Genomic DNA, 56008 nt, shown 5'->3' with positions numbered 1-56008 from the left:
GCGCTCACATGGCGGGTGGACAGGGCCTGATGGCCGGCAAGCGCGGCCTTATTCTTGGCGTCGCCAACAACAGATCGATCGCCTATGGCATCGCCAAGTCGTGCGTTGACCATGGTGCCGAGATCGCGCTGACCTATCAGGGCGAGGCGTTCAAGAAGCGCGTCGAGCCGCTGGCGGCGGAACTGGGCGCCTTTGTCGCTGGCCATTGCGACGTCACCGATCCGGCGAGCCTGGACGAGGTTTTCGCCAATGTCGCCAGGCATTGGGGCAAGCTTGATTTCCTTGTCCACGCCATCGCCTTCTCCGACAAGGACGAGCTGACCGGCCGTTATGTCGAAACGACGCGCGACAATTTCCTGCGCACCATGGACATTTCGGTCTATTCTTTCACCACCATTGCCAAGCGCGCCGAGGCGCTGATGACCAATGGCGGCTCGTTGCTGACGCTGACCTATTACGGCGCCGAAAAGGTGATGCCGCACTATAACGTCATGGGCGTTGCCAAGGCGGCGCTCGAAGCCAGCGTGCGCTACCTGGCCGTCGACCTCGGCGCCAAGAAGATCCGCGTCAACGCCATCTCGGCCGGCCCGATCAAGACGCTGGCCGCCTCCGGCATCGGCGATTTCCGCTACATCCTGAAGTGGAACGAATACAATTCGCCGCTGAAGCAGACGGTGACACAGGAGGAAGTCGGCGATTCCGGCGTCTATTTCCTGTCCGACCTGTCGCGCGGCGTCACCGGTGAAGTGCATCACGTCGATTCGGGCTACCACGTCGTCGGCATGAAGGCGGTCGACGCGCCGGACATTTCGACGGTCAAGGAATAACATCCACCAAACCGTCGTCCGTCCCGCTCCATCCGGAAGACCTGATGTACCCGCTGGTTTATATCGTGCGCCACGGCCAGACCGCGTGGAATGCCGAAGCCCGGCTTCAGGGGCAGGCCGACACCGACCTCAATGCGCTTGGCCGCGATCAGGCGACCGGCAACGGTCGCCAGTTGGCCGAGTTGATCCAAAATCCCGAGGATTTTGATTTCGTCGCCAGCCCGATGCGACGGACGCGCGAAACGATGCAGCGCATCCGCGCCGCGATGAAGCTCGATCCGGATGCCTATCGAACCGATCCTCGCCTGGTCGAAGTCAATTTCGGCGATTGGCAGGGATTTACCTTTGCCGAGCTCGAGACACGGTATCCCGGAGCGCGCAAGACACGCGCTCGGGACAAATGGAACTTTCAGCCGCCCGGCGAAGGCGCCGAGAGTTATCAGATGCTGCTCGTACGGGTGAAGCCCTGGTTCGACGCGATAGAACGCCAGACGATCTGCGTGGCGCATGGCGGCGTCATGCGCACCTTGTTTCGCTTCGTTCTGGGACTGGCCGAGAACGAGGCAGCAAACCTGGAAATACCACAGGATCGCTTGCTTAAGCTCGACGGCAAGAGCCTCGAGTGGCTTTAGGCTGCAAAAACAATTGGTTAGATTGGCTCAGCGAAAACTGAACCGCAAACACTGCATTCAATTGAGGCCGGAAGCTCTAATTGGCCGAGCTGTCCGGAAGTTCCATGTCGGTGATGACGTTTTCACCATTGGTCACATCGTAGGCGATGACGATGTCCATGCCCGGCTTCAGCGCGTCGAGATCGGTCTCGGCGTTCAGCTTGTAGGACTTGCCGTCATCCAGCGTCAGCGTCGCCGTGTCCTTGTCGACTTTTTTGATCAGGCCTTCGGTCTGGCCGGCGAAAGCGGCAGTGGAAAGCAGCAGTGTGGCGGCAACGGCGCCAATCAGGGTACGCATAATCGTTCCTCTTTATCATTGCACCGGCATGGCGGCGGCCGTTCAACGGCGGATAGAGCAGAGCAGAAACCAACCGAATGTGTCAAAACTAAATCCGGCAGATCACAGTTTGACCCCTATGAAAAACGCCAATAGAAGGCAACCTTGAGCCGGCTCCGCTGCCGGGCAGGGTCATTTCATGTCTCACAACACGTTCGGCCACCTTTTCCGCGTCACCACCTGGGGCGAAAGCCATGGCCCGTCGCTCGGCTGTGTGGTTGACGGCTGTCCGCCAGGCATCCGCTTTACGCGCGACGAGATTCAGACCGAGCTCGACAAGCGCCGGCCGGGCCAGTCACGTTTCGTGACGCAGCGTCGCGAACCTGACGAGGTCAAGATCCTGTCAGGCTTCATCCTCGACGAGGACGGCGAGACGATGATCACCACCGGCACGCCGGTGTCGATGCTGATCGAGAATGTCGACCAACGCTCAAAGGATTATGGCGAGATCGCCCACCAATACCGGCCCGGCCATGCCGATTACACCTATGACGTCAAATACGGCGTGCGCGATTATCGTGGCGGCGGCCGCTCCTCGGCCCGCGAGACGGCAGCTAGAGTGGCAGCCGGTGCTTTGGCCCGCAAGGTGGTGCCCGGCGTGGTGGTGCGCGGCGCGCTGGTGTCGATGGGCGAAAAATCCATCGACCGCGCCAACTGGAACTGGAATTTCATCGGCGATGCGGAAAATCCGTTCTTCACCCCGGATCCAGCCTCCGTTCCCACCTTCACGCGGTATCTCGACGGCATCCGCAAGGCGGGCTCCTCGGTCGGCGCGGTGATCGAGATCGTCGCCGACGGCGTTCCGGCCGGCCTCGGCGCGCCGATCTATGCCAAGCTCGACCAGGACATCGCCTCTGGCCTGATGTCGATCAATGCCGTCAAGGGCGTCGAGATCGGCAACGGCTTCGAGGCCGCCCGCATCACAGGCGAGCAGAATGCCGACGAGATGCGCATCGGCAATGACGGCAAGCCGGTGTTCCTGTCCAACAATGCCGGCGGCATCCTGGGCGGCATCTCGACCGGTCAGGCAATCGTCGCCCGTTTCGCCGTCAAGCCGACCTCGTCGATCCTGACGCCGCGAAAGTCGATCGACAAGGACGGCAAGGACGTCGAGATCATGACCAAGGGCCGCCACGACCCATGCGTCGGCATCCGCGCCGTGCCGATCGGCGAGGCAATGGTTGCCTGCGTGATCGCCGATCACTATCTGCGGCATCGAGGACAGACAGGGAAGGGAATAGGCAGTAGGGAATAGGCAGTAGGCCGACGATACAGCCTTTTTTCTTTCCCTACTGCCTACTCCCTATTCCCTGCGAGCGAAGCGAGCGTTCATGCCTTACGACCAGAAGAAAATCGTCGAAGCCCTGCGCGCTTTCGAACGCGGCGAGATCGTCGTCGTCATGGATGATGACGGGCGCGAGAACGAGGGCGATCTGATTGTCGCCGCCGTCCACTGCACGCCGGAAAAAATGGCGTTCATCGTTCGCCACACCTCCGGCATCGTCTGCACGCCGATGCCGCGCGACGAAGCCAAGCGGCTGAACCTCGCGCCGATGGTCGCCGACAACGACTCCGCCCACACCACCGCTTTCACCGTCAGCGTCGATTTCAAGCATGGCACCACCACCGGCATTTCGGCCGAGGATCGTACGTTGACTGTTCGAAATCTTGCCAACGGCAATGTCGGCGGCTCGGATTTCGTCCGGCCTGGCCACATCTTCCCGCTGATTGCGCGCGAGGGCGGGGTGCTGATGCGCTCTGGTCATACCGAGGCCGCGGTCGATCTCTGCAAGCTCGCCGGCCTGCCGCCGGTCGGCGTCATTTCCGAGTTGGTCAACGATGACGGCACCGTCAAGCGCGGTCCGCAGGTGCAGGCTTTCGCCGAGGAGCATGGCCTGAAGCAGATCTCGGTCGCCGACCTCATTGCCTACCGGCAGCGCAAGGAAACACTGGTCGAGCGCGTCGCCTGCTCCGAAATCGACACGCTCGGCGGCAAGGCGCAGGTCTTCACCTACACGCTGCCCTGGGACTCCATGCATCACGTCGCCATCGTCTTCGGCGACATCCGCGACGGCGAGGACGTGCCGGTGCGTCTGCATTCCGAGGATGTGGTGACGGATGTCTTCGGCACCAGCCACCGGCTCGACGGCATCATGAAGTCGATGGGCGAGCGCAGGCGTGGCGTCATCGTCTATCTGCGCGAAGGCTCCGTCGGCGTCGCCCATCAGGAGCGCAAGCGGCCGACGAGCGGCGACCGTGAGGATCATGAAGAGGCCCGCCGCCGCGAAAACGAGTGGCGCGAGATCGGGCTCGGCGCGCAGATACTCAAGGATCTCGGCATTTCCTCGATCAACCTGATCGCCTCGCGCGAACGCCACTATGTCGGCCTCGAAGGTTTTGGCATCCATATCGCCAAGACCGAGATACTCTAGGTATGTCGATATTCAGGTGAGGCCGGCCTGACCCGAATCTCAACATACCCCGGCTATCACTCGGCCGGGATTGCCGCTTCGCATCCATCCAGTTCGCATTCGTGAGTGGCAAGGCTGCGCTGGCCAAGCAGCACGGTGGCCAGGGCGATTGTACCTGAAGCCACCGAGACCCAGAACCCGTTCTGGGCGCCGAACGCATCCACCACGGCACCAGCGGCGAAGGAGCCGAGCGCCATGCCGATGCCGATGCCGGTCATGACCCAGGTGATGCCTTCGGTCAGCATCGCCTCCGGCACGTGCCGCTCGATCAGGCCGAAGGCGGTGATGAAGGTCGGCGAGATCGCCACACCGCTGATGAACACGGTCAGCGCCAGCAGTGGCACGGTGTCGGCGGTGAGCGGCGGCAGCGTGCCGAGCGCGACGAGGGCGACTGCGATGGCCAGCTGGCGTTGCAGCGGCGCCTTCAGGCTGAGCGCGCCGACGACGAGGCCGAGCACGAACGATCCCAGCGCATAAACGCCGATGACGAGGCTCGCGGCGCCCGGCTGGCCGAGTTCCTTGGTGATTGCCACCGTGCTCACTTCCGTCGTCGCGAAGGTCGCGCCGATGAAGATCAGGGCAAAGGTGATGATCTGCACCGGCCTGAGCCGGATTGCCGAGCCGCTCGAGACATGATTGACCGGCCGCACTTGCGGTTCGGTCGAACGCTGCAGGATGAAGGCTGTCGAGCCAAGGGCGAGGAATAGCGTGCTGACTAGGACACCAGCTTCCGGGAACAGGGCGGCACTCAAACCCACCGAAAGCGACGCACCGGCAATATAGACCAGCTCGTCCGCAGCCGACTCGAAGGCGAAGGCGGTGTTCATCTGCGGCCGCCCGCGGAAAATCTCGGTCCAGCGCGCACGCACCATTGCCGGCATGCTGGGCATGGCGGCGGCCAGAAACGCCGACACGAACAACGTCCATACCGGCCAGTCCTGATTGGCCGCCGCTATCAGGACGGCGAAAGCCAGCACGGAAATGATGGTGGTCGGCACCACGATCCGTGTCTGACCCAGGCGATCCACCAGTCTCGATATCTGCGGCGCGACGAAAGCGTTGGCCAGCGCGTATGTCGCGGAGACGGCGCCAGCTAGCCAGTATTCACCACGCGTCTGCGACAGCATCGCCACGATGCCGATTGGGGCCATGGCGATCGGCAGGCGCGCGATGAACCCGGCGGCTGCAAAGCCCTTTGCTCCCGGGGCACGAAAGATTTCCGAATAGGGATTTTGCATGGTCAGGCTCCTCGACAAAGGACGATTCGACAATTACATACGAAGCGTATGATTGTTAGATAGAGCATACGTCGTGTATGTCAATTGGCATACGCGACGTATGTGGATAAGGCCAGAGCCATGCACAGACCCCGCAAGGAGATGATTGCCGAGACGCGCGCCAAGCTGATCGCGGCGGCCCGCCATGCTTTCGGCACGATCGGCTACGCCGAAGCCTCGATGGATGATTTCACCGCCTCGGCCGGGTTGACGCGCGGCGCGCTCTATCATCATTTTGGCGACAAGAAGGGATTGCTGCAGGCAGTCATCGCCGAAATCGACGGCGAGATGGCGGCGCGCGTGAACGAAGTGGCGGCAAGAGCACCGACCCGCTGGCAGCGTTTCGTCGACGAATGCACGACCTATATCGAGATGGCGCTGGAGCCGGAAATCCAGCGCATCATGTTCCGCGATGGCCCGGCGGTTCTGGGGGATCCCGCGCAATGGCCGAATGCCAATGCGTGCATCGCTTCAATGACCGGCCATCTGACGACGCTGCAGGAGGAGGGGGTTGTCGTCTCCAGACTCGACCCCGAGACGGCCTCGCGGCTGATCAACGGGGCGAGCAGTCAGGCGGCGCAACGGATCGCCAATTCGAACGACCCCGAAGCGACGTCGGAAAAGGTGGTGACGGCGTTCAAGCAACTGCTCGAAGGCCTGCTCAAGAAGCCGGGTCCGCAATCGAGCTGAACTCCCATCGGTGGCCCGGCGCCACGGCCGGCAATTGACAATCGCCGGGTTGAGTTCATCCTCTGCTACCATCTCTGAGGGGAGATTCGGGGCATGTGGGATTTCGATATCGGCAAGTCGGTGTCCATCATGATGCGGACCTGGCCGTTCATTGTCTTTCGCATGATCGTCTATTTCGGCATCACGCTGGCCTATATCATGGCGACCGGCACCGGCGCCTCCGTCGGCTACGGCGTCGGCCATATCTCCACCGATCCCGACGGGCCGCTGTCCTTTGCCCTGTGGGGCGGCGTGGTCGGCTTCGGCATTGTCTCGATCGCCGTCTACTGGATCCGCGAATACATCCTTTATGTCGTCAAGGCCGGTCACATCGCCGTCATGGTCCATCTGATCGACGGCCGCGACATTCCCGGTGGCCAGGACCAGATTGCCTACGCCAAGGACATCGTGACCCAGCGTTTTGCCGAGGCCAACATCCTTTTCGTCGTCGACCAGCTGGTCAAGGGAGCCATCCGCGCCATCACAGGCCTGCTCGGCGGCATCGCCGCCTTCCTGCCGATTCCGGGCCTGAGCGGCCTGGTCTCCTTCATCAACACGGTGATCCGCCTGTCGCTGACCTATGTCGACGAGATCATCCTCGGCTACAACATCCGCATCAATTCAGCCTCGCCGTTCGAGACGGCGCGCCAAGGCGTCGTGCTTTATGCCCAGAACGGCAAGGTCATGGTCAAGAACGCCGTCTGGCTGGCGGTCATCATGTGGGGCGTGTCCTTCGTCATCTTCCTGCTGATGCTGGCGCCCGCCGGCGCCATTCTCTTCCTGATGCCTGGCCAACTCGCCGGTTGGGCCTTCGTGCTCGCTATCGTCTTCGCCTGGGCCTTCAAGGCGGCGTTCATCGAGCCTTTCGCCATCGCCTGCCTGATGCAGGTCTATTTCAAGACCATCGCGGGCCAGGTGCCAGATCCGGCCTGGGACGCCCGGCTGGCCGAGGCGTCGTCGAAGTTCAGGGAGCTCAAGGACAAGGCGCTGGCCTCCTTCGGCGGCTCGCGCTGGGGCACGGCCGGCGCGACACGCTGATCCGGTGCGGCATCGACAGCGTTGAGACGCGCCACGGTTGACTTCAGCGGCACCTCACCTTGGCCGCAAAAAATCTCGCTCATGATCAACTCCGACAGCGGCAGCCGGCGTCCCCAGCCATGCGTTTCGAGATCCGGTCTTGGCGCGAACTCGGAAACACGGCCGACGCAGAGATAGGCGACCGGCGTCACATGATCGGGAATCGACAGCAGGCTTTTCAGCGCCTGCGCCTCGATGATGCTGACCCAACCGACACCGACGCCTTCGGCGCGCGCCGCCAGCCAGAAATTCTGCACCGCGCAGACCGTGCTGTAGAGGTCCATCTCAGGATTGTGCAAGCGGCCCAGCGGCGAGCCCTTCGAACGCTGCCGGTCGCAGGTGATGCAGATGTTGAGCGCGCTTTCGCAGATGCCTTCCAGCTTGAGCTTGCGGTAGAGCGCCTGGCGCTCTTCCTCAATGGCGGGCAGTTCCTGCTCGCGCGCAGCCAGGAAAAGATCGCGCACCTTTTCCCGCCGCCCGGCATCGCGAATGACGATGAAGTTCCAAGGCTGCATGAAGCCGACCGACGGCGCATGATGAGCGGCAAGCAGCAGCCGCGCCAGCACCTCATCGTCGAGCGCGGTGGGCAGGAAATGGCTGCGCACGTCACGCCGCGTGAACATGGCGCGATAGACCGCATCGCGCGCTTTCTTGTCAAACCCATCGTCAATGGCAGTGGTCATGTGCTCCGGCATCGCTTGTCCCCTTGCGATTGCAATCGATGTCGTCCGCCTGACCATGCGGATGACGATGCCTGCCAGGCCGGTCTTCTGGCTCGGGATCAACCCGCGTCCGGTGCCTTCCCGTCATCGACAGTGGCATTTACCGGCGCGGTCCCCCTTACAGCGTTGGGCACGCCACGGAATTCAACCGTGTTCCCGATTCTCCCGCTTGCGGCGGGCACCAGGCAGTGCCGGGGACCTTACGCTGAAGCGCTGAGGACGCCAATGCCCGCAGCCACACGAATGGCGCAGGCGTGATTTTCCCCAGTCATCGGCCGCCTGCGCATGGCCTTTGTCGATCCGGGTCACTAGATTGGGACGATGGCCACTCGTCTCTACACCCATCCGATCTTCCTCGAGCACCTCACGCCGCCCGGCCATCCCGAGCGGCCGGACCGCTTGCGCGCCATTGAGCGCGTGCTCGAAGACGAAGCCTTTGCCGGGCTCGATCGCGTCCAGGCACCGGAAGGCGACGAGGCCACCATCCTCTATGCGCATCCCGCCGATTTCGTCGCCCGCGTTCGCGCCGCCATTCCCGACGAAGGGATCGCGCGCATCGACGCCGACACGTCAGTCAGCCCGAAGAGCTGGCAGGCGGCGATCACCGCGATCGGTGCCGCCAACGCCGCCGTTGACGACGTCTTTTCAGGCCGCGCCGACAACGTCTTCGTCGCCGCCCGGCCGCCCGGCCACCATGCCGAAAAGACCACGGCCATGGGCTTCTGCCTGTTCAACACAGCGGCGGTCGCGGCGCGTTATGCGCAGAAGAAACACGGTGTCGAGCGCGTTGCCGTCGTCGACTGGGACGTGCATCACGGCAACGGCACGCAGGATATTTTCTGGGACGATCCGTCGGTGCTCTATTGCTCGACGCACCAGATGCCGCTTTACCCCGGCACCGGGGCAAAAAGCGAAACCGGCGCCGGCAACATCGTCAACGCGCCGCTGGCGCCGCAGACCGGCAGTGAGGTTTTTCGCGATGCCTTCCTGTCGCGCGTGCTGCCGGCGCTCGATAATTTCGCGCCCGACCTGATCATCATTTCGGCCGGGTTCGACGCGCACCACCGCGACCCGCTGGCCGAGATCAACCTGACCGAGGATGATTTCGACTGGGCGACCGGCCAGCTGATGCAGAGCGCCGCGCGCCACAGCGGCAACCGGCTCGTCAGTCTGCTTGAGGGTGGCTACGATCTGCAGGGATTGGCATTTTCGGTCGCCGCCCATGTCGGGCGGCTGATGAAAGGATGAATGATGGCTGGTGAGACCAACGAAGACGTCAAGGCGATGAGCTTCGAACAGGCACTCGACGCGCTGGAGAAGATCGTCGATGATCTGGAGCGTGGCGACGTGCCGCTCGACCAGTCGATCAGGATCTATGAGCGCGGCGAGGCGCTGAAGGCACATTGCGACCGGCTGCTGAAGGCCGCCGAGGACAAGGTCGAGAAGATCAGGCTGTCGCGTGACGGCAAGCCGGTTGGAACGGAGCCGCTCGATGCGGACTGAGGCACGCAGCCGTCTCACGGACACGATCATGATTGAGGATAGAACTCGTCTCGATTGAAAACGCTCCAGGACAAGAGGAGATACGGAAGCGATGTGCAGAAACATCAAGACCCTGTTCAATTTTGACCCGCCCGCAACCAACGACGAAGTCCGCGACGCGGCACTTCAGTTTGTCCGCAAGCTGAGCGGAACGACGCGGCCCTCGAAGCAGAACCAGCATGCTTTCGACCACGCGGTCGAAGCCATTGCCGCATCGGCGCGCGAACTGCTCGATTCCATGGAAACCCATCAGCATCCGCGCAATCGCGAAGAGGTGGCGGCCAAACTGCGGGCAAAGGCGGCGATCCGCTTTGCCTGACGCGGCCAAGCAGGCATTGCCCGCTGACAAGGAGATCTCGTGAGCTTCTTTCCCGGAAACGACCCACAGGCCGGCGATGCCTTCGCCAGCGACCAGATCGAATTGATGGTCATCCCCAACGCCAAGGATATTGGCGGTTTCCAGGTGCGCCGCGCACTGCCGACCGCCAAGAGGCGGCTGGTCGGACCCTTCATCTTCTTCGACCGCATGGGTCCGGCGATCCTGCGGGCCGGCCAGGCACTGGATGTCCGTCCCCATCCGCATATCGGTCTGTCGACCGTCACCTATCTGTTCGACGGCAAGATCCGGCATCGCGATTCACTCGGCACCGAAATGGTCATCCAGCCCGGCGACGTGAATTTGATGACCGCTGGCCGCGGCATCGTCCATTCCGAGCGCACGCCGGAGGAACTGCGCGGCACGCCGATGTCGATCTCCGGCCTGCAGACATGGCTGGCCTTGCCGGACGGCAAGGAAGAAGTGGCGCCGGTGTTCGAGAACACCGCAGCGCTACGGCTGCCCGAGATCGACGCAGAGGGCGTCAGCGGACGCGTCGTCATTGGTGATTTCCAGGGATTGCGGTCTCCGGTCAGGGCTGACTCCGACACGCTCTATGCCGACTTGCGCCTGACGCCCGGCGCCAGCGTGAAAATCCCGGCCGATGCAGAAGAACGCGCCATCTACACGCTGGAAGGCGAGGTCTCGATATCAGGCGACGTCTTTCCGGCCGAACGGCTGCTGGTGTTTCGGCCCGGTGACGAGATCGTCGTATCGTCGCTGATCGGCGCGCATTTCATGCTGTTTGGCGGCGCCTCGCTCGGCTCACAGCGCTACATCTGGTGGAATTTCGTCTCGTCATCCAAGGAACGCATCGAGCAGGCCAAGCAGGAATGGAAGACGGGCCGTTTCGATATCGTTCCCGGAGATGAGGAAGAGTTTATTCCGCTGCCGGAAAGCTAATGCATGTCGCCCAAAAGTGGCCCCGGTTTTGGGAGAACGACATGCATAAGAACAAAGGCCACAGCCTGATCCGCGTCACTGATGCGCATTTACTTTCGCCGGCCGGCGGCCTATTTCGCCCATCAACCGAAAGCCTGACACCCGTGAACGCAACGCCGCATACGCCTCTTCTCGACAAGGTCCGTATCCCGGCCGACCTGCGCACGCTTGCCGAGAGCGACCTGCCGCAACTGGCATTCGAGCTTCGCGCCGAGCTGATCGACGCCGTCTCCCGCACCGGCGGCCACCTTGGTGCCGGCCTTGGCGTGGTCGAGCTGACGGTGGCGCTGCACTATGTCTTCAACACGCCCGATGACCGGCTGATCTGGGATGTTGGCCACCAGGCCTATCCGCACAAGATCCTGACCGGTCGCCGCGACCGCATCCGCACACTGCGCCAGGAAGGCGGCCTGTCCGGCTTCACCCGCCGCGCCGAGAGCGAGTACGATCCCTTCGGTGCGGCCCACTCCTCGACCTCGATATCGGCCGGCCTCGGCATGGCCGCTGCTCGCGACCTCTCCGGCGGCCGCAACAATGTCATCGCCGTCATCGGTGACGGCGCCATGTCTGCCGGCATGGCCTATGAGGCGATGAACAATGCCGGCGCGCTCGATGCACGGCTGATCGTCATCCTCAACGACAACGACATGTCGATCGCACCGCCAACCGGCGCTATGAGCGCCTATCTGGCGCGTTTGGCCTCGGGCAAGGCCTATGTCGGCCTGCGCGATTTCGGCAAGAAACTGACCTCCTACCTCGGCAAGCGGGCCGACCGTGCGATCACAAGGGCGGTCGAGCATGCACGCGGCTACGTCACAGGCGGCACGCTGTTCGAGGAGCTCGGTTTCTATCACATCGGCCCGATCGACGGTCACAATCTGGAGCATCTGATCCCGGTTCTGAAAAATGTCCGCGACAATGGCGAAGGCCCGGTGCTGATCCATGTCGTCACCCAGAAGGGCAAGGGCTACGCGCCGGCGGAGGCCGCCGCCGACAAGTATCACGGCGTCAACAAGTTCGACGTCATCACCGGCGCCCAGGCCAAGGCGCCGGCCAACGCACCGGCCTACACCAAAGTGTTTGCCGAAAGCCTGGTCCAGGAGGGCCGTGAAGACGACCGCATCGTCGCCGTCACCGCCGCCATGCCGGGCGGCACCGGCCTCGACCTGTTCGGCGAAGCGTTTCCGTCGCGGATTTTCGATGTCGGCATTGCCGAACAGCACGCGGTGACCTTTGCCGCTGGCCTCGCCACCGAAGGTTACAAGCCGTTCGCGGCGATCTATTCGACCTTCCTGCAGCGCGCCTACGACCAGGTCGTCCACGACGTCGCCATCCAGAAATTGCCGGTGCGCTTTCCCATCGACCGCGCCGGCTTCGTCGGCGCCGATGGCGCCACCCATTGCGGCGCTTTCGACACCACTTTCCTGGCGACCTTGCCGGGTTTCGTCGTCATGGCGGCGGCCGACGAGGCGGAGTTGCGCCACATGGTGCGCACCGCGGCGAGTTATGATGAGGGCCCGATCGCCTTCCGCTATCCGCGCGGCAACGGCGTCGGCGTCGACATGCCGGAACGTGGCTCGGTGCTCGAAATCGGCAAGGGCCGCATCGTCAAGGAGGGCACCAAGGTAGCGCTGCTGTCCTTCGGCACGCGGCTGCAGGATTGTCTGATCGCCGCCGAGGAGCTTGGCGCTGCCGGGCTCTCCACCACGGTCGCCGATGCCCGTTTCGCCAAGCCGCTCGACGAGGATCTGATCCGGCGGCTGGCCCGCTCGCATGAGGTTCTGGTGACGGTGGAGGAAGGCGCCGTCGGCGGCTTCGCCAGCCACGTACTGCAGTTCCTCGCCCACGAAGGCCTGCTGGAAAGCGGCCTGAAGGTGCGCCCGCTGGTGCTGCCCGACGCGTTCACCGACCATGCCAAGCCGGAAAAGATGTATGCCGATGCAGGGCTCGACGCAGCCGGCATTGTGCGCACGGTCTTCGTCGCGCTCGGGCACAGCACTCACGCCCAGCGCGCCTGAATCAAAGTCTCAAAGACTTGAATCAGTTTGCCGGCCAACGATCTTAACGCATTGTTTACGCTAACGTTTGGCTTTTCGCTTACCGTGTCTCTTGGCCGTTTTTCAACGGCGCCCTGCTAGTCGTTGATCAGGCAGGGAGACAACAACAATGAAAACGCTTCTGTGCGGCGTAGCGCTTTGCGCCGTCCTCGTCGCGCCGGCCGTCGCCGAAACGCGCTATGATCGCAGCCTCGAAAAGGCGGCAGTGGGCATCGTCGCCGGCAAGATGGGCAATATCCGCGGCGGTTTTTCCTACAAGCAGGTGCCGCAGCTTGTGGTCGTGCCGGGAGCAGCGCCAGCGGCCGTGACCGAACGCCCACGCGAGGAAGCAACAGGCAAGCCGGCCGACGGTCTGTCGCCCGCCGTGGAACGGCAGGTTTCGCGAACCATTTTCTAAATTGAAGGCCAGTAAACCTAGAGCTGCCTAAGAGGGTATGATCGGAGTCGGTCTGCCGGCCGATGCCTTTCCATGCCGCCATGCAGGCGATGTCAAAAGGTTATTCCTCCGCCGGCACCGCTTGTTTCGCCGGTTTCTCGGATCGCCAGGATTTCATGGCGTGGCGGGCGCGGTCGGCCAAGACGGCGAGGCGTCCGCGCAGGCTTCGTCCGCCCATCACCGATGACAAGGTCACCGAATGCGTCGCAAAGCGGCGCTTGAAATCCTCGCCGCCGCAGAGAAAATCGACCGTGGTCAAGCCCCGGTCAAGCGACCACTGGATGTAATCCATCATCAGGACCATGCCCGGCGAGGCACGCTCGAAGGCCGGGTCATAGGTCGTGACGAACGCCATCATCGTTCCATGCTGCTCGAAATTGATCGAGATGGCGATGATCTCGTTTTCGCGTTCGAGCACGAAGATGCGCAGCAATCCGAGTCCGGCCAGCACGGAGACCAGCGCTGCCAGAGCGGTGGAGCCTTCGTCGAAGAGGTCCGAAACGCGGCCGTGCTTCGCCAGCCATAGCCGCTTCAGCGCCGCGACGCGCTCGAGCACGGGCTCGCGGGCTTCGTGCGCTTCCATCAGGCGGAAGCGTAGCGCGCCGCCTTCCTCCATGAATTTGCGGCCACGGCGATAGTTTTGCCGGACTTTTTTCGATTGGCTTTCGAACCATTGCGCGCCGCCTTGCCAGGCGCCAGCGACACGATAGCTGACCTCGCTGCGGTGATTTGGTTGCAAGATCGTGCCGTGGCCTGGGGCGGCGGAGCCGAGCAGGGCCGGCAATCGAGCATCGGGCAAAAGACGATTCAGATAGACAAGGTCGAAGCCGCCATCGTCGAGAATGCGTTGCCAGAGCTGCCGCAGGATCTGCAGGTCGCAATCGGGGGCAAGCAGGACATCGCCATAATCGCAGTGGTCCTTCGCCGCCCATTCCAGGACGCGGATGCCGGAGCGCCTGAAGGTCGCGAGCGCAATGACCGCCACGAGCCGCTCGTCGCTCCAGACCAACCCGATCCTGAGGCCGCGCCGCTCCTGATGCGGCGTCGTGCGCCACCACGCCGAGATCCAGTCCGGATGCTGGAAAACGAGGCCGCCGGCGCGTTGCCAGAGCGCCGCCCAGGCGGGCGCGATCTCTGCCAGGCGTGCATCCGAAGTTGCAACTTCGATCCGGTGCGTTCGCGGCAGCCGGCACACGACGGGCCCGTTCAAGGCTTGGCCCTTTGCGAGGATTGCTGTGGCTCGGGCTTGTCGGTTCGGAAATGTCTGGCGATCTGCCACCACATCCGCTTCAGCGGCATGATATAGAGCCCTGCGAGCGACTGATAGTCGCGCACGTTGCGTTCGATTAACCCGAATTTGAAGTCCTCGTCGGGTCTCGGAACGCATAGAGTTCCAAAGAGCCGATCCCAGAACGAGAAGAGCAGTCCGAAGTTCTTGTCGTAGTGGCGCGGGTCCGTGCTGTGGTGCAACTGATGCCAGTGCGGGCACAAGATCAGGTTGTTCAGCGGCCCAAACGAGATCTTGAAATGCGTGTGCCTGACGAAATCCATCATCAGGATGTTGCGTATGATGTAGACGTTGACGCCGAAGACCGTCAGCTCAACGAGGTTCAGCGACACCAGCGACCAGATGCCGAAGCAGATGCCGGGAATGACGCCGTCCCAGGCGCGGTTCATCAATTCGTCGAGCGGGTGGACGCGGTCCTTGGTGATGCCGACCATCACCTCGGCCGAATGGTGCACCTTGTGCAGTTCCCAGAGCACCGGGTAGCGGTGCTGGGCGACGTGATAGAGATAATACGAAATGTCGTAGGCGAGCAGCATGGTGATGGTGAAGATGGTCACCGTCACCGGCCCTGCCGGACCCTCGATCAGGGGCGGCTGGATCGCCAGGAGCGTCGAGAGCAGCCAGTTCGTTGCATAGCCCACGGCGCTGACAAAGACGATGCCGGCAGGCAGCATGAGGAATGGCATGAGTGCCTTCCTCGTTACCCAGAACAAAAGGTCGGCCCTCGCCGAGGGATGAGTGATCACCTCGTGCGGGACCGCGAACTCGAAGAATTCTTTCCAGCTCTTTTTCTCGACCGTGCGCCAATAGGCGACGAGGGCGCTGGCCAAAGCGGTCAGCAACAGAAGTCCGGTCGCCAGCAGTCCGGCGCCGGAAATCCGGTCAAGCACCTTGTAGACTATGTCGCTGGCCATTTCCAAGATTGACGCCTCTTCATCCCGTCTTGCGGGCTGTCGCAGTCATAACATTCAGTCCTCAAGCAAATGCGACGAAAATAGGTTAACAATCTATGAGATTTCTGGAATTCGGGACAATGGTCTGCAAACGGCGACGCCGCGTGCTTCGGCAATCACACGCCTCAGCGAGTGTAGTTTTCACAGGATGTGGGCGTGACAGAACTAACCACCGTCGTCTCAAAGCCCAATATTGCCGGGATGATGGTTGGAGTGGGTGACGAATGCCTCCCTCAATGCCCGGCTGGCGCCCTTGCTATCGTCGTCGGCTTTCGCCATGAAGGCCGATGAATTCACCTCTGCAAGCCAGCACACGCCAGCGGCTCGACGACCTGCTCGTCCAGCGCGGGCTGTTTGCCAGCCGCTCGCGTGCCCGCGACGCGGTCGAACGCGGCACGGTGACGGTCGACGGTGTCCTCGCCCGCAAGCCCGGCCAGAGTGTTTTGCCGCAATGCCTGATTGCCATTGACGATCCGGCGCAGGGCTATGTGTCGCGCGCGGCACTCAAGCTGATCGGTGGGCTCGACCATTTCGGCCTCGATCCTGCTGGCTGCGAGGCGCTCGACGTCGGCGCCTCGACCGGCGGCTTTACTCAGGTTCTGCTGGAGCGTGGCGCTGCTCATGTCACCGCGATCGATGTCGGGCATGGCCAGATGCACCCTGATGTCGGAGACGATCCGCGTGTGACGGTGATAGAGGGCCTGAACGCCCGCGATCTCACAGTCGCCGATCTTGGCGGTCGTATTCCGGATTTCATTGTGTCCGATGTCAGCTTCATTTCGCTGAAACTGGCGATGCCACCGGCGCTTGGCCTTGCGAAGGCTGGCGCCAAGGCCATGTTTCTGGTCAAGCCGCAATTCGAGGCTGGTCGCGAAGCGATCGGCAAGGGTGGTCTGTTGAAAGATCCCTACGACGCCTCCCGTGTCGCCGGCTTGCTGCAGGATTGGCTGGACGCCGTTCCCGGTTGGCGCTCGCTCGGGCTGCATTTGTCGCCGATCGAGGGCGGCGACGGCAATCGCGAATTCCTGCTCGGTGGGATCAAGGACCGATGAGCGCGCGCTTCAGCATCAGGAAACTTGGCGCCCAGGGCGACGGCATCGCTGAGACCGAGACAGGCGATCTGTTCATTCCCTTCACACTGCCCGGCGAAACGGTCACCGCCGCGCGCGAAAGGGATCGCGCCATGCTTATGGCGGTGCTGGAAGCCTCGCCGCTGCGCGTCGATCCCGCCTGCCGCCATTTCACCGAATGCGGCGGTTGCGCGCTCCAGCATTTCGAAGCCGAAGCCTATCGCCAGTGGAAACGCGAAAAGGTGGCGCACACCCTGAAGGGCAAAGGCATCGATTGCGAGATCGGCGAACTGGTCGCCTGCGCGCCGCACACGCGCCGCCGCGTCGTGCTTGCCGCCCGGCGCACCGATACAGGCATGCTGCTCGGCTTCCATCGCCATCTGTCGCCGGAGATCATCTCCATCGAGGAATGCCCAATCTCGCTGCCGGAGATCGTCGCCGCGCTCGATCGCTTGAAGGCGCTCGCCGAATTGGTTTGCGCCACCACCAAATCGTTCCGCATGACGGTCACCGTGACCGGTTCAGGCCTTGATATCGCAGTCTATGAGTCAGGCAAGTTGGGCGAGAACCAGCGTCGGGTCGCCTCCAACTTCGTCATGGCCCAGGGATTTGCCCGGCTTTCGATCGACGACGAGATCGTCATCGAACCCAAAAAGCCGGTGGTCACGTTCGGCGGCGTGGCCGTTGCCATTCCGCCGGGCGCCTTCCTGCAGGCAACCGAGGCCGCGGAACAGGCGATGGCCGATATTGTCGGCGGACATCTGAAGCGTGCCAAGAAGGTGGCGGATCTTTTCGCCGGTTGCGGCAGCTTTGCCTTGCGGCTGGCAGTGAAATCGGAAGTCCATGCGGTGGAGGGTGATGCGGCAGCCCTTTCGGCGCTCGACCGGGGATCGCGCTTCGCGACCGGCCTGAAGCGGGTGACGGGCGAACGCCGCGACCTGTTCCGCAGGCCGCTGACGTTCAAGGAATTGAATGCCTTCGATGGCGTGGTGTTCGACCCGCCGCGCGCGGGCGCCGAAGACCAGTCGAAGCAGATCGCCCGTTCGGATGTGCCGTACGTCGCCGCGGTGTCCTGCAATCCGGTGACGTTGGCTCGCGACCTGCGCATCCTCATCGATGGCGGTTACACCTTGAAAAGCGTGACGCCGATCGACCAGTTCCTGTGGTCGCCGCATGTCGAGGCAGTGGCGCTGCTGGAGAAGCCGAAGCGGCGGCGGTAGCCGGAGGCTTCGGCTCCTACGAGCTTGGCGACAGTCGTTTCGACGTGCCGCCCCGTTGGTTGATTGACACCCAGGTGTTTGGGTTCTGCTGCGACTGGCGTTTCAGGAAGTAATAGCCGGTCGCGTTCCAAGGCCTGATCTCATTGACCAGATTGTCCAGGACAAGATCGCCCTTGTCGGTTTTCACCGTCAGAATGGTGTGGCCTTCATTGTCCAGGTCGCGCACCACGGTCATCAGCAGCGCCTGCCGGGGGAATCCCGCTTCCAGAAGAAGCTTGCGCTTGTAGAGCGCGTAGATCTTGCAGTCACCCTTGCCGTCCACGGGGTAATCCCAGTGGTCCGCCATCGTGCCCCAGTGATCGAAATTGCTGACGGGCTTTGATGGAGCTGTTCGCCTTGTGATTTATCCGCTTGAGGATGCGCAGCTTCTGCGGGGTGAGCTTGACATTCGCGGCCGGCAGAGCGGGCACCTTGCACTCTTTTGGCCGGCGATGGCAGAAATCGATCCAACCGTAGGGGACGCTGGTGCTTCCACCAACGGCGGCAGAGCGCAACCCATCCACGGAAGATTGCGTCGATCGCGACTTGAACCATGTCGACTGTGCCGCCGCCGGGCTGGCTTGCAGCGATGTCGCACCAATCAACGAAACAAAGCCAAACAGCAAAGACGAAGTCAGGACTGGGGAATGCCGCATTGCCAAAACCACCATCGCAACGAGGAAGCTGGTGCTGCGTTCGTGCGCAAAAGGCAGCCCAGGCACTTAAACACTTAATAATTTCCTAACGTGGATTGTGTTCACTTCAAGGTACAGACAGGGCTTCAGGCTTAAAAGCGCAAGCATGGGCCCGTCCCGACAAAATACGCTCCACGATGCGCTCAAACCCGCGTGCCGCCCACCGTCATCTGGTTCATCCTCAAATGCGGCTGGCCGACGCCGACCGGCACGCCCTGTCCGGCCTTGCCGCACATGCCGATGCCGGTGTCGAGCTTCATGTCGTTGCCGATCATCGCAACGCGGTGCATGGCGTCCGGCCCGTTACCGATCAGCATGGCGCCCTTGATCGGCTGTGTCACCTTGCCGTTCTCGATCATGTAAGCCTCAGTGCAGCCGAAGACGAACTTGCCGGAGGTGATGTCGACCTGGCCGCCGCCGAAGGAGACGGCATAGATGCCGTTCTTGACCGAGGCGATGATTTCGTCCGGCTCCGTATCGCCTGATGTCATGTAGGTATTGGTCATGCGTGGCATCGGCTGGTGGGCGTAGCCCTCGCGCCTGCCGTTGCCGGTCGCCTTCATGCCCATCAGCCGGGCGTTCTGGCGATCCTGCATGTAGCCGACCAGTTTGCCGTCTTCGATCAGCACATTGCGGGCCGAAGGCGTGCCTTCGTCGTCGACGGTGAGCGAGCCGCGCCGCTCGGGCATGGTGCCGTCGTCGACGACGGTGACCCCCTTGGCGGCGACCTGCTGGCCCAGCAAGCCGGCGAAGGCCGAGGTCTTCTTGCGATTGAAGTCGCCTTCCAGCCCATGGCCGACGGCCTCGTGCAGCATGACGCCCGGCCAGCCGCTGGACAGCACGATGTCGAATGTGCCGGCCGGCGCCGGTATGGCCTCGAGATTGACCAGGGCTTGCCTGAGCGCTTCCTTGGCGGCGTGCTTCCAGCTGTCCTCGACCAGGAACTCGCCAAACGCCTTGCGGCCACCCATGCCGTAGGAGCCGCTCTCCTGGCGGTCGCCATTGCCGACCACGACAGAGACGTTGATGCGGACTAGCGGGCGGATGTCGCGCACCACCTGGCCGTCGGCGCGCACGATCTCGACATGCTGCCAGGAGGCGGCAAGCGATGCCGAAACCTGGCGAACGCGCGGATCCTCGGCGCGCAGCCAGGCGTCGATTTCCTGCAGCAGCTTTGCCTTGGCCTCGAAGGAAGGCGAGGGGATCGGGTTCTCGTCGCCATAGAGATGGCGGTTGGTGCGGGCAGGCGCCGCGGCAAGCGTGCCGGAATAACCACCCTTGACGGTTGAAACGGCGTCGGCCGCGCGAAGCAGCGAGGCCTCGGACAGGTCGCTGGAATGGGCATAGCCGCTGGCTTCGCCGGCGACGGCACGCAGGCCAAAACCCTGGTCGGTGTTGAAGTTGGCGGTCTTCAGCCGGCCATTGTCGAACATCAGCGCTTCGCTCTCGCTGTATTCGAGGAACAGCTCGCCGTCGTCGGCGCCGTTGATGGTCTCGGTAACGATCTGCTTGATGCGATCGTCTGAAATGTCGAATTGGCCGATCAGGCTGTTCATGGCGCGTCCGTTCACAGGAGGAATGGGTCTTTGCCACGATGTAGGCGCGAAGGCGCGTCGAGACAATCGTCCCGTCGCATTGCGAAGACAAATGCGCTCCGCCGACTACCGTCGACGTCGCTTCTCTCAGGGGAGGGCAGCGAAGCCGTCGGCGAAACCCTTGAGGTCAACCGGGATGCCGATGCCCTCTTCCGGGGTCTGGAAGACGATGAAGGTGGCCGACGTGCCGGTCTTCAGCGTGTCGAGCAGCGGCTTTTCGAGAATGACTTCTGCATAGCAGCCGTCCTGGAAGCAGCGCACGAAATAGGCGCGGCCAATATCCTTGCCGTCGACATTGAGGCCGAGCCCGTTGGGCAAAAGCACGCCGAGCGGCGCCAGCACGCGCAGGATCTCAGCCTTGTTGTCGGCGGTGCGCAGCACGACGACCGACAGTCCCATCTCCGGACGGTCCTCGGCCACGACGTTCTGCATCATCACGCATTGTTCCGAGGTGGCGCCGGCCGGCGTGTCACAGATGATCGACCACGCGCCATGCGTAGAGCGCACCGTACCGCTCGGTTGCGCGGCGTTGGCCGTGCCGGACAGGCCGATACCAGACAGGGCGGCGAGAAAGATGACCTTCGCCAAGGTTCTCGAAAGCCAAGGGATCATGACGGCTCCATTGCGAATCACGGCACTTTAAGCCGCGCCAAAGCCAAGTAAAGGACGAGACCGCAGCCGGTCTGCCCCGAAAAAGCCAATACGGCGCTTTTCCCTGCCAATTTCGCCCGAATTGCGACGTTCGGCACGCGCGGCCTGCGGGAATGTCACCGTTGGCCCAGCATAGGCGATTCGGGGCCGCCGCCGCCGCCTTCAAAGGCACATCCGGGCTTGCGCGCAAAAATGCCGCACGGTTTCGTCCGCTCCTTTCTTGCGGAGGGAAAAAGAGTATGGTTTGAACCACCTTGAGACTGTCGGGATTCCCGTCCCGGCATTGTTCGTTATTCTCGCGGGTACAGCCGCGAGAAACTGGGAGACGATGAGGGCGATGAGAAATTTCATGGCGAGCGCCAAGTTTCTAGCAAGTGCCAAGTTTCTAAGTGCTTGTGCCGCTATCATTTTTTTCGCCGGCACATCCGCCCATGCCGACCAGCCCAAGGACTGGGAGACAACCTTCCAGGCGCCGGCGACCGACATGATGCGGCAGATCGAGTGGTTCGGAAACTACACGATGTGGTTCATCGTCCCGATCACCATCCTGGTGTTGCTCCTTCTCGCCTATTGCATCGTCAGATTCCGCGCGAGCGCCAATCCGGTTCCGTCCAAGACCAGCCACAACACGCTGATCGAGGTGATCTGGACTGTCGGTCCGGTCGTCGTCCTGCTTTGCCTCGCAATTCCCTCGTTCCAACTGCTGACCGCGCAATACACGCCGCCGGAAGAAGCAAAGCTGACCGTCAAGGCGACCGGCAACCAGTGGAACTGGGACTACGAATACCAGACCGAGAACACGCTCTCCTTCAACTCCGCGATCCTCCAGGACACCGACCGCGCCGCTGCCGGCAAGGAGGACCGGAAGGTCTATCCGCGTCTGCTGGCCGTCGACAACGAGCTGGTGGTGCCGGTCAACACCATGACCCGCGTGCTTGTCACCGCGACCGACGTGATACACTCCTTTGCCATGCCGTCGTTCGGCATCAAGATCGACGCCATTCCGGGTCGCACCAACGAGACCTGGTTCAAGGCGGAGAAGGAAGGCCTCTATTACGGCCAGTGCTCGCAGCTCTGCGGCAAGGACCATGCCTTCATGCCGATCGCCATCCGTGTCGTCTCCGATGCGCAGTTCAAGACTTGGCTCGCGGCAGCCAAGACCGATCTGCCCGGGGCCAACAAGACGCTGATGGCCGCGGTCGACGGCCAGAACAAGGTAGCGGCCGCCGGCAACTGATGCCGCGGGTTAGCAAGATTTAGGGAACGGAGCGGAACATGGCAGACGCTGCAGCTCACGACGGGCACGACCACAAGCCTTATCACGGTTGGGTGCGCTGGGTTTATTCGACCAACCACAAAGATATCGGCACGCTCTACCTGATCTTCGCGATCATGGCCGGCATCATCGGCGGTGCCTTGTCGGTCGCCATCCGGATGGAGCTGCAGGAGCCTGGCATCCAGATCTTCAGCGGTCTGGCGCAGATGGTCTACGGCATGAACGGTGACGCAGCGATCGATGGCGGCAAGAGCATGTACAATGCCTTCGCCACCGCGCACGCCCTGATCATGATCTTCTTCATGGTCATGCCGGCTCTGATCGGCGGTTTTGCCAACTGGATGGTCCCGATCATGATCGGTGCGCCCGACATGGCGTTCCCGCGCATGAACAACATCTCCTTCTGGCTGCTGCCGCCGGCCTTCATCCTGCTGCTCACCTCGATGTTCGTGCCGAGCGCGCCGGGCGCCTTTGGCGCCGGTGGCGGCTGGACGCTTTATCCGCCGCTGTCGACCTCGGGCCAGCCCGGACCGGCGATGGACCTGGCGATCCTGTCGATTCACATCGCCGGTGCGTCGTCGATCCTTGGCGCCATCAACTTCATCACCACCATCTTCAACATGCGCGCGCCCGGCATGACGCTGCACAAGATGCCGCTGTTTGCCTGGTCGGTGCTGGTCACCGCCTTCCTGCTGCTGCTGTCGTTGCCGGTTCTGGCCGGCGGCATCACCATGCTGCTCACCGACCGCAATTTTGGCACCACCTTCTTTGCGCCTGACGGTGGCGGCGATCCGATTCTGTTCCAGCACCTTTTCTGGTTCTTCGGTCACCCGGAAGTGTACATCCTGATCCTGCCGGGCTTCGGCATCATCAGCCACGTCATCTCGACCTTTTCGAAGAAGCCGGTGTTCGGTTATCTCGGCATGGCCTACGCCATGGTGGCGATCGGCGCAGTCGGCTTCATCGTCTGGGCGCACCACATGTACACGACCGGTCTGTCGCTCGACACGCAGCGCTATTTCGTCTTCGCCACGATGGTCATCGCGGTGCCGACAGGCGTGAAGATCTTCTCCTGGATCGCGACGATGTGGGGTGGGTCGATCTCGTTCAAGACGCCGATGCTGTGGGCGCTGGGCTTCATCTTCCTGTTCACCATCGGTGGCGTCACCGGCGTCCAGCTGGCCAATGCCGGCCTCGACCGTTCGCTGCATGACACCTATTTCGTCATCGCCCACTTCCACTATGTGCTGTCGCTGGGCGCGGTGTTCGCGATCTTCGCCGGCTGGTACTACTGGTTCCCGAAGATGACCGGCTACATGTACTCGCCCGTCATCGCCAACACCCACTTCTGGGTCACCTTCGTCGGTGTGAACCTGATCTTCTTCCCGCAGCACTTCCTCGGCCTCGCCGGAATGCCGCGCCGCACCATCGACTATCCGGACGCGTTTGCCGGCTGGAACTATGTGTCGTCCATTGGCTCCTATATCTCGTCCGTCGGCGTCCTGATCTTCCTCTATTGCGTGTTCGAAGCCTTCCAGAAGAAGCGGGTTGCCGGTGCCAACCCATGGGGCGAGGGCGCAACGACTCTCGAATGGCAGCTGCCTTCGCCGCCGCCGTTCCACCAGTGGGAACAGCTGCCGAAGATCAAGTAGGCGGCTGCCCTCTCGAATACGAAACCGCCGGTCCGCCGGCGGTTTCGGCCAACGGAATGATGGACTTAAAGTACGCATGGCCCTTGTCGACGACCCATTGATTGACGAAGCGGGCTTTCGCATGTCGGAAGCGACGGCGGGCGATTTCTTCGCCCTGTTGAAGCCGCGCGTAATGTCGCTGGTGGTGTTCACCGCCTTTGTCGGTCTCGTCGCCGCACCGGTGACCATCAACCCGCTGCTGGCGGTGATCGCCATCCTGGCTATTGCAATAGGTGCTGGCGCCTCCGGCGCGCTTAACATGTGGTATGACGCCGACATCGATGCGGTGATGACCAGGACCGCCAGCCGTCCGGTCCCGGCCGGTCGCATCCAGCCGCACGAGGCGCTGAGCTTCGGGCTAGTGCTGTCTGTGCTGTCGGTGATGACGCTCGGCGTGCTGGTCAACTGGCTGTCGGCGACGCTGCTGGCCTTCACCATTTTCTTCTATGCCGTCGTCTACACGATGTGGCTGAAGCGCTGGACGCCGCAGAACATCGTCATCGGCGGTGCTGCAGGCGCCATTCCGCCAGTCATTGGCTGGGCCGCGGTGACCGGAACGGTCAGCCTCGAAAGCCTGATCCTGTTCCTGATCATCTTCCTGTGGACGCCGCCGCATTTCTGGGCGCTGGCGCTGTTCAAGTCCGAGGACTATGCCAAGGCCGGCATCCCGATGATGCCGAATGTCGCCGGACAGGCTTCGACCCGCCGTCAGATCTTCGCCTACGCGCTGGTCCTGGCCCCGGTCGGCGTGTTGCCATGGCTGCTTGGTTACACCACCCCGATCTATGGCGTGGCCGCCGCGCTGCTCGGGGTCGGTTTTGTCTGGTATGCGTGGAAAGTACTTGGCATGGCCGATGACGACCGCGTCATGAAGCCGGCCAAGGCCTTGTTCGCCTATTCGCTTCTCTATCTCTTTGCAATTTTCGCCGCCTATCTTGCCGACAGCGTCGTCGAGCGCGCGCTTGCCATGGGCGGAGCATGACCATGATCGAAGAAAAGCTCGAGCTGGTCACGCTGACCGAGCGTCAGAGGAAGGCCCAGCGTAGCCGTTCCATCGCCATCGGCGTGGCGCTGGCGTTGCTGGTCGTCATTTTCTATATCGCGACGATCGTGAAGTTCGGCCACAATTTGGGCGCGATGTAATGAGCGTCGAGATGTCCAAAAAAACGACGGGAAAGACCAGCAACGTCATCGTCGCGGCGGTCTGCCTTGCCTTCTTCACCGGCATGATCGGCATGGCCTACGCCGCGGTGCCGCTTTACAAGATGTTCTGTCAGGCGACAGGCTATGGCGGCACGACGCAGCGTGCCGAGAAGCAGTATGCCGGCCGTGTGCTCGACCGTGAGGTCACAGTCCGCTTCGATGCCAACATCGCCGGCGTGCCGTGGGACTTCCAGCCGGTTCAGCGCTCGATGACCATGAAGATCGGCGAGACGGTGCAGGCGCGCTACAAGGCCACCAACAAGTTCGATCGCCCCATGACCGGCCGCGCCACCTTCAATGTGCAGCCGGAACTGGCGGGTCCCTACTTCAACAAGGTCGAGTGTTTCTGTTTCACGGACACGACGCTGAAGCCCGGCGAGACGCTGGACATGCCGGTCCTGTTCTATGTGGACCCCGACATCGTCAACGTCCCGGAACTGAAGGACGTGAAGACGATCACCCTGTCCTACACGATGTTCCCGGTCGAGAAGACCAAGCCGGTCGCCTCCTCGGAGCCGGCCAAGGGCAATAGCAAGACAATTTCGAATACCGAAGCAAATCTCGGGGGTTGATATGGCAGACGCGCACGCAAAACCACAGCATGACTATCACCTCGTCGACCCGAGCCCGTGGCCTTTCCTAGGCTCGGTGGGCGCGCTCGTCATGGCGTTTGGCGGCGTCTGCCTCATGGAGTACCTGAAGGGCGGTTCCTTTCCGATCTTCGGCTTCAATATCGCCAATCCGTGGCTGTTCTTCATCGGCCTGGTGATCGTGCTCTACACGATGTTCGCCTGGTGGTCGGATACGATCAAGGAAGCGCATGAGGGCCATCACACGCGGGTCGTGTCGCTGCATCTGCGCTACGGCATGATCATGTTCATCGCCTCGGAGGTGATGTTCTTCGTCGCCTGGTTCTGGGCCTATTTCGACGCCAGCCTGTTTCCGAGCGAAGTCCAGCAATACGCCCGTACCGCGTTTACCGGTGGTGTCTGGCCGCCGAAGGGCATGGAAGTTCTCGATCCTTTCCATTTGCCGCTCTACAACACCGTCATCCTGCTCCTGTCGGGCACCACGGTCACCTGGGCGCACCATTCGCTCATCCATGGCGATCGCAAGGGCCTGATCAACGGCTTGGTGCTGACCGTCGGCCTCGGCATGCTGTTCACCATGGTGCAGGCTTACGAGTACATGCACGCTCCGTTCGGCTTCAAGGATTCCATCTACGGCGCCACCTTCTTCATGGCGACCGGCTTCCACGGCTTCCATGTCATCATCGGCACGATCTTCCTGGCTGTCTGCCTTATCAGGGCGATGAAGGGTGATTTCACCCCCAAGCAGCATTTCGGCTTCGAGGCGGCCGCCTGGTATTGGCATTTCGTCGATGTGGTCTGGCTGTTCCTGTTCGCATCGATCTACGTCTGGGGATCGGTCGGCGCGGTGATCGAAGGCCACTGATCCGTCCTTTGGGATTTGATCTGGGGAGGGCGGCCGCGGCGACGTGGCCGCCTTCTTCTTTTCGGCGCAATGATCGCCGATCCGTAGCCGATGCGGCTGACAATTCCCTGTGCCATTTGCACATTCGTCATCGCGGCATTCCCGGCCTTGCCGCGGAAAGGATCGATCTGGTGGGGCTGGCTGCTTCAATTGGTCGACTGGACCGATGGCTGCATTGCGGTTACGGACTCCGACATGGACGAAATCTGGGCAATGGTTGCCGATGGCACACCGATCGAGATCGAGCGGTAAAAAATGAGCGACGACGCTTCCATGAGTGAAGATAGGGCGATCTGGCCGCCGATCGACCCGATTTCGGCCGGCTTGCACGGCCGTTGTCCGCGGTGCGGCGAAGGGCGGCTGTTTGCCGGGTTCCTCACTGTTGGCAAGCGCTGCGCCAATTGTGGCCTCGACTATTCCTACGCCGATGCCGGCGACGGGCCGGCGGTCTTTGTCATCCTGATCATAGGCTTCCTCATTGTCGGCCTGGCGCTCTGGGTTGAAGTCACGCTGAGCCCGCCGCTCTGGCTGCATCTGCTTGTCTGGATCCCGCTGGCTGTCGTGCTGTGCCTGACGGCGCTGCGGCTGATCAAGGGCGTGCTGCTTACCCTGCAATACCGCAACAGGGCGGCCGAGGGCCGGCTGGATCGCGGCGAATGAGCGAGGCATCCGTCAAGGCCCGTTCGCGGCCACGGATGGCATTGCTTTTCAGCCTTGGCCTTGTGCTGTTCCTGATCCTGCTGGCGCTCGGCACCTGGCAGGTCCAGCGCCTGTACTGGAAGGAAGGTCTTCTCGAGACCATCGACCAGCGCACCCACTCGGTGCCACGGCCGCTGGCCGAGGTTGAGAGAGAATTCACCGCCACCGGCGACGTCGACTACACGCCAGTCACCGTCACCGGCACTTTCCTGCATCAAGGCGAACGGCATTTCTACGCAACCTGGGACGGCGACGCGGGCTTCAATGTCTACACGCCGCTTGCCCTGGACGATGGTCGCTTCGTCCTGATCAATCGCGGCTTCGTGCCCTACGATCTGAAGGATGCCGCCAAGCGCGCCAAGGGACAGGTGACGGGCAAGGTGACGGTCACGGGACTTGCCCGCAATCCGCTGCCGGCAAAGCCATCGATGATGCTTCCCGACAACGACGTGGCGAAGAACATCTTCTACTGGAAGGACCGTGACGTGATGGCGGCGAGCGCCGGGCTGCCGGCTGGTGCCGCGCTGGTGCCGATCTTCATCGACGCCGACAAGACGCCCAATCCAGGCGGATTGCCGGTTGGCGGCGTCACCATCATCGACCTGCCGAACAGCCATCTGCAATATGCGATGACCTGGTATGGACTTGCCGCGGCGCTCGCCGCCGTGCTCATCTTGCGGCTTCGCCGTCCCGCGAAAGAGGAATGAACGCGACCGATGCCCTTGACAGGGCAGGCGTGCGCAGCTCATTTCGGCTTTGATCAACCGGCCCGGATTCATGCTTCAGACAACCATCAAGCCTCCCTTGACGATCCGGCTCTGCCAGCCGCGCGGTTTTTGCGCTGGTGTCGACCGTGCCATCCAGATCGTCGTGCTGGCGCTGAAGAAATATGGCGCGCCGGTCTATGTCCGCCATGAGATCGTGCACAACCGCTACGTGGTCGAGGGGCTGCAAAGCCTTGGCGCTGTCTTCATCGAGGAACTCTCCGAAATCCCGGCGGAACATCGCCAGAGCCCGGTCGTGTTCTCGGCGCATGGCGTGCCGAAGTCGGTGCCTGCGGATGCCCAGGCGCGCAATCTCTTCTATCTGGATGCCACCTGCCCGCTGGTGTCGAAGGTCCACAAACAGGCGATGCGCCATCAGCGGCTCGGCCGCCATGTGCTCTTGATCGGGCACGCCGGTCATCCCGAGGTGATCGGCACCATGGGCCAGTTGCCGGACGGGGCGGTGACGCTGATCGAGACCGAAGCTGACGCCGCCAGGCTTGTGCCCGCCGATCCGCAGGAGCTCGGCTTCGTTACCCAGACCACTTTGTCGGTCGAGGACACCGCCGGCATCATCCGCGCGTTGCAGGATCGCTTTCCAGCCCTGCAGGCGCCGGCGGCGGAGTCGATCTGCTACGCCACCACCAACCGTCAGGAGGCGGTCAAGGAGACCGCCGCCGGCGCCGATCTCTACCTGATCGTCGGCGCGCCCAATTCTTCCAATTCACGGCGCCTTGTCGAAGTGGCGGAACGTGCCGGCGCCTCAATGTCGCTTCTCGTGCAGCGCGCCGCCGAGATTCCGTGGAATGACATCGGCAACATCACGACGCTCGGCCTGTCGGCCGGCGCGTCAGCGCCCGAAATCATCGTCGACGAGATCATCGACGCGTTCCGGCAGCGCTTCGATGTCACGATCGACCTGGCCATCACGGCCACGGAAACGGAGGATTTTCCGGTCATGCGGGTACTGCGCGATGTCGAACTGACGCGGGCCGACATGGCCTTCGTCAATGGAGCCGCGTAGGGCACATGGCGGTCTACACCGACGTTGCGGAAGGCGAACTCGGCGCATTCCTGAAGCACTATCCGGTCGGCGATCTGCTGTCCTACAAGGGCATCGCCGAAGGCACCGAGAACTCGAACTTCCTGCTGCACACCTCCAGCGGCTCCTACATCCTGACGCTCTATGAAAAGCGGGTCGAGAAGGCGGATCTGCCGTTTTTCCTCGGCCTGATGGGCCATCTCGCCAACAACGGCGTGTCCTGTCCGCTGCCGGTGACCGCGCATGACGGCAGCGTCATCGGCACGCTCGCCGGCCGGCCGGCGGTGATCATCACCTTCCTCGAAGGGCTTTCGCTGCGGCGGCCGACAGCAACGCATTGCGGCGAGGTCGGCAAGGCGTTGGCACAGTTGCATCTGGCCGGCGCCGATTTTTCGATGACGCGCCCAAATGCGCTGGCCATCGACGGCTGGCGCAAGCTCTGGAACGCGGCGCGCGACCGCGCCGACGAGGTCGAGCCGGGCCTGGCGGCCGAGGTCGATGCCGACTTCGCCGACTTCGAGCGGAACTGGCCGAAAGACCTGCCGCAAGGCATCATCCATGCCGATCTTTTCCCGGACAACGTCTTCTTCCTCGGTGAAAAGCTCTCCGGCCTGATCGACTTCTATTTCGCCTGCGACGACCTCTATGCCTACGATGTCGCCACCTGCCTCAACGCCTGGTGCTTCGAGAAGGATTTTTCCTTCAACCTCACCAAGGGCAAGGCGTTGCTTGCCGGCTATCAGAGCGTGCGTCCCCTGAGCGACCAGGAGAAGGCGGCGCTGCCGATGCTGGCGCGCGGTTCGGCGCTGCGCTTCATGCTGACCCGGCTGTACGACTGGCTGACCGTTCCCGATGGCGGGCTGGTGATGAAACGCGATCCGACCGAGTATATCCGCAGGATGCGATTCCACCGGGCGATCAGATCTCCTTCGGAATATGGATTGGCCTGATATGGGGTATCATGAGCAAACAGGTTGAGATCTTCACCGACGGCGCCTGTTCGGGCAACCCCGGCCCCGGCGGCTGGGGCGCGATCCTGCGCTTCAACGGCACCACCAAGGAGCTTTCCGGCGGCGAGGCCGAGACGACCAACAACCGCATGGAACTTCTCGCCGCCATCTCGGCGCTGAATGCGCTGAAGGAACCTTGCACGGTCGAGCTTCACACCGACAGCAAATATGTCATGGACGGCATTTCCAAGTGGATCCACGGCTGGAAGAAGAACGGCTGGAAGACCGCCGACAAGAAACCAGTCAAGAACGGTGAACTCTGGCAGGCGCTCGACGAAGCCAACAGGCGCCACAAGGTCATCTGGAACTGGGTCAAGGGCCATGCCGGCCATACCGAGAACGAGCGCGCCGACGAACTCGCGCGCGAAGGCATGGCGCCGTTCAAGAAAGGCCCGTTCAAGCCTGCTGCTGCACCAAAGCCGGCTGGGCAGGCAAAACAGCCGGCAATCGCCAAGGTGCGGCGCTCGACCCAGAGCTATTGATTCCGATAGCCGGGCGGCTCTCAGGCAGGGGATTACTATCGTGCCGATCCTCTACTACGTCACGCATCCCCAGGTTCAGGTCGATGCCAGCGTTCCCGTGCCGGAATGGGGGCTATCCGACATCGGACGCGCGAGAGCGTTTGCAATGCTCGATCAGCCCTGGGTCGGGTCGATCCGGCGTATCGTGTCGTCTGCTGAACGCAAGGCGATGGAAACCGCCGAGATCCTCGCAGCGCATCTGCGTCTTGCCATCGAGGTGAGGGAACGGATGCACGAGAACGACCGATCGGCAACGGGTTTCCTGCCGCCGCCGGAGTTCGAAGCGGTTGCGGGCCAATTCTTTGCCAATCCACACGAAAGCATTCGCGGATGGGAAAGAGCCATCGATGCGCAGCATCGTATCGTGAGCGAGGTCGACACCGTGCTCCGTACCAATGATGCCGACGACATTGCCTTCGTGGGGCACGGAGGGGTGGGAACGCTGCTGTTGCTGTCTCTCAGGGGTCGCGAGATCAGCCGCGAAGCGGATCAGCCAGCCGGCGGCGGCAACTATTTCGCCTACGACATTGGCGCAGGCAGAGTCGTCCACGGATGGCGGCCGATCGACGGGCCAGCACAGCCGTAACGCTCAGCGTATCAGCAGCGCCGTGCCGTATAGCCCGAGCGCGAACACCGTGTGCGATACCAGGTTGAGGGCACGGATCTGCATCGGGTTGGGGCGCTTCGAGGCGGCCCAGCCGGCGCCCATGCCGGGCGCCAGCAGGAACCAGCCGGCGCAGACGGTGACGATGCCGAGGATGAAGGCCGGCAGGAATCTCGGCGCGGCAAGCCAGCCCGCTCCGGCCAGCACCACCAGGATGATGCCGTAGACGATACCGACAAAATAATGAAAGGCCCAACCCAACGCCTTTTCATGCGTGTAAGGCGCTGCATCGCCGATATCATCGTGAAAGACCTTGTCGCGCAGGTGCCAGACCCAACGCCCGACCGGCCCCCAGTTCGGCCGGGGCTGGCCAAACGCCTTGTGCAGGAACATGGCCCAGAGATCCATCAGCACGGTGGCGCCGATGCCGATCGCGATGGCGCGCCAGAAGATGTCAAACATCGCTAGGGTTCCCCCAAGGCAAGCCCTGGACTGCAACCGCGATCGCCGTTGCGGTCCTCCGCCCGACGCCGCGCTGAAGTTCAGAGCTGTCCCAGAATATGAGCCGCGCCGGACTCGTCGACACCGGGCTTGGTCTCGACATTGAGCGCGGTGACCTTGCCGTCGTCGATGACCATCGAAAACCGCTTCGAACGCAGCCCCATGCCGCTGGCGGAAAGGTCATTGTCGAGACCCACCGCCTTGGCGAAATCGCCACTGCCGTCGGCGAGGAACAGGATCTTGCCCTCACCGCCGGTGAAGTGCGCCCAGGCGCCCATGACGTGGACGTCATTGACCGAAACGACGGCGATGGTGTCGACGCCGCGCGCCAGGATGGCGTCATGGTTCTCGAGATAGCCGGGCAAATGGTTGTTGCTGCAGGTCGGCGTGAAGGCGCCGGGAACCCCAAACAGCACGACCTTCTTTCCAGAGAAGATCTCGGCCCCGGTGATCGGCTTGACGCCATCGGCGGTCATCGTCTTGAAGGTCACGTCAGGCAGCTTGTCGCCAACGGAAATGGTCATGAATTCCTCGCTTGGGAAAATGGGGAAGGACGTGTCTTTGCGTAGCGAAGTCAACGGCTTCCTGCAACCGTTCGGATGGGCTGGATCAAGGGAAAGGCAGAATCCCTTCGACCGCGCCAGCCGAACTCGTCAGCGTATAGTGAAGCCCGCCATCCGTCGGCGTCGTCGAAGGGCGATCGAGGATCGGCACGGTGAAAATCAGCTTGCCGTCCTTTTCGCTGCGAGAAGGGGTGCCGAACATGTAGTCCCGCTCGCCGGCAACGAAGAAATCCGCCGCCTGCGGATCGCCGGGAAAGCTCGCCTCGACGATCAGCGTCTCATGGTCGCCCGGCAGGACATTGATGCCGAAATCGGATCTCGCCGGCGCCGGCAGTGCCGTGAAACTCGCCTTCACCAGCGCCGCGTCCTCGGCATTGTCCGGATCGGAGGCGGGGTCGACGGTCAGCCGCGTCTGCACCGGAATGCAGATCGTTTCGCAGATGCCGAGAAAGATGTCAGCATCGATGACCGCCGGCTGGTTCGGCGTCCCCAGCGTGAATGTCACCGGCAGCGAAACCGGATAGTTGTAGCCTGCCCATTTGCCGTAGCCGTCGTCATGGCGCTGCGGGGCAGGGAACGCCAGAGCGGCGTCGGTTATGTTGGTGCTGGCTGAAATGTCGAGCTGCGGCGGCACGCCAGCGTCGCCCGGATCGCGCCAGTAGGTCTTCCAGCCGGGCTTGAGCGCTATGTCGAGGACGCCCTGGATGCGGCCGGCCTCGTCGGCTTTGCCTGATGTCACCAGCCGGACCTTGCCGCCTTCGCTGTTGTACCACGCCGATGAGGAGGCGGCGGCGGGAAGAGCGGTTGCCGATCCGATGGCGGCGCCGAGCAGCAGGATTTTCAAGCTTTGCATGGTGGTGATTTGATCGTCCGTTCGTGGCCGCGCAATGATTTCATGGCCTTGCCGGTATCATATTTGCGTGACCTCGAGGGAGAAGAATGCTCGAGCCGGCGGCATGGGCTTTGGTCGAATCCCACACGGCGCATCTTTTCGGCGCTTTGGAAACGCGTTACGCTCCCTCTCATGGACTTGTTGCGCCACAAGAAGACAGCCACGAGCCGTGGCTTTCTCGACGATCAGTTCCTGATTGCCATGCCCGGCATGAAGGACGACCGTTTCACGCGCTCGGTCATCTATGTCTGCGCGCACTCAGATGAAGGCGCCATGGGCCTGATCATCAACCAGACGCAGCAGATGCTGTTTCCGGACCTGCTCGTGCAACTGGGCATCATGAACGAACAGGAGGCGATCCGCTTGCCGGCGCAGGCGCGCGATTTCGTCGTGCGCAATGGCGGGCCTGTGGATCGCAGCCGGGGCTTTGTCCTGCATTCGGGCGACTACCGGGTGGAATCGTCGCTGACCGTTTCGGACGACATCTGCCTGACCGCGACCGTCGACATCTTGCGCGCCATATCGTCTGGCCGCGGGCCGCGTCACGCGCTGATGGCGCTCGGCTATTCCGGCTGGGGCGCCGGCCAATTGGAGACCGAGATCGCCGAGAATGGCTGGCTGACCTGTCCGGCCAATGCCGAGCTCCTGTTCGACACCGACATTGAGCGCAAATATGACCGGATTCTCGCCTCGATCGGCATCGATCTAGCCCATCTCAGCCTCGCCGCCGGACACGCCTGAGCCTCTCAGGCTTGCGTTAGCGGATACTGCTCCTTCAGCGTCTTCAGCACCTGGTCGCCCGGCATCGGCGCGCCGAACATGAAGCTTTGGACATATTCGCAGCCCATCTGGCGCAGTTCCAGCGCGTCGCTTTCGTCCGAAATCCCCTCGGCGACGACAGACAGGCCAAGCTCATGCGCCATGTTGACCATCGATTTGAGCAGCACCGCGCGCTTGGGCGTGTTGTCGTCAACGAAGCTCTTGTCGATCTTGATGGTGTCGAAAGGGAAACGCGTCAGATAGGCCAACGACGAATAGCCGGTGCCGAAATCGTCCAGCGACAGGCCGATGCCGAGCTGCTTCAGCTTGGTGAGCACATGGGCGGTCTGCTCGGGATTGTCCATGACAAGCGATTCGGTGAGTTCGAGCCGGAAGCAGCGCGGCTTCAGATTGGCCCGAGCAATGACCGAGCGGACGTCGCTGACCAGATCGCGGCGGATGAGCTGGCGGCTGGACAAATTGACCGAGACCGACAGCGGCGCGTCGCCGATCTGTTTTTGCCAGCTGGCGAGGTCTTCCGCCGCCTGCTGCATGGCAAACAGGCCGAGCTGCACGATCAGCCCGCAGCTTTCTGCGACCGGGATGAAATCCGCCGGCGGGATCATGCCCCGGCGCGGATGGTCCCAGCGCAGCAGCGCCTCGAAGCCGGCGACGCTGCCGTCCTCGAGCCGCACGATCGGTTGGTAGGCAAGGGTAAACTCGCGCCGCTCGATGGCGCGACGCAGGTCGGATTCGAACTGCAGTCTGTCGGTACCCACGGTGCGGAAAGCCGGACGGAACGGCTCGATCCTGTCGCCGCCGAAGCGCTTGGCCTGATGCATGGCAAGCTCGGCATCCTTGACCATGTCCTCGGCCGACATCTGCGGCGAATTCCAGGTGATCAACCCGATCGACGCGGTCAGCACGATCTCGCGCTTGGCGAAGGTGATCGGGTTGTTGATGGCATGCTTGATGGCGTCCGCCACGGCGGCGATGCGAGCCGGGTCCTGTTCGGAAAGCAGCATCAGCGCGAACTGATCGCCGGCAAAGCGCGACAGCGAATCCTTCGGCTTGAGCAATCTATGCAGCCGTCGCGCGATGGTCAACAGAATGGTGTCGCCGGCCGAGATGCCGAGCCCGTCATTGACCTGCTTGAAACGGTCGATGTCGATGACGAAGACGGTCGGGCGCACCTTCTCTTCGGTGCGCGCGATCGAGATGATCGCTTCCAGCCGGTTCATCAGAAGTTCGCGGTTCGGCAGGCCGGTCAGATTGTCGTGAACGGCGTCGTGCAGCAGCCTTTCCTCGGACTTTTTCTGCTCGGTCACGTCGACCATGGTGCCGACGCAGCGAATCACTTCGCCATCCGATCCGATCACCGGCCGTGCCCTGAGTGAGAACCAGTGATAGTGCCCATCGGCGCCGCGCAGGCGGAAATTCTGCGACACCCGGCCGCGCCGATGTTCGAGCACGACGTCGAGCGTCGTGCGGAAGGTGTCGCGGTCGTCGGCATGCAGCACCGGCAGCCAGTTGCGCGCGGCGCCGCCGAGGCTGTTGGGTGCCAGCCCGAGCTGGATGCTGACATCGGGCTTGGTGACGACGCGGTCGCGCAGCACGTCCCAGTCCCACACCGTGTCACCCGATCCAGCCACCGCCAGCGCCTGCCGCTCGAGGTCGGAGAACAGACCCTGATGCAGGGCGCCGCCGGCAAAGGCATGCTGCATGACGGTGAAGCCGATCAACAGGATGATCAGGATCAACCCGCCGCCCAAGGCCGGCTGGGCGATGTCGTTGTCGAGCATGCCGGTGATCGCCATCCACGACCCGCATAGCCACAACAGCACCATGACCCAACTGGGCACCAGCATGATGGCGCGGTCGTAGCCGCGTATGCCGAGGAAGATGATCAGGCCGAGCCCGGTCAGCGCGGTGGCGGCGAAGGACAATCTGGCGATGCCGGCCGCGACCGCCGGATCGACGATGGCGACGCCGGCGATCAGCACCAGTCCGAGGATCCAGACCAGCGCGCCGTAGCTGAAATGGCCGTGCCATCGGTTGAGATTGAGATAGGCGAACAGGAACACCACGAAGGTTCCCGCCAGCGCCACCTCCGTTCCGGCTCGCCACATCTGCTCGTTGCCGGGCGAGATCTCGATAATCTTGTTGAGGAAGCCGAAATCGACGCAGATATAGGCAAGCACCGCCCAGGCGAGTGCCGCAGTCGCCGGGAACATCGAGGTTCCCTTGACCACGAAAAGGATGGTCAGGAACAGCGCCAGCAGGCCGGCGATGCCGATGACGATACCGCGAAACAGCGTGTAGGAATTGACCGAGTCCTTGTAGGATTCCGGATCCCACAGATAGACCTGCGGCAGCTTCGGCGAGGCCAGTTCGGCGATGAAGGTGATCACCGTGCCGGGGTTCAGCGTCACCCGGAACACGTCGGCGTCGGGGCTGGTCTGGCGGTCGAGCGCGAAGCCCTCGCTGGGCGTGATGGCGGCGATGCGTGTCGAGCCGAGATCCGGCCAGAAGATACCGGAATTCACCAGTCGGAAATGCGGTGCGACGATCAGCCTGTCGAGCTGCTGGTCGGTGGTGTTTGCGAGCGCGAACACCGCCCAGTCGCCGGTCGAACGCGCGTCATTGGCCTCGACCTCGATGCGCCGCACGATGCCGTCCGGCCCCGGCGCGGTCGACACCTGGAAATTCTCACCCTGGTTCCGGTAGATCTCGACGGCGCCTGAAAGGTCGAGCGCGACGTCGTCACGGGCAATCTTGATCGGTTCGACGGCGAAGGCCGACGATGCCGCGCACAGCGTCAGGATTGTCGCGAGCACAAAGGCGAACAGCGGCCCGTTTCGCAGGAAATTCGTCAAAAATCAGTCCTTCGTTCCAACGCCCGGCGGATCGTCCGCGATCCGGGCGTAGAGGTAGTGGTCCTGCCAGATGCCATTGATCCTGAGATAGGATCGCAGAAGTCCTTCGCGCCGGAATCCGGCTTTTTCAAGCACGCGGATCGACCGGATATTGTCGGGAATACAGGCCGCTTCGATCCGGTGCAACCTCAGCGTATCGAAGGCGAAGCGGGCCACCACCTTGACCGCGTCGGTCATCAGGCCGCGGCCGCCAAAGCGCTCGCCGATCCAGTAGCCGACATGGCCGCTTTGCGAGACCCCGTGGCGTATGTTGCCGAGCGTGATGCCGCCCGCCAGCTTGCCGCTGCTCTTCTCGAAGATGAAGAAGGCGATAGCCGTTCCTTGTGCATAGTCTTCGCGGTACCGGCTGATGCGCAGCCGCCATGCGGTGCGGTCGAGTTCATCCGGCGTCCAGCGCGGCTCCCAGGGTTCGAGGAAGGCCCGGCTTTCGCCGCGCACCGTCGCCCACTCGCGGTAGTCGTTCGTGAATGGCACGCGCAACGTGACGCGGTCGCCCTTCAGTGCCGGCAGGTCACGGCGAAAGAAAGGGAGCGCGAACACGACGCTTTGAGGGGCTTAGACGGCGAGCTTGCGGGCCGTGGTCTGCGTGCCTGCGAGCGATTCGAGGATCGCTTCGTATGGCGCTAGCGTACCCACAGGCCCGACAGCGGTAAGCGTCGGCTTGGTCGAGAACAATCGCGACGACAGATCGGTCAGCCGCTCGATCGTCAGCGCCGACAGCCGTTCCATCAGTTCCTCCTTGGCGATCGGCCGGCCGAACAGAAGCAGTTGCCGTGCGATCTGCGAAGCCCGGCTGGCCGGGCTTTCGGCGGACATGATCAGCCCGGCGCGATACTGGGCGCGCGCGCGGTCGAGTTCTTCCTGCAGGATCTTCTCGCCGGCCTTCTGCAGTTCGTCGATGATGACCGGCACCAGTTCGGCGATGTCGCTCTGGCCGGTGGCGGCATGGACGCCGAAGACGCCGGTGTCGGAAAAGCCCCAATGGAAGGCATAGACCGAATAGCACAGGCCGCGCTTCTCGCGGACCTCCTGGAACAGACGCGACGACATGCCGCCGCCGAGGATCATCGACAGCACCTGCGAGGCATAGAAATCGCGCACATGATAGGCGCGGCCTTCGAACCCTAGGACGATCTGCGCGTCCATCAGGTCGCGGTCTTCGCGGAAGTCGCCGCCGACATATTGCGCGTATTGCGGAATGGTGCTGTCGGCCTTGCTGCGGAAGCCGCCGAGCTGCTTTTCGACCTCGCGCACGAAATTGTCGTGCTTGATGTCCCCGGCGGCGACGATCACCATGCGCTCGGCACCATATTGCCGCTCGATGAAATCGTGCAACTGCTTGGAGGTGAAGGATTTGACCGTTTCGGGCGTGCCGAGAATGGAGCGGCCAATGGTCTGATGGCGATAGGCGGTTTCCGTGAAGCGGTCAAAAACGATGTCGTCGGGCGTGTCGTGCGCGGCGCCGATCTCCTGCAGGATCACATGCTGTTCGCGTTCAAGCTCCTGAGGGTCGAATTCGGATTCCTGCAGGATGTCGGCAAGAATATCGACGGCCAGGGGCACATCGTCGGAAAGCACCCTGGCATAGTAGGAGGTGGTCTCGACGCTGGTGGCGGCGTTTATCTCGCCGCCGACGTCCTCGATCTCCGAGGCGATTTCGAAGGCGCTTCGCCTTTTCGTGCCCTTGAACGCCATGTGCTCGAGCAGATGGGCCATGCCATGCTCGTCGTCGCGTTCATTGCGGGCACCCGACTTGACCCAGGCACCAAGGGCAACCGATTCGATGCTTTGAAGGGTTTCGGTGGCGACTGTCAGGCCGTTCGACAGACGGCTTACCTCAACACCCATATGGCTAGTACTCCCTAACGCGCCGCCCGCGCGCGGCGGCCGACGTAATCTTCCACCATTTTCAGGTCGGATGGAAGTACCGTGTATTTTTCCTCCGCTGTCATCAACCCACCTAGCCATGCGGGCAGTGCCGGCGACACCCCGCTGGCGGCTTCGACGGCGGCCGGGAATTTTGCCGGGTGGGCGGTGCCCAGCACCACCATCGGCACCGGGCCTGCCGCCGTGCCTGCCGCGACATGTACGGCCGCCGCAGTGTGGGGATCGAGCAGATAGTTGCTGGCCGCGAGCGTCGAGCGGATGGTGGCAGCGACCTCGTCCATATCAGCCCGGCCGGCGTCGAATTCGGACCGCATGCTGGCGATTTGCTGGGTTTCGATGGTGAAAGCGCCGGATTGCTTCAGGCTGTCCATGTAGCGTCGCACGGTCGCGGCGTCACGGCCGGAGGCCTCGAACAGCAAGCGTTCGAAATTGGACGATACCTGGATGTCCATCGACGGCGACGTGGTCGCAAAGACGCCTTTGGTGCGGTATTCGCCGGTTGCGAAGGTCCGCGCCAGGATGTCGTTGTCATTGGTGGCGATGACCAGCCGTTCGATCGGCAGGCCCATCTTCTTGGCGGCATAGCCGGCGAAGATATCGCCGAAATTGCCGGTCGGCACGGTAAAGGAGACCGGCCTGTCCGGCGCACCGAGCGACAGCGCCGAGGAGAAATAATAGACGATCTGGGCCATGATACGGGCCCAGTTGATCGAATTCACGCCCGAAAGCGCCACCCGGTCGCGAAAGCCGTGATCGTTGAACATGTCCTTGAGCAGGCCCTGGCAATCGTCGAAATTGCCTTCGATCGCCAGCGCATGGACGTTTTCAGCCGTCGATGTTGTCATCTGCCGCTGCTGCACCGGCGAGACGCGGCCGTGCGGGAAAAGGATGAAGATGTCGGTGCGGCTACGCCCGGCAAAGGCATCGATTGCCGCCCCGCCGGTATCGCCCGAGGTGGCGCCGACGATGGTGGCGTGCTGATCGCGTTCGCTAAGCACATGATCCATCAGCCGGGCGAGAAGCTGCATCGCCACGTCCTTGAAGGCGAGTGTCGGCCCGTGGAAGAGTTCCAGGATGAAGGTGTTGGGGCCGGTCTGCACCAGCGGGCAGACGGCCTCGTGGCGGAAGGTGGCATAGGCTTCGCGCACCAGCCGTTCGAAGACGGGCGCCGGGATTTCGCCGCCAAGGAACGGCGACAGCACGCGGATGGCAAGATCGGGATAGGCAAGGCCGCGCATGGCGCGGATCTCGGCTGCGGAAAACTGCGGCCACTCGCGCGGCACATAGAGCCCACCGTCGCGCGCCAGCCCAGCCAGCACGGCGTCGGAAAATCCAAGAACGGGGGCTTCCCCGCGGGTACTCACATATTGCATGTCACAAATCCGTTACTGCTTGGCTTTTCCGTCCACCGCAAGGTGGTTAATTTCTGCGCTGGCTCAGTCGCATTTTTGCCGCGCGGTTGATATACGTCACCGGCTTTGCGAGAGGGAAGTGCAGTTTCATGGCGTTTCGTACATTCAGTGGTCGCTTTTTGGCGGGTCTTGCGCTCACCGGCTTTATGCTTGCCGCCGCCGGCTGCCAATCGGGCGACAATGGCATCCTGAACCTCGGCATCGGCAAGAAGGATCCAACCGCGCCACCGCCGCCTCAGGATCCCAAGATACTGGCCAGCCAGTTGCAGGCCTACTGCCCAAGGGTGACGGTGCGCGACGGCACGGCATTCTTCAACACCTATGCCAAGGACGCCCAGAAGCCCAAGCCTAAGGTCAAGAGGACCGGCGACGCCGCGCTGGATGCCGCGGCCCAGGCTGAGGCTGACGCCGCCGCTGGAACTCCGCCCGACGAGTCGGCGAACATCATCTACCAGGCATCGGTCAGCGACGTGACGCGCGACTGCAGCCGTGCCAACGGCCAGTTGACGATGAAGATCGCGGTCGCCGGCAAGATCGTGCCGGGACCGAAATTTTCTCCGGGCACCATCACCATGCCGATCCGCACCGCCGTGATGCACGGCACCGAAGTCCTCTACTCTCAGCTTCACCAGTATCAGGTTCAGGTTACCGATCCTTCGGCTGCCACGCAGTTTGTGTTCACCGATTCCAATGTTGTCGTGCCTGAGCCGACGGCGCAGGACTATCAGGCCTTTGCCGGCTATGATGAAAACGCGCCGAAGGTGACGACGGACAAGCCGAAGAAGACCCACCGCAAGAGAGCTGCCGCGACGAACTAGATCGCGGCGTCGCGGCGCACGCTTCTCAGGCGTCCGACCACTCCGACAGCGCAGCGATCACGCTTTTCAGCTCCGCCCAGCGGCGGATCACCGTCTCGGCGCCGGCTTCGGTCAGCGCGTCGGCATGGCCGGAATAGCTGTGGGCGGCGCCGGTGAAGCCGATCACCCGCATGCCGGCCGCCCTGGCGCCGTGGACGCCGTGCACGGAATCCTCGATGACGAAAGTGTTCGCCGGGTTGGCGTTGAGTGTCTCCGCCGCGAACAGGAACACGTCGGGCGCCGGCTTGGTCTTCTTGCTTGGTATTTCCAGTGCCGAAAAAATTCGGCCGGCGAAAAACGGCTGCAGATGCACCTTCTCCAGCATGAATTCGATCCGCTCCGAGCGAGAATTGGAGCAGACGCAACGCGGCGCCGTTACCGCGGCGACCGCCTCGCGCACGCCATCGATGGCGCGGACGTCGCTGCGCAGTTTGCGGTCGACTAGGTCCTCGGCACGGTCGATCAGCGAGGCCTGGAACGGAATCCTGGACTTCTCCTCGACCCGCATCATGATGTCCTTGAAGGTCAGTCCGGCATAGGTCTCGGAAATCTCATCAGCCGATATTTCGTACCCGGCCAGGGTCAGCAGTTCCGCCTCGACACGGGCGGCGATGATTTCGGAATCGACGAGCACGCCGTCGCAATCGAAGATGACAAGGTCTGGCTGGGGCATGGTGATCCGGACAATGGGGGTGAAGGGCCTCAGAAGGCTCAGGCGGCGCGGCATACACCAACAGGGCGACCTTCGCAAATTTGGCAGTCTTCACCGAATATTTACGCTGATCGGTAACCATAACAGAGAGTAAAACAGTAACGCGTGCCTTGGGTGTCAGAATGTCTGCCGTGCGTCTTCTCGACGAGCTATCCCACGCTCCCCAGCAATCCGAATGGCTGGATACGATCCTCAAAGGCGACTGCGTCGCCGCACTCGACCGGCTGCCCGAAAAGTCGATCGACGTGATCTTCGCCGATCCGCCCTACAATCTGCAGCTCGACGGCGACCTGCACCGTCCTGACCAGTCGAAGGTCGACGCCGTCGACGACGACTGGGACCAGTTTGAGAGTTTCGAGGCCTATGACGCCTTCACGCGGGCCTGGCTTCTGGCAGCGCGCCGGGTGCTGAAGCCCAACGGCACCATCTGGGTCATCGGCTCCTATCACAACATCTTCCGGGTCGGCGCCAAGATGCAGGATCTCGGCTTCTGGATCCTCAACGACGTCGTCTGGCGCAAGACCAACCCGATGCCGAATTTCCGCGGGCGCCGCTTCCAGAATGCGCATGAGACGATGATCTGGGCTACGCGCGACCAGAAGGGCAAGGGCTATACCTTCAACTACGAAGCGATGAAGGCGTCCAATGACGACATCCAGATGCGCTCCGACTGGCTGTTTCCGATCTGCACCGGCGGCGAGCGCCTGAAGAACGACAATGGCGACAAGCTGCACCCGACGCAGAAGCCGGAAGCACTGCTTGCCCGCATCATGATGGCCTCGACCAAGCCGGGCGACATCGTGCTCGATCCCTTCTTCGGCTCCGGCACCACGGGCGCGGTGGCCAAGCGTCTTGGCCGCCATTTCGTCGGCATCGAACGCGAGCAGGCCTATATCGACGCCGCCAACGAGCGCATCGACGCGGTGCGGCCGCTGGATGGTGCGGACCTCACCGTGCTGACCGGCAAGCGCGCCGAGCCGCGCGTTGCCTTCGTCAGCCTGATCGACACCGGGCTGATGCTGCCGGGTGCGACGCTCTATGACGCCAAGAAGCGCTGGGCGGCCAAGGTGCGTGCCGACGGTACGGTGGCGATCGGCGACAGCGCCGGCTCGATCCACAAGATCGGCGCCGAAGTGCAGGGTCTGGATGCCTGCAACGGCTGGACCTTCTGGCATTATGAGCGCAGCGGCGGCCTAACCCCGATCGACGAGCTTCGCCGCATTGCACGGCTAGGCATGGAGCGGGCAGGGGCCTGAGCCCCTGCCAATTGCTTCGAATTCCGTTGATTCAAAGGCTCAACGGATCGCGCGAAGCGATTCAAATCACGCCTTGATTCCGAGACGCTCAAGGTCTGCTTGAAGCGTCTTCGCATCGGTGAACAGCACCGATTGCCAGCCTGCCGCCTTGGCGCCATCGACATTCTTCTGGCTGTCATCGATGAACAGCGTCGCGGCCGGTTCGAGGCCGAAGGCAGCGACGTGATGATCGTAAATGCCGCGATCCGGCTTGATCAGGCCGATCTCGCCAGAGATGGTGACGCCGCGCGGCCGTTCGAGAAAATCGAAGCGCTCGCGGGCCTCGGCCAGCGTGTCGCTGGCAAAATTGGTCAGCATGGTCACGTCGTGGCCGCTCTCGATCAGGCCGACCATGATGGCGACGCTGTCTTCATAAGCATGCGGCACCATCTCGTGCCAGTGGCGGCGGAAACTACGGATGTTTTCCGCGTGATCGGGATGGTCCGCGATCAGCAGCGCCTCGGCCTCTTCCCAAGTCCGGCCGCGATCCTGCTCGATGTTCCAGTCATGCGTGCAGACATTGTCGAAGAACCACTTTCTCTCTTCGGCATCCGGAATGAGGCGGCTGAACGGAATGTTGGGATCGTAGTGGATCAGCACTCTGCCGATGTCGAAAACGATGTGGCGTATTTCAGTCATGGGGCCTCTTTGCACTGTGTGGCGACGGCTTTTTCGTCGCGCCCGGTATCGCCGCTTCGATTGCCTTTTTCATGACAGTCGGCAGCGCTTCCCCGGAAATCTCGTGGGCTGGCGACCAAAAATGCCCCGCCAGCGCATCACCTTTGATGTGGGCGTGAAAGACTTCGAGCTCGAGAGCGAAATGCGTGAATACATGCGCAATGCGGCCTGCATGCCGCCAGTCGGCGGGAAAGGGCGCGGACGCTTCCGTGGTCGCCCCATCGATCCGCGCTGTCCAGCCTGTCGTCGGCACCTCGGTCATGCCGCCAAGCAAGCCCTTCTCCGCCCGTTTGCGCAGAAGGATGGCGCCGTCGTTTCGCACGGCGACGAAGGCAGCACCCCGCCGCAGCGGCTTGTCGGCCTTGGGCAGGCGCACCGGGAAGTGCTCGGGATCGCCTGAAAGGACGGCGCTGCAGTCTTCACGCAGCGGGCACAACATGCAGCGCGGCCGCCGCGGGGTGCAGATCGTGGCGCCGAGATCCATCATCGCCTGGGCGAAGTCACCCGGCCTTGTCCCGGGCACCATGCATTCGACATGGACGCGTATCTCGGCTTTGGCTTCACTCAGCGGCGTTGTGATCGAAAACAACCGGGAGATGACGCGTTCGACATTGCCGTCGACAACGGCGGCCGGGCGGTCGAAGGCGATCGCCGTGATCGCGGCCGACGTATAGGCGCCGATGCCGGGCAATTCTCTCAAAGCCGCCTCCGTGTCGGGAAACTGGCCACCACGCTGAGCGACGAGATCGGCACAGGCCTTGAGATTGCGGGCACGAGAGTAGTAGCCGAGCCCGGCCCAGGCCTTCATTACATCCTCGGTCGGGGCCGCGGCCAGTGCCTCGACATCGGGCCATTTCTCGATGAAAACCCGGAAATAGGCCTTCACCGCCTCGACGGTGGTCTGCTGCAGCATGACCTCGGACAGCCAGATGCGGTAGGGATCAGGCCGTGCGCCGCGCGCATGCTCACGCGGTGTGATGCGCCACGGCAACTCACGGTGATGCACATCGTACCAGCCGAGCAGGCGGGATGCGATATCTCTGGATGCAGCTCTGCTGCTATCCCTGGATACAGCCATGCTGTTATCCTCGGATGCGGTCTTGCGGGTCTGGTCTGCTGATGCCATTGATCTTGTATTGGCCTGGCCGGTATCTGGTGGGGTCGTGGCTGGAGAACGTACATGGCAGGGAGAACGCCCTACGGCAATCCCGTCCCGGTCAGCGATCTCGCGACCAAGATCCTCGACCCGGTGCTGCGCAAGCGGGCCGGCATTTCGATCGGCCTCGTCCAGTCATGGGAAGAGATTGCCGGGCCACGACTGGCCAGCCACTCGCGCCCCGAAAAAATCCAGTGGCCGCGCCGCATGCATGAGGACGATCCGTTCGAGCCGGCCGTGCTGGTCATCGCCTGCGAAGGCATGGCGGCACTTCATCTGCAGCACGAGACCGGCGAGATCATCAACCGGGTCAATGCCTTCCTCGGTTTCACCGCGATCAGCCGCATCAGGATCTTGCAGAAGCCGGTGACAGCCGACAAAGGGAAGCGCAGACCGGCCCTCAGGCCGCTGACGGCGGCCGAGAAGACGAAATTGTCCGGAACGGTCGGCTTGGTCGACAATGATGAGTTGCGCGCCTCGCTGGAAAGACTTGGCGCGACCATTATCGGGGAGAGGAAGTCATAGGCCCTTGGAAGAAGTCGTGGGGCCCTTGAAGAAAGTCATGGATTTGTCGTCAATATCTCGCATTCGTGATCGCTCTTGTCAGGTTTCGCGATTGGATTGGGGATCGAGATGCCTTAATTCGCGCCAACTCTCGCCTTTTCGTGCCTTTGCATTGCAAAATCCAACCCTTGTCAGGTGATTCGTATGAACCGTCCCCCGTTCGGCCAAAGCTTGTCTCGCAGAAACGTCCTGTCTTCGCTGGCAGCCATTCCGGCGGTCGCCCTGCTCGCCGCGTGCAGCGACTCTGGCGAGGAAGCGAAGGCCGCGGATGTAAAGCCCGCGGATGTAAAGCCCGCGGCGCCGGCCGCTCCCGCGAAGCCGGCCACGCCGGCCGCTGCTACCGCCCCGGAAGCCCAGGGCACCGTGGATATGGCGGAACTGATGAAGCCGGGTGCGCTGCCCGACAAGCAACTCGGCAAGGACGACGCCAAGGTCACCATCGTCGAATACGCCTCGATGACCTGCCCGCACTGCGCGCATTTCGCCGAGACCACCTTTCCGGAGCTGAAGACCAAGTACATCGACACCGGCAAGGCGCGTTACATCCTGCGCGAATTCCCGTTCGATCCGAGCGCCGAAGCCGGTTTCATGCTGGCGCGCTGCGCCAAGGATAACTATTTCCCGATGGTGGACGTCCTGTTCAGGCAGCAGGCGAACTGGGTTGGCGTCCAGAACACCAAGGATGCGCTGCTGCAAATCTCGAAGCTCGCCGGTTTTACACAGGAGTCCTTCGAGGCCTGCTTGACGGACCAGAAACTTCTGGACGATGTGAGATCGGTCCAGAAGCGCGGCGCCAATGAATTCAAGGTCGACTCGACACCGACCTTCTTCATCAACGGTAAGACCTACAAAGGGGCGATGTCGATTGAGGAAATGTCGGCCATCATCGACCCTCTGCTCTGACGTCCAGTCAGCAATGAGGCGGCGGCGCTTCGGCGTGCGCGGCTTCTTGTCGTGCCGCGAATTCCTTTCGCAGAACCACGGAAATCCGCTTAGTGGGCGGCGCGAATGAAGTTTTCGCGCCTTCGCCTCCTCGGTTTCAAGTCCTTCGTCGAGCCCGGCGAGTTCGTTATCGAACGCGGACTGACCGGCATTGTCGGGCCGAATGGCTGCGGCAAGTCGAACCTGGTCGAGGCGCTGCGCTGGGTGATGGGCGAAAGCTCCTACAAGAACATGCGCGCGTCCGGCATGGACGACGTCATCTTTTCCGGTTCGGGCACGCGCCCGGCACGCAACACCGCCGAAGTCACGCTTTTCCTCGACAACAGTGATCGCTCGGCGCCCGCTGCCTTCAACGATGCCGATGAACTTCAGGTGTCGCGCCGCATCGAGCGTGAGGCCGGCTCGCTCTACCGCATCAACGGCAAGGAGGCCCGCGCCAAGGACGTGCAGCTTTTGTTCGCCGACCAGTCGACTGGCGCGCGTTCGCCGTCGATGGTCGGTCAGGGCCGTATCGGCGAACTGATCCAGGCCAAGCCGCAGGCACGTCGCGCCCTGCTCGAAGAGGCGGCCGGCATTTCCGGCCTGCACACCCGTCGCCATGAGGCCGAGCTGCGGCTGAAGGCGGCCGAACAGAACCTCGAGCGGCTGGACGACGTCGTCGGCGAACTGGAAAGCCAGATCGAAAGCTTGAAGCGCCAGGCGCGCCAGGCCTCCCGCTTCAAGAACCTGTCGGCCGATATCCGCAAGGCCGAAGCAACGCTTTTGCATCTGCGCTGGACGCTGGCCAAGACGCAAGAAGGCGAGGCGCGCTCGGCGCTGGCAGTTGCTACGGCACTGGTCGGCGACCGCGCCGCCGCCCAGATGGCTGCCGCCAGGGAGCAAGGCATCGGCGCTCATCGCTTGCCTGACCTGCGCGACGCGGAAGCAGCCGCGGCTGCCGCCTTCCAGCGCCTGTCTATCGCCAAGTCGCAGATCGAGGAGGAAGCCGGCCGCATCCGGGCCCGTCAGAGCGAACTCGAGCGCCGGCTGCAGCAGCTGGACGGCGATATCGCGCGTGAGGAGAGGATGGTCCGCGACAATGCGGATATCCTCGAACGCCTTCGCACCGAGGAAGCCACGCTCAATTCGGAAAATGCCGGCGCCGCCGACCGCGAGGCCAGCACCCGGGCCGCGTTCGAGCAGGCTGCATCGACGCTTTCACAAAGCGAAGCCAAACTCGCCGCGCTGACCGCCGAACGGGCCGAGGCTGCCGCCTCGCGCAACCAGATCGAACGGACGCTGCGCGACACCGCCGAGCGCCGCGACCGTTTCGCCCGTCAGCTTGCCGACGTCGATCGCGAATTGTCGGAGATACTCTCCAAGGTTGCCGGCCTGCCGGATCCGGCCGAGAAGCGCGTGCTGGTCGAACAGGCCATAGCGCTGCTGGAGGAATCCGAGGCTGCCGTATCGGATGCGGAGCAGTCGGTCATCGATGCCCGCGCCACGGAAAGTGCTGCCCGGCCACCGCTTCAGGATGCCAGGGCCGAGCTGGCACGGATCGAGACGGAAGCGCGCACGCTGGCAAAAATCCTGAACGCCGCCAGCGGCGATCTCTTCCCGGCCGTGCTGGAACAGATCAGCGTCGATCGCGGTTTCGAGACGGCGCTGGGCGCGGCACTCGGCGAAGACCTCGACGTGCCGCTCGACCGCAGCGCGCCGGTGCATTGGGGCGAAAGCGGGATCCAACCCGGCGACGCGGCTTTGCCGGAGGGCGTAAAGAGCCTTGCCAGCGTGGTCCATGCGCCGGTACAGCTCGCCCGCCGTCTGGCGCAGATCGGCATCGTCGACGCCGGCGATGGCCGCCGGCTGCAGGCGCTTCTTGCTCCCGGCCAGAGGCTGGTCAGCCGCGAGGGTGCGCTCTGGCGCTGGGACGGCTTTACCGCCAGTGCCGATGCCCCGACCGCCGCCGCGCAACGGCTGGCGCAGAAGAACCGGCTGGCTGAGCTCGATGCCGAGGCGATACAGGCGACCCTCGTCCTGCGTCAGGCTGAAGAGGCGCTTGCCCAGGCCGAACAGGCGCTTCGCCTGGCGAGCGAGGCCGAGCGCAACGCGCGCCAGGCCGGTCGCGACGCGCAGCACCGCCTGGACGCTGCCCGCACTGCGCTGGCCGAGGCCGAAAGGGCCGGCGGCGAATTGCAGAGCCGGCGCGCCGCACTGGACGAGGCGCGCGCCCGCATCGTCGACAGCCATGAGGAGACCTCGGCCGCCTTCGCCGAGGCGGAAATGCTGCTGCAGGACGCGCCCGATCTCGGCGATCTGCAATTGCAGCTCGAACAGTCCTCGGCCAATGTCGCCCGCGATCGCGCCACGCTTGCGGATGCGCGTGCGGTGCACGAGGGGCTGAGACGCGAAGCCGAGGCGCGTGCGCGCCGGCTCGATGCCATTGGCGCCGAGCGCAGCAACTGGCTGGAGCGGGCCGAAAACGCCTCGACGCAGATCGCGTCGCTCGGCGAACGCAAGGCCGAGGCCGAGGCCGAACGCGAGCGGCTGGCCGATGCTCCCGATGAAATCGACGCCAAGCGGCGCGCGCTGCTGTCCCAGCTCACCGAAGCCGAGACCTTGCGCAAGGCGGCGGCCGACCGTTTGCAGGAAGCCGAGAACCGGCAATCCGAAATGGACAAGGCCGCCACCGGCGCCATCCAGTTCCTGGCCGAGGCACGCGAGACCCGCGTTCGCGCCGAAGAGCGGCTGACCGCGGCCGACGAACGCCGGCAGGAGGTCGAGGCGCGCATCCAGGAGACGCTGAACACGCCGCCGCATCTGGTCATCCGCCACACCGGTCTGGAGGCTGACAGCCCGATGCCGGAAATGGCCGAGATCGAGCGGCAGCTCGACCGGCTGAAGATCGAGCGCGAACGGCTGGGCGCCGTCAATCTGCGCGCCGAGGAAGAGCAGAAGGAGCTTTCCGACCGGCTGGAGGCGATCGTCTCCGAGCGCGAGGACATCATCGAGGCGATCCGCAAGCTCAGGCAGGCGATCCAGAGCCTCAACCGCGAAGGCCGTGAGCGGCTGCTTGCCGCCTTCGACGTCGTCAATGGCCATTTCCAGCGGCTATTCTCGCATCTGTTCGGCGGTGGCACGGCGGAATTGCAGCTGATCGAATCCGACGATCCGCTCGAAGCCGGGCTCGAAATCCTGGCCCGCCCGCCCGGCAAGAAGCCGCAGACCATGACGCTGCTGTCCGGCGGCGAACAGGCGCTGACGGCGATGTCGCTGATTTTTGCGGTGTTCCTGACCAATCCGGCGCCGATTTGCGTGCTCGACGAAGTCGACGCCCCGCTCGACGACCACAATGTCGAGCGCTTCTGCAATCTCATGGACGAAATGGCCAACACCACCGAGACACGCTTCGTCATCATCACCCACAATCCAATCACCATGGCGCGCATGAACCGGCTGTTCGGCGTGACCATGGCCGAGCAAGGCGTCAGCCAGCTGGTGTCGGTCGACCTGCAGGCGGCCGAGGCGATGCGCGAGGCGAGCTGATCCAGGTCGCGCTGCCTGGCCGTTTTCAACCTCTGCGCTGCAAAATCCAGTTCATGGAGATCACGGCCACGAGCCCGCATGCCATGCCGACGCAATCGGCGACCCAGTCGAACACATCCAGGTCGCGCGCTATCAGTGCGGTGCCCTGGAGAACCTCGATCGCCGCGCCGACCAGGGCGAGGAAGACGATCAGCCTTGCCTTGCGGTCGGGCCAGCCGAGCCCTCCCAGGAAGGTCAGGACGGCAAAGGCGCTGGCGTGGTTCAGCTTGTCGTAGTGGAAACCGACATCGATCCCATACTCATTGAGACGAGGTACCGGCAGCAGCGCAAGCACAAGAACCGCGATGAGCGTGACGAGAAAAGCGACCCGTTCGGCGACTGAATAAAATCTCATTCTACTCCAACAACAATCTGCGCCGACCGCGGGGAAGGCCGAAGCCGTTCCCTAGAAATAAGTTCGCGGCGCGACAAGGTTCTTCTGCTGGCGAACATAAAAACAATAGAAGCCGAACGCTGCGGCGAACCACATGAAGGCCTCACCCATAGCCAGCCGGTTGTTTGAATTCGTAAGGATGGTTATGGCGAAAAAGACCAGTGTTGAGATGTAGCAGGACCATGCGGCCGGAGCGACAAGCTTGGCCCGCATGGCCAGCAGAACCTGCCTGGACGACCAGGTGTAGAGAAAGGCAAAGAACGCCAGTCCGACCACACCATAGCGCACGGCAATCTCCAGATATCCGTTGTGGAAGACGTTGAAGATCATGGGATGATAGGTTCTATGCTGCCATTCGGTCAGCCAGCTGGAGCTGGCTCCAAAGATCGGGTGGCGTTTCCAGATTTCGATCGCATCCGCCCACAGCATCAGCCGTTCCTTGGCTGCAAGCGGAACCGTATCGCTCGCGATGGCGCGGTCGAAGGCCGGAAGGACGCCATGCCTCAAGACATCCGGAACCAAGGCCTTGACGAAGATCATGGTGTCGCCGGCGGTGGACGAGAAGACGTTGCGTGTCGCGACGATGCCGACCGCCACGATCGCCAGCACGCCACACGAAACCAGCAGTTCGCGGCGATGGCCTCTCGCCAGGGTCATGACTGCCAACAAGAGCAGGACGAGCGCAAGCGCAAGCCAGACACCCTTTGACCGCATCTCGATGATGTTGACGAGGGCAAACAGCAGGACGGCTGCCGACAGCGCCCAATACAGGTTCTTGGTTGCTTTCCTCAGGTCCGTTCTTTGGGCCGTGTACGCCATGAATTGCAGCGCGCAAAGGAAGATGAAACCAGCCGCCACCGACGCGTGGATGGGATTGTTGAAAAGCCGCGGTGTCGGTTGGACGCCTTGAAACATGTCCGAATAGAAGGTGTCCGCCGCCAGGAAGACAAGACTGAGGATCATGAACCAGAGCACGAGCCGCGCGGGCTGCCTGACAAACAGCAGAAACGCGAAGCCGGTCGTCGCGTAAAACAGCGGAAACATGTAAACGCCTTCGGCGCCACCCAACTGATGGGTACCGAAATAGACGATCGCCAGTCGGATGAAGACATAGAGCGACCAACCCACGCACAGACCGCCGACCCAACCGATCAGCGGTTTGCTGTAGGTCCACAAATCCACCCTGAACCAGCGGACGACTGCGACCAAGGCCAGCGCCAGGCTCGCATAGCGGTAGGTGTCGGCCTCGCGCCAGACCGCGGAGACCAAAGCGAGGATGGCGAGCGCCGCAAGCAACAGAAGCAAGGTGTTGCGCGGCGCGTCGTCCTTGGCGTAGTCCGGGGTTTCCCGCGGCAAAGAGGGCCGCAGCAGGACGTGATGCAAGCGGCGCAGCTCGTCGCCGGCCCGCAACGCCCCGGCACTTAGCCGGCTCGGCCCGCCAAGCCTTGCGAATTTGTAGCTTCCCGAGGGACCGGCTATGCCGGAAATCTTGCTGCTGGCGGCGAAGCCAAGCACGTTTTGGCGGACCGAATAGACTTTCAAGCCGGTGTCCCAGAAGCGTTCGAGTGCGACGTCCCATGGCATTTTCATTACGGCGAGCGCCGACAACAGCCCCTGCGCGCCTTCCCGCGTCACCAGATAGGCGGCCGCCGAGCCTTGCGGGCCATGCAGCGCGCGACCGATCTCGTCGCCTTCCGTAGTCTCGACGGCGCGCATGAAGAAGCTCATGCGATGATTGGTCAGCTTGATGGCATCGAAATCCGGGACCGCCGCGATGATGGCCTCGATGCGCCGTATGGTGTTTTCGCTGAAGAGGACGTCGTCCTCGACAATCAGGCCATAGGCGCCGCCACCCGCGAGGAATGCCTCCAGCGCCTGGATATGGCTGCGGTAACAGGCATATTCGCCCGGCAGGATGTCGCGCCCGCTCAGCTTACGCGCGGCTGGAAGATCGATCTCCGTCCAGTCCTTTTTAGCGAGGGCGCGGCCGTCGACGGCGGCAATGCGCTGCAAGGTTAGGCCGGCCGCTTCCGCGCTGGCGAGCAATTCGCTCCAGCGACCGGTCTCGCGATCGAGGTTGATGGCGAATATAGGAAGGTTCATCGAAGTTCCATGTTGAGCCGCCACCCACCCGGTCGACCTATGTATGGAAAGAGGGAGATGTTCAAGGCGACACTGTCCAGATCATGCGCAAGTGGTGACCCGAATTTGCCGCGATGGCGTTGGCTCATCTGAATTTATGACACAGTCGAATTATTAGCCGATCGGCTTCATGGAAGATCGCAAAGGTACTCTCGGGTCCTATATGTCCAGTATGGACCAACCCCTTCGGGCCAAAAGTGTTACCCATGTCTCCGGTATAAACCGTAACCTATGTGTCCGGAACGGACCTACTTATGATGGCTGGGGCGCCAGGATTCGAACCTGGGAATGTCGGTACCAAAAACCGATGCCTTACCACTTGGCGACGCCCCAATTGCCGTCAGAGTCGCTTGTGCGGCGCGTTATTAGCAGAGCAGCCGAAAAGCACAATCCTCATGAACGATGGTCAGAACGTCCAATCGGGCAGCTAACGCAGCTGCCGCCAGAGGGCATGCGTGCGGGCTATTCGGACCACACCGCCATCTCGTTGCCGGCCGGATCGACGAAGTGGAAGCGCCGGCCGCCGGGGAACGGGAAGATCGGCTTGACGATCGCGCCGCCTGCACTTTCGACAGCGCGCAGCGTTTCCTCCAGTTCCCTGCTGTAGAGCACGGGCAGCGGCTTGGCCGGTGCTTCCGCGGCATCGGCCTGGAAGCCGCCGTCCAGGCCCTCGGCAAAGGCCGAATAGGTCGGCCCATAGTCGGTGAACGACCAGGCGAAGGCGGCACTGTAGAAGGCCTTCAACCGGTCCAGCGTTCCACCGATCGCCGGCATTTCAAGATAGTCGAGTTTCCCGGGCAATTTCATGGAGCACCTGTTTGTTCCTGTTATGTTCTACATTAAATGCCTCGGGATGGCAAGCCTTTTTGACGCATCTTTGGACGTAGCTTTTGCTTAATCGATTGTAGGGGCCGCACGGCTTTGCCGACGCCTTGCCTTTCGCACTGCAGCATCATATCGCTCCAAAGTCGGGACACGGCGGAACTTTCCGTTTCGCCAATCTTTCCAATCTCCTGCAACCGGAGAGCAAAGCATGACCAAATGGGTTTTCACCTTTGGCGACGGCGCGGCGGAAGGCCGTGCCGGCGACAAGAATCTGCTGGGCGGCAAGGGCGCCAACCTGGCCGAGATGTGCAGCCTGGGCCTGCCGGTACCGCCGGGCTTCACCATCACCACCGAGGTCTGCAACGCCTATTATGCCAATGGCCGTACCTATCCGGCGGGGTTGGAAGCCGATGTCGCGGTTGCGCTCGATCATATCGGATATCTGACCGGCCGTCGGTTCGGCGACCCTTCGAAACTGCTGCTGGTGTCGGTGCGTTCGGGGGCTCGTGCTTCAATGCCCGGCATGATGGACACCGTGCTCAATCTCGGGCTGAACGACGAGACGGTCGAGGCGCTCGCCGCCGATTCCGGCGATGCGCGCTTTGCCTATGACAGCTACCGACGCTTCATCCAGATGTATTCCGATGTCGTCATGGGTCTCGACCATGAGGTCTTCGAGGAAATCCTGGAAGACCAGAAAGGCGGGCTGGGGCATGAGCTCGACACCGAACTGACGGCGCTCGAATGGCAAGGTGTCATCGCACTCTACAAGGCCAAGGTCGAAGAAGAGCTCGGCAAGCCGTTCCCGCAGGATCCGCACGAGCAGCTGTGGGGCGCGATCGGCGCCGTGTTCTCGAGCTGGATGAACAATCGCGCCATCACCTACCGGCGCCTGCACGACATTCCCGAAAGCTGGGGCACGGCGGTCAATGTCCAGGCCATGGTGTTCGGCAATATGGGCGAAACCTCGGCCACTGGCGTTGCCTTCACCCGCAACCCGTCGACCGGCGAAAAGATGCTCTATGGCGAGTTCCTGGTGAACGCGCAGGGCGAGGACGTCGTCGCCGGCATCCGCACGCCGCAGAACATCACCGAGGCGGCGCGCATTGCAGCGGGCTCGGACAAGCCGTCGCTGCAGAAGCTGATGCCGGAAGCGTTCCAGTCCTTCGTCACCATCTCCGACAGCCTGGAGAAGCACTACCGCGACATGCAGGATCTCGAATTCACCATCGAGCGCGGCAAATTGTGGATGCTGCAAACCCGTTCCGGCAAGCGCACCGCCAAGGCGGCGCTGAAAATCGCCGTCGAGATGGCGCGCGACAGGCTGATCACGAAGGAGGAGGCCGTCGCTCGCATCGACCCGGCCTCGCTCGACCAGCTGCTGCATCCGACCATCGATCCCAAGGCCGCGCGCGACGTCATCGGCATCGGACTGCCGGCGTCGCCCGGTGCCGCCACCGGCGAGATCGTCTTTTCCTCAGGCGACGCCGAGGAATTGAAGACGCAAGGCCGCAAGGCGATCCTGGTGCGCATCGAAACCAGCCCCGAAGACATCCACGGCATGCATGCGGCGGAGGGCATCCTGACCACGCGCGGCGGCATGACCAGCCACGCCGCAGTGGTCGCGCGTGGTATGGGCAAGCCCTGCGTGTCGGGCGCCGGCTCGCTGCGTGTCGACTACAAGGCCGGCACGCTGATGGCGATGGGATCGACCTTCCGCAAAGGCGACATCGTCACCATCGACGGCAGCAATGGCCAGATATTGAAGGGCGCCGTATCGATGCTGCAGCCGGAACTTTCCGGCGATTTCGCCGCCATCATGGAATGGGCCGACGCGGTGCGCCGCATGAAGGTGCGCACCAATGCCGAAACGCCGCTCGACGCGCGCATGGCGCGCTCCTTCGGCGCCGAAGGCATCGGGCTTTGCCGCACCGAGCACATGTTCTTCGATGGCGACCGCATCGTCGCCATGCGCGAGATGATCCTGGCCGACACTGAGAAGGACCGACGCACCGCGCTCGCCAAGCTTTTGCCGATGCAGCGCTCGGATTTCCTCGAGCTGTTCGAGATCATGGCCGGCCTGCCAGTGACGATCCGCCTGCTCGATCCGCCGCTGCACGAATTCCTGCCCAAGACCGAGGCGGAGGTGGCCGAGGTCGCCGCCGCCATGAAGGTGTCGCCGGATAAGCTCAGGCAGCGCACCGAGGCGCTGCACGAGTTCAACCCGATGCTCGGCCATCGCGGCTGCCGGCTGGCGGTCTCTTATCCCGAGATCGCCGAGATGCAGGCGCGCGCCATTTTCGAGGCGGCCGTCGAGGCCGGCAAGAAGGCCGGCGCGCTGGTGGTCCCCGAAATCATGGTGCCGCTGGTCGGCCTGGTGAAAGAGCTCGACTACGTCAAGGCGCGCATCGATGCCGTAGCCAAGAGCGTCATGGAGGAAACCGGCGTCAAGATCGACTATCTCACCGGCACCATGATCGAACTGCCGCGCGCGGCCATCCGCGCGCATGTCATCGCAGAGTCGGCCGAGTTCTTCTCCTTCGGCACCAACGACCTGACCCAGACGACCTTCGGCATTTCGCGCGACGATGCGGCCTCGTTCCTGGAGACCTATCGGCAGAAGGGCATTATCGATCAGGATCCGTTCGTC

Annotated in this window: 54 protein-coding genes, 1 tRNA gene, 2 pseudogenes and 1 riboswitch (1 of these 58 running past the window's edge); of the genes and pseudogenes, 34 read left to right on the top strand and 23 right to left on the bottom strand. The window is 62.8% G+C overall.

Features of this window, described 5'->3' with window-relative positions:
* Positions 1-8: 8 nt before the first annotated feature.
* Together fabI and ASD99_RS27715 are read left to right on the top strand one after the other, a co-directional pair.
* Complete coding sequence (gene fabI, locus ASD99_RS27720) at positions 9-827, top strand: enoyl-ACP reductase FabI (protein WP_056581092.1); 819 nt, start codon at positions 9-11, stop codon at positions 825-827.
* Between the two features lie 44 nt (positions 828-871).
* Positions 872-1459, top strand: a complete 588-nt coding sequence (locus tag ASD99_RS27715) for a histidine phosphatase family protein (protein ID WP_056581089.1) — start codon at positions 872-874, stop codon at positions 1457-1459.
* Between the two features lie 76 nt (positions 1460-1535).
* Here the strand turns inward: ASD99_RS27715 and ASD99_RS27710 are convergent, their stop codons facing one another.
* Complete coding sequence (locus ASD99_RS27710) at positions 1536-1796, bottom strand: DUF1344 domain-containing protein (RefSeq protein ID WP_056581086.1); 261 nt, start codon at positions 1794-1796, stop codon at positions 1536-1538.
* A gap of 178 nt (positions 1797-1974) precedes the next feature.
* On the opposite strand from ASD99_RS27710, the gene aroC reads away from it, so the two are divergent.
* Both aroC and ribB read left to right on the top strand, forming a co-directional pair.
* A complete protein-coding gene (gene aroC / locus ASD99_RS27705) occupies positions 1975-3090 on the top strand; it encodes a chorismate synthase (RefSeq protein WP_056581083.1) in 1116 nt (371 codons plus the stop codon).
* Positions 3091-3166: 76 nt separating this feature from the next.
* Positions 3167-4267 carry a 3,4-dihydroxy-2-butanone-4-phosphate synthase gene (gene ribB / locus ASD99_RS27700; RefSeq protein WP_057145515.1) on the top strand — a complete coding sequence of 367 codons (1101 nt, stop codon included), beginning with the start codon at positions 3167-3169 and terminating at the stop codon, positions 4265-4267.
* Positions 4268-4323: 56 nt separating this feature from the next.
* Here ribB and ASD99_RS27695 read toward each other — a convergent pair whose 3' ends face one another.
* A complete protein-coding gene (locus tag ASD99_RS27695) occupies positions 4324-5544 on the bottom strand; it encodes an MFS transporter (protein WP_057145514.1) in 1221 nt (406 codons plus the stop codon).
* Positions 5545-5664: 120 nt separating this feature from the next.
* Between ASD99_RS27695 and ASD99_RS27690 the strand changes: the two genes are divergently transcribed.
* Positions 5665-6273, top strand: a complete 609-nt coding sequence (locus ASD99_RS27690) for a TetR/AcrR family transcriptional regulator (RefSeq protein ID WP_057145513.1) — start codon at positions 5665-5667, stop codon at positions 6271-6273.
* Positions 6274-6366: 93 nt separating this feature from the next.
* Entirely contained in the window at positions 6367-7350 is a 984-nt protein-coding gene (locus ASD99_RS33715; RefSeq protein WP_057145512.1) for a hypothetical protein, read from the top strand.
* 74 nt (positions 7351-7424) lie between these two features.
* Here the strand turns inward: ASD99_RS33715 and bluB are convergent.
* A pseudogene (gene bluB / locus ASD99_RS32830) lies at positions 7425-8084 on the bottom strand (5,6-dimethylbenzimidazole synthase); the annotation flags it as partial.
* A 47-nt stretch (positions 8085-8131) separates the two neighbouring features.
* Positions 8132-8312: riboswitch (cobalamin riboswitch) on the bottom strand.
* A gap of 120 nt (positions 8313-8432) precedes the next feature.
* Here bluB and ASD99_RS27680 point away from each other — a divergent pair.
* The 6 genes from ASD99_RS27680 (at position 8433) to ASD99_RS27655 (ending at position 13425) form a co-directional block, all read left to right on the top strand.
* A complete protein-coding gene (locus tag ASD99_RS27680; protein WP_057145511.1) occupies positions 8433-9359 on the top strand; it encodes a histone deacetylase family protein in 927 nt (308 codons plus the stop codon).
* 3 nt (positions 9360-9362) lie between these two features.
* A complete protein-coding gene (locus ASD99_RS27675) occupies positions 9363-9614 on the top strand; it encodes an exodeoxyribonuclease VII small subunit (protein ID WP_013532792.1) in 252 nt (83 codons plus the stop codon).
* A gap of 91 nt (positions 9615-9705) precedes the next feature.
* The gene (locus tag ASD99_RS27670; RefSeq protein WP_056581067.1) at positions 9706-9972 is read left to right on the top strand and encodes a DUF2277 domain-containing protein; all 267 of its coding nucleotides are present in this window, start codon (positions 9706-9708) and stop codon (positions 9970-9972) included.
* Positions 9973-10011: 39 nt separating this feature from the next.
* A complete protein-coding gene (locus ASD99_RS27665; protein WP_057145510.1) occupies positions 10012-10932 on the top strand; it encodes a pirin family protein in 921 nt (306 codons plus the stop codon).
* A gap of 143 nt (positions 10933-11075) precedes the next feature.
* The gene (gene dxs, locus ASD99_RS27660; RefSeq protein WP_057145559.1) at positions 11076-12989 is read left to right on the top strand and encodes a 1-deoxy-D-xylulose-5-phosphate synthase; all 1914 of its coding nucleotides are present in this window, start codon (positions 11076-11078) and stop codon (positions 12987-12989) included.
* Between the two features lie 148 nt (positions 12990-13137).
* A complete protein-coding gene (locus ASD99_RS27655) occupies positions 13138-13425 on the top strand; it encodes a hypothetical protein (protein ID WP_056581061.1) in 288 nt (95 codons plus the stop codon).
* 100 nt (positions 13426-13525) lie between these two features.
* On the opposite strand, the gene ASD99_RS27650 is transcribed toward ASD99_RS27655, so the two are convergent.
* Both ASD99_RS27650 and ASD99_RS27645 read right to left on the bottom strand, forming a co-directional pair.
* The gene (locus tag ASD99_RS27650; RefSeq protein WP_056581058.1) at positions 13526-14674 is read right to left on the bottom strand and encodes a GNAT family N-acetyltransferase; all 1149 of its coding nucleotides are present in this window, start codon (positions 14672-14674) and stop codon (positions 13526-13528) included.
* Positions 14671-15666, bottom strand: a complete 996-nt coding sequence (locus tag ASD99_RS27645) for a sterol desaturase family protein (protein WP_056581055.1) — start codon at positions 15664-15666, stop codon at positions 14671-14673. Before ASD99_RS27645 ends, ASD99_RS27650 begins: the two co-directional genes overlap by 4 nt.
* Positions 15667-15992: 326 nt before the next feature.
* On the opposite strand from ASD99_RS27645, the gene ASD99_RS27640 reads away from it, so the two are divergent.
* Together ASD99_RS27640 and ASD99_RS27635 are read left to right on the top strand one after the other, a co-directional pair.
* On the top strand, positions 15993-16757 hold the full coding sequence (locus ASD99_RS27640; RefSeq protein WP_057145509.1) for a TlyA family RNA methyltransferase: 765 nt from the start codon (positions 15993-15995) through the stop codon (positions 16755-16757).
* Positions 16754-17995, top strand: coding sequence for a class I SAM-dependent RNA methyltransferase (locus ASD99_RS27635; RefSeq protein ID WP_056581049.1), 1242 nt, complete (start codon positions 16754-16756; stop codon positions 17993-17995). Before ASD99_RS27640 ends, ASD99_RS27635 begins: the two co-directional genes overlap by 4 nt.
* A gap of 16 nt (positions 17996-18011) precedes the next feature.
* Here ASD99_RS27635 and ASD99_RS35545 read toward each other — a convergent pair whose 3' ends face one another.
* The 4 genes from ASD99_RS35545 to ASD99_RS27620 form a co-directional block, all read right to left on the bottom strand.
* Positions 18012-18317 (bottom strand): transglutaminase-like cysteine peptidase, encoded by a 306-nt coding sequence (locus tag ASD99_RS35545; RefSeq protein WP_413813958.1) that lies wholly within the window; start codon positions 18315-18317, stop codon positions 18012-18014.
* Entirely contained in the window at positions 18301-18756 is a 456-nt protein-coding gene (locus ASD99_RS35540) for a transglutaminase-like cysteine peptidase (protein ID WP_413813957.1), read from the bottom strand. The genes ASD99_RS35545 and ASD99_RS35540 overlap by 17 nt, the downstream gene beginning before the upstream one ends.
* 116 nt (positions 18757-18872) lie before the next feature.
* Complete coding sequence (gene tldD, locus ASD99_RS27625; protein ID WP_057145508.1) at positions 18873-20285, bottom strand: metalloprotease TldD; 1413 nt, start codon at positions 20283-20285, stop codon at positions 18873-18875.
* A gap of 126 nt (positions 20286-20411) precedes the next feature.
* Positions 20412-20936 (bottom strand): invasion associated locus B family protein, encoded by a 525-nt coding sequence (locus ASD99_RS27620; RefSeq protein ID WP_056581044.1) that lies wholly within the window; start codon positions 20934-20936, stop codon positions 20412-20414.
* A 259-nt stretch (positions 20937-21195) separates the two neighbouring features.
* Between ASD99_RS27620 and coxB the strand changes: the two genes are divergently transcribed.
* The 13 genes and pseudogenes from coxB (at position 21196) to ASD99_RS27555 (ending at position 31261) form a co-directional block, all read left to right on the top strand.
* Positions 21196-22212, top strand: coding sequence for a cytochrome c oxidase subunit II (gene coxB, locus ASD99_RS27615; RefSeq protein WP_056581042.1), 1017 nt, complete (start codon positions 21196-21198; stop codon positions 22210-22212).
* Positions 22213-22250: 38 nt separating this feature from the next.
* Complete coding sequence (gene ctaD / locus ASD99_RS27610) at positions 22251-23903, top strand: cytochrome c oxidase subunit I (RefSeq protein ID WP_057145507.1); 1653 nt, start codon at positions 22251-22253, stop codon at positions 23901-23903.
* A 76-nt stretch (positions 23904-23979) separates the two neighbouring features.
* Positions 23980-24924, top strand: coding sequence for a heme o synthase (locus tag ASD99_RS27605; RefSeq protein WP_056581036.1), 945 nt, complete (start codon positions 23980-23982; stop codon positions 24922-24924).
* A 2-nt stretch (positions 24925-24926) separates the two neighbouring features.
* Positions 24927-25085, top strand: a complete 159-nt coding sequence (locus tag ASD99_RS27600) for a hypothetical protein (RefSeq protein ID WP_082525185.1) — start codon at positions 24927-24929, stop codon at positions 25083-25085.
* Positions 25085-25717, top strand: a complete 633-nt coding sequence (locus ASD99_RS27595; protein ID WP_057145506.1) for a cytochrome c oxidase assembly protein — start codon at positions 25085-25087, stop codon at positions 25715-25717. Before ASD99_RS27600 ends, ASD99_RS27595 begins: the two co-directional genes overlap by 1 nt.
* A 1-nt stretch (position 25718) precedes the next feature.
* Positions 25719-26600 (top strand): cytochrome c oxidase subunit 3, encoded by an 882-nt coding sequence (locus ASD99_RS27590; RefSeq protein WP_056581027.1) that lies wholly within the window; start codon positions 25719-25721, stop codon positions 26598-26600.
* Positions 26601-26768: 168 nt separating this feature from the next.
* Positions 26769-26891: pseudogene (locus tag ASD99_RS32820) on the top strand (L,D-transpeptidase family protein); the annotation flags it as partial.
* Positions 26892-26912: 21 nt separating this feature from the next.
* Positions 26913-27299, top strand: coding sequence for a DUF983 domain-containing protein (locus tag ASD99_RS27580; protein ID WP_056581909.1), 387 nt, complete (start codon positions 26913-26915; stop codon positions 27297-27299).
* Positions 27296-28045, top strand: a complete 750-nt coding sequence (locus tag ASD99_RS27575) for an SURF1 family protein (protein ID WP_057145505.1) — start codon at positions 27296-27298, stop codon at positions 28043-28045. The genes ASD99_RS27580 and ASD99_RS27575 overlap by 4 nt, the downstream gene beginning before the upstream one ends.
* A gap of 70 nt (positions 28046-28115) precedes the next feature.
* The gene (gene ispH, locus ASD99_RS27570; protein ID WP_056581908.1) at positions 28116-29126 is read left to right on the top strand and encodes a 4-hydroxy-3-methylbut-2-enyl diphosphate reductase; all 1011 of its coding nucleotides are present in this window, start codon (positions 28116-28118) and stop codon (positions 29124-29126) included.
* A gap of 5 nt (positions 29127-29131) precedes the next feature.
* Positions 29132-30094, top strand: coding sequence for a homoserine kinase (locus tag ASD99_RS27565; protein WP_057145504.1), 963 nt, complete (start codon positions 29132-29134; stop codon positions 30092-30094).
* Positions 30095-30105: 11 nt separating this feature from the next.
* Positions 30106-30636, top strand: a complete 531-nt coding sequence (rnhA, locus tag ASD99_RS27560) for a ribonuclease HI (protein WP_056581015.1) — start codon at positions 30106-30108, stop codon at positions 30634-30636.
* A gap of 40 nt (positions 30637-30676) precedes the next feature.
* Entirely contained in the window at positions 30677-31261 is a 585-nt protein-coding gene (locus ASD99_RS27555; protein ID WP_057145503.1) for a histidine phosphatase family protein, read from the top strand.
* A gap of 3 nt (positions 31262-31264) precedes the next feature.
* Here the strand turns inward: ASD99_RS27555 and ASD99_RS27550 are convergent, their stop codons facing one another.
* From ASD99_RS27550 to ASD99_RS27540, 3 genes are all read right to left on the bottom strand, one after another.
* Positions 31265-31741, bottom strand: a complete 477-nt coding sequence (locus tag ASD99_RS27550) for a DUF2938 domain-containing protein (RefSeq protein ID WP_057145502.1) — start codon at positions 31739-31741, stop codon at positions 31265-31267.
* A gap of 80 nt (positions 31742-31821) precedes the next feature.
* On the bottom strand, positions 31822-32304 hold the full coding sequence (locus tag ASD99_RS27545; protein WP_056581006.1) for a peroxiredoxin: 483 nt from the start codon (positions 32302-32304) through the stop codon (positions 31822-31824).
* Between the two features lie 85 nt (positions 32305-32389).
* Entirely contained in the window at positions 32390-33196 is an 807-nt protein-coding gene (locus ASD99_RS27540) for a protein-disulfide reductase DsbD domain-containing protein (protein ID WP_056581003.1), read from the bottom strand.
* A gap of 171 nt (positions 33197-33367) precedes the next feature.
* Here ASD99_RS27540 and ASD99_RS27535 point away from each other — a divergent pair, with 171 nt between their 5' ends.
* Complete coding sequence (locus tag ASD99_RS27535; protein WP_056580999.1) at positions 33368-33976, top strand: YqgE/AlgH family protein; 609 nt, start codon at positions 33368-33370, stop codon at positions 33974-33976.
* Positions 33977-33981: 5 nt separating this feature from the next.
* On the opposite strand, the gene ASD99_RS27530 is transcribed toward ASD99_RS27535, so the two are convergent.
* Genes ASD99_RS27530 through thrC form a run of 4 tightly spaced genes read right to left on the bottom strand, consistent with a single transcriptional unit; the run spans position 33982 to position 40190 of the window.
* Positions 33982-36870 (bottom strand): EAL domain-containing protein, encoded by a 2889-nt coding sequence (locus ASD99_RS27530; RefSeq protein WP_056580996.1) that lies wholly within the window; start codon positions 36868-36870, stop codon positions 33982-33984.
* A 3-nt stretch (positions 36871-36873) separates the two neighbouring features.
* Complete coding sequence (locus ASD99_RS27525) at positions 36874-37470, bottom strand: GNAT family N-acetyltransferase (RefSeq protein WP_057145501.1); 597 nt, start codon at positions 37468-37470, stop codon at positions 36874-36876.
* Between the two features lie 15 nt (positions 37471-37485).
* Positions 37486-38778, bottom strand: coding sequence for a M16 family metallopeptidase (locus ASD99_RS27520; RefSeq protein ID WP_056580991.1), 1293 nt, complete (start codon positions 38776-38778; stop codon positions 37486-37488).
* A 14-nt stretch (positions 38779-38792) separates the two neighbouring features.
* Positions 38793-40190, bottom strand: a complete 1398-nt coding sequence (thrC, locus tag ASD99_RS27515) for a threonine synthase (RefSeq protein WP_057145500.1) — start codon at positions 40188-40190, stop codon at positions 38793-38795.
* Between the two features lie 128 nt (positions 40191-40318).
* Between thrC and ASD99_RS27510 the strand changes: the two genes are divergently transcribed.
* The gene (locus ASD99_RS27510) at positions 40319-41047 is read left to right on the top strand and encodes a hypothetical protein (protein ID WP_057145499.1); all 729 of its coding nucleotides are present in this window, start codon (positions 40319-40321) and stop codon (positions 41045-41047) included.
* Between the two features lie 25 nt (positions 41048-41072).
* Here the strand turns inward: ASD99_RS27510 and ASD99_RS27505 are convergent, their stop codons facing one another.
* Complete coding sequence (locus tag ASD99_RS27505; protein ID WP_057145557.1) at positions 41073-41759, bottom strand: HAD family hydrolase; 687 nt, start codon at positions 41757-41759, stop codon at positions 41073-41075.
* 161 nt (positions 41760-41920) lie between these two features.
* Between ASD99_RS27505 and ASD99_RS27500 the strand changes: the two genes are divergently transcribed.
* Positions 41921-43054 carry a site-specific DNA-methyltransferase gene (locus ASD99_RS27500; protein ID WP_056580980.1) on the top strand — a complete coding sequence of 378 codons (1134 nt, stop codon included), beginning with the start codon at positions 41921-41923 and terminating at the stop codon, positions 43052-43054.
* A 66-nt stretch (positions 43055-43120) separates the two neighbouring features.
* On the opposite strand, the gene ASD99_RS27495 is transcribed toward ASD99_RS27500, so the two are convergent.
* A complete protein-coding gene (locus ASD99_RS27495; RefSeq protein WP_056580978.1) occupies positions 43121-43732 on the bottom strand; it encodes an HAD family hydrolase in 612 nt (203 codons plus the stop codon).
* On the bottom strand, positions 43725-44897 hold the full coding sequence (gene mutY, locus ASD99_RS27490; RefSeq protein WP_057145498.1) for an A/G-specific adenine glycosylase: 1173 nt from the start codon (positions 44895-44897) through the stop codon (positions 43725-43727). Before mutY ends, ASD99_RS27495 begins: the two co-directional genes overlap by 8 nt.
* A 54-nt stretch (positions 44898-44951) precedes the next feature.
* Between mutY and ASD99_RS27485 the strand changes: the two genes are divergently transcribed.
* From ASD99_RS27485 to smc, 3 genes are all read left to right on the top strand, one after another.
* Positions 44952-45452: a DUF721 domain-containing protein gene (locus tag ASD99_RS27485; protein WP_056580972.1), complete on the top strand. Its 501-nt coding sequence runs from the start codon at positions 44952-44954 to the stop codon at positions 45450-45452.
* Between the two features lie 183 nt (positions 45453-45635).
* A complete protein-coding gene (locus ASD99_RS27480; RefSeq protein ID WP_057145497.1) occupies positions 45636-46394 on the top strand; it encodes a DsbA family protein in 759 nt (252 codons plus the stop codon).
* A gap of 105 nt (positions 46395-46499) precedes the next feature.
* Complete coding sequence (smc, locus tag ASD99_RS27475; RefSeq protein WP_057145496.1) at positions 46500-49958, top strand: chromosome segregation protein SMC; 3459 nt, start codon at positions 46500-46502, stop codon at positions 49956-49958.
* 25 nt (positions 49959-49983) lie between these two features.
* Here the strand turns inward: smc and ASD99_RS27470 are convergent, their stop codons facing one another.
* The 4 genes from ASD99_RS27470 to ASD99_RS27455 form a co-directional block, all read right to left on the bottom strand.
* Complete coding sequence (locus ASD99_RS27470) at positions 49984-50352, bottom strand: hypothetical protein (protein WP_057145495.1); 369 nt, start codon at positions 50350-50352, stop codon at positions 49984-49986.
* 51 nt (positions 50353-50403) lie between these two features.
* On the bottom strand, positions 50404-52494 hold the full coding sequence (locus ASD99_RS27465) for an O-antigen ligase family protein (RefSeq protein WP_057145494.1): 2091 nt from the start codon (positions 52492-52494) through the stop codon (positions 50404-50406).
* 297 nt (positions 52495-52791) lie between these two features.
* Positions 52792-52866, bottom strand: a tRNA-Gln gene (locus tag ASD99_RS27460).
* Positions 52867-52995: 129 nt separating this feature from the next.
* Positions 52996-53340, bottom strand: a complete 345-nt coding sequence (locus ASD99_RS27455) for a VOC family protein (RefSeq protein ID WP_056580956.1) — start codon at positions 53338-53340, stop codon at positions 52996-52998.
* A 226-nt stretch (positions 53341-53566) separates the two neighbouring features.
* Here ASD99_RS27455 and ppdK point away from each other — a divergent pair, with 226 nt between their 5' ends.
* Positions 53567-56008, top strand: the 5' portion of a protein-coding gene (gene ppdK, locus ASD99_RS27450; RefSeq protein WP_056580952.1) for a pyruvate, phosphate dikinase. Its footprint extends 237 nt past the window's final position; 2442 of the gene's 2679 nt are visible here — the first part of the coding sequence; the start codon lies at positions 53567-53569; its stop codon lies off the right edge, out of view.

Origin of the sequence: Mesorhizobium sp. Root695 (genome assembly GCF_001428185.1) — a bacterium.
Taxonomy (GTDB): Bacteria; Pseudomonadota; Alphaproteobacteria; order Rhizobiales; family Rhizobiaceae; genus Mesorhizobium.
This window is presented reverse-complemented; position numbering and strand designations above follow the sequence as displayed.

What these genes read in the sequence shown, in the direction of transcription:
- ASD99_RS27465 (WP_057145494.1), bottom strand. Translation starts at nt 52,494, where the DNA reads ATGAACCTTCCTATATTCGCCATCAACCTCGATCGCGAGACCGGTCGC.
- ASD99_RS27590 (WP_056581027.1), top strand. Translation starts at nt 25,719, where the DNA reads ATGGCAGACGCGCACGCAAAACCACAGCATGACTATCACCTCGTCGAC.
- ASD99_RS27500 (WP_056580980.1), top strand. Translation starts at nt 41,921, where the DNA reads ATGTCTGCCGTGCGTCTTCTCGACGAGCTATCCCACGCTCCCCAGCAA.
- ASD99_RS27565 (WP_057145504.1), top strand. Translation starts at nt 29,132, where the DNA reads ATGGCGGTCTACACCGACGTTGCGGAAGGCGAACTCGGCGCATTCCTG.
- ASD99_RS27645 (WP_056581055.1), bottom strand. Translation starts at nt 15,666, where the DNA reads ATGGCCAGCGACATAGTCTACAAGGTGCTTGACCGGATTTCCGGCGCC.
- smc (WP_057145496.1), top strand. Translation starts at nt 46,500, where the DNA reads ATGAAGTTTTCGCGCCTTCGCCTCCTCGGTTTCAAGTCCTTCGTCGAG.
- ASD99_RS27505 (WP_057145557.1), bottom strand. Translation starts at nt 41,759, where the DNA reads ATGCCCCAGCCAGACCTTGTCATCTTCGATTGCGACGGCGTGCTCGTC.
- ASD99_RS27510 (WP_057145499.1), top strand. Translation starts at nt 40,319, where the DNA reads ATGGCGTTTCGTACATTCAGTGGTCGCTTTTTGGCGGGTCTTGCGCTC.
- ASD99_RS27670 (WP_056581067.1), top strand. Translation starts at nt 9,706, where the DNA reads ATGTGCAGAAACATCAAGACCCTGTTCAATTTTGACCCGCCCGCAACC.
- ASD99_RS27540 (WP_056581003.1), bottom strand. Translation starts at nt 33,196, where the DNA reads ATGCAAAGCTTGAAAATCCTGCTGCTCGGCGCCGCCATCGGATCGGCA.
- ASD99_RS27550 (WP_057145502.1), bottom strand. Translation starts at nt 31,741, where the DNA reads ATGTTTGACATCTTCTGGCGCGCCATCGCGATCGGCATCGGCGCCACC.
- ispH (WP_056581908.1), top strand. Translation starts at nt 28,116, where the DNA reads ATGCTTCAGACAACCATCAAGCCTCCCTTGACGATCCGGCTCTGCCAG.
- ASD99_RS27545 (WP_056581006.1), bottom strand. Translation starts at nt 32,304, where the DNA reads ATGACCATTTCCGTTGGCGACAAGCTGCCTGACGTGACCTTCAAGACG.
- mutY (WP_057145498.1), bottom strand. Translation starts at nt 44,897, where the DNA reads ATGGCATCAGCAGACCAGACCCGCAAGACCGCATCCGAGGATAACAGC.
- ASD99_RS27520 (WP_056580991.1), bottom strand. Translation starts at nt 38,778, where the DNA reads ATGGGTGTTGAGGTAAGCCGTCTGTCGAACGGCCTGACAGTCGCCACC.
- ASD99_RS27635 (WP_056581049.1), top strand. Translation starts at nt 16,754, where the DNA reads ATGAGCGCGCGCTTCAGCATCAGGAAACTTGGCGCCCAGGGCGACGGC.
- ASD99_RS27470 (WP_057145495.1), bottom strand. Translation starts at nt 50,352, where the DNA reads ATGAGATTTTATTCAGTCGCCGAACGGGTCGCTTTTCTCGTCACGCTC.
- ASD99_RS27655 (WP_056581061.1), top strand. Translation starts at nt 13,138, where the DNA reads ATGAAAACGCTTCTGTGCGGCGTAGCGCTTTGCGCCGTCCTCGTCGCG.
- ASD99_RS27675 (WP_013532792.1), top strand. Translation starts at nt 9,363, where the DNA reads ATGGCTGGTGAGACCAACGAAGACGTCAAGGCGATGAGCTTCGAACAG.
- ASD99_RS27605 (WP_056581036.1), top strand. Translation starts at nt 23,980, where the DNA reads ATGGCCCTTGTCGACGACCCATTGATTGACGAAGCGGGCTTTCGCATG.
- ASD99_RS27715 (WP_056581089.1), top strand. Translation starts at nt 872, where the DNA reads ATGTACCCGCTGGTTTATATCGTGCGCCACGGCCAGACCGCGTGGAAT.
- tldD (WP_057145508.1), bottom strand. Translation starts at nt 20,285, where the DNA reads ATGAACAGCCTGATCGGCCAATTCGACATTTCAGACGATCGCATCAAG.
- ribB (WP_057145515.1), top strand. Translation starts at nt 3,167, where the DNA reads ATGCCTTACGACCAGAAGAAAATCGTCGAAGCCCTGCGCGCTTTCGAA.
- ASD99_RS27485 (WP_056580972.1), top strand. Translation starts at nt 44,952, where the DNA reads ATGGCAGGGAGAACGCCCTACGGCAATCCCGTCCCGGTCAGCGATCTC.
- ctaD (WP_057145507.1), top strand. Translation starts at nt 22,251, where the DNA reads ATGGCAGACGCTGCAGCTCACGACGGGCACGACCACAAGCCTTATCAC.
- ASD99_RS27455 (WP_056580956.1), bottom strand. Translation starts at nt 53,340, where the DNA reads ATGAAATTGCCCGGGAAACTCGACTATCTTGAAATGCCGGCGATCGGT.
- ASD99_RS27620 (WP_056581044.1), bottom strand. Translation starts at nt 20,936, where the DNA reads ATGATCCCTTGGCTTTCGAGAACCTTGGCGAAGGTCATCTTTCTCGCC.
- fabI (WP_056581092.1), top strand. Translation starts at nt 9, where the DNA reads ATGGCGGGTGGACAGGGCCTGATGGCCGGCAAGCGCGGCCTTATTCTT.
- ASD99_RS27680 (WP_057145511.1), top strand. Translation starts at nt 8,433, where the DNA reads ATGGCCACTCGTCTCTACACCCATCCGATCTTCCTCGAGCACCTCACG.
- ASD99_RS27595 (WP_057145506.1), top strand. Translation starts at nt 25,085, where the DNA reads ATGAGCGTCGAGATGTCCAAAAAAACGACGGGAAAGACCAGCAACGTC.
- aroC (WP_056581083.1), top strand. Translation starts at nt 1,975, where the DNA reads ATGTCTCACAACACGTTCGGCCACCTTTTCCGCGTCACCACCTGGGGC.
- ASD99_RS27640 (WP_057145509.1), top strand. Translation starts at nt 15,993, where the DNA reads ATGAATTCACCTCTGCAAGCCAGCACACGCCAGCGGCTCGACGACCTG.
- ASD99_RS27495 (WP_056580978.1), bottom strand. Translation starts at nt 43,732, where the DNA reads ATGACTGAAATACGCCACATCGTTTTCGACATCGGCAGAGTGCTGATC.
- rnhA (WP_056581015.1), top strand. Translation starts at nt 30,106, where the DNA reads ATGAGCAAACAGGTTGAGATCTTCACCGACGGCGCCTGTTCGGGCAAC.
- ASD99_RS27690 (WP_057145513.1), top strand. Translation starts at nt 5,665, where the DNA reads ATGCACAGACCCCGCAAGGAGATGATTGCCGAGACGCGCGCCAAGCTG.
- ASD99_RS27710 (WP_056581086.1), bottom strand. Translation starts at nt 1,796, where the DNA reads ATGCGTACCCTGATTGGCGCCGTTGCCGCCACACTGCTGCTTTCCACT.
- ASD99_RS27535 (WP_056580999.1), top strand. Translation starts at nt 33,368, where the DNA reads ATGGACTTGTTGCGCCACAAGAAGACAGCCACGAGCCGTGGCTTTCTC.
- ASD99_RS27575 (WP_057145505.1), top strand. Translation starts at nt 27,296, where the DNA reads ATGAGCGAGGCATCCGTCAAGGCCCGTTCGCGGCCACGGATGGCATTG.
- ASD99_RS27600 (WP_082525185.1), top strand. Translation starts at nt 24,927, where the DNA reads ATGATCGAAGAAAAGCTCGAGCTGGTCACGCTGACCGAGCGTCAGAGG.
- ASD99_RS27480 (WP_057145497.1), top strand. Translation starts at nt 45,636, where the DNA reads ATGAACCGTCCCCCGTTCGGCCAAAGCTTGTCTCGCAGAAACGTCCTG.
- ASD99_RS27695 (WP_057145514.1), bottom strand. Translation starts at nt 5,544, where the DNA reads ATGCAAAATCCCTATTCGGAAATCTTTCGTGCCCCGGGAGCAAAGGGC.
- ASD99_RS33715 (WP_057145512.1), top strand. Translation starts at nt 6,367, where the DNA reads ATGTGGGATTTCGATATCGGCAAGTCGGTGTCCATCATGATGCGGACC.
- ASD99_RS27580 (WP_056581909.1), top strand. Translation starts at nt 26,913, where the DNA reads ATGAGTGAAGATAGGGCGATCTGGCCGCCGATCGACCCGATTTCGGCC.
- thrC (WP_057145500.1), bottom strand. Translation starts at nt 40,190, where the DNA reads ATGCAATATGTGAGTACCCGCGGGGAAGCCCCCGTTCTTGGATTTTCC.